Annotated in this window: 49 protein-coding genes, 1 other RNA gene, 1 pseudogene and 1 riboswitch (2 of these 52 only partly in view); of the genes and pseudogenes, 31 read left to right on the forward strand and 20 right to left on the reverse strand. The window is 67.1% G+C overall.

Translation table 11 applies throughout. From position 1 onward, the window contains the following. Positions 1-389, forward strand: partial view of a 5-methyltetrahydropteroyltriglutamate--homocysteine S-methyltransferase gene (gene metE / locus WT26_RS08390; protein WP_069272591.1) — the final stretch only. It extends 1915 nt beyond the left edge of the window; only the last 389 of its 2304 coding nucleotides appear in the window; its start codon lies off the left edge, out of view; it ends in the stop codon at positions 387-389. Between the two features lie 105 nt (positions 390-494). On the opposite strand, the gene pepN is transcribed toward metE, so the two are convergent. Continuing rightward, the gene (gene pepN / locus WT26_RS08395; RefSeq protein ID WP_069272592.1) at positions 495-3188 is read right to left on the reverse strand and encodes an aminopeptidase N; all 2694 of its coding nucleotides are present in this window, start codon (positions 3186-3188) and stop codon (positions 495-497) included. Positions 3189-3374: 186 nt separating this feature from the next. Here pepN and WT26_RS08400 point away from each other — a divergent pair, with 186 nt between their 5' ends. After that, complete coding sequence (locus tag WT26_RS08400; RefSeq protein WP_069272593.1) at positions 3375-4070, forward strand: DUF4136 domain-containing protein; 696 nt, start codon at positions 3375-3377, stop codon at positions 4068-4070. A 49-nt stretch (positions 4071-4119) separates the two neighbouring features. Here WT26_RS08400 and WT26_RS08405 read toward each other — a convergent pair whose 3' ends face one another. From WT26_RS08405 to WT26_RS08435, 7 genes are all read right to left on the reverse strand, one after another. Next, positions 4120-4692, reverse strand: a complete 573-nt coding sequence (locus WT26_RS08405; protein ID WP_069272594.1) for a TMEM165/GDT1 family protein — start codon at positions 4690-4692, stop codon at positions 4120-4122. Positions 4693-4770: 78 nt separating this feature from the next. Continuing rightward, positions 4771-4908, reverse strand: a riboswitch (yybP-ykoY riboswitch). A 72-nt stretch (positions 4909-4980) separates the two neighbouring features. Then, positions 4981-6294 (reverse strand): guanine deaminase, encoded by a 1314-nt coding sequence (gene guaD / locus WT26_RS08410; RefSeq protein ID WP_069272595.1) that lies wholly within the window; start codon positions 6292-6294, stop codon positions 4981-4983. Positions 6295-6450: 156 nt separating this feature from the next. Continuing rightward, on the reverse strand, positions 6451-7476 hold the full coding sequence (locus WT26_RS37215) for an adenosine deaminase (RefSeq protein WP_059529596.1): 1026 nt from the start codon (positions 7474-7476) through the stop codon (positions 6451-6453). An 18-nt stretch (positions 7477-7494) separates the two neighbouring features. Continuing rightward, a complete protein-coding gene (gene xdhC, locus WT26_RS37220; RefSeq protein ID WP_069272596.1) occupies positions 7495-8499 on the reverse strand; it encodes a xanthine dehydrogenase accessory protein XdhC in 1005 nt (334 codons plus the stop codon). A 570-nt stretch (positions 8500-9069) separates the two neighbouring features. Further along, on the reverse strand, positions 9070-9582 hold the full coding sequence (locus WT26_RS08425) for a disulfide bond formation protein B (protein WP_069272597.1): 513 nt from the start codon (positions 9580-9582) through the stop codon (positions 9070-9072). 138 nt (positions 9583-9720) lie between these two features. Beyond that, a complete protein-coding gene (locus WT26_RS08430) occupies positions 9721-11097 on the reverse strand; it encodes an amidase (RefSeq protein WP_059529609.1) in 1377 nt (458 codons plus the stop codon). Positions 11098-11103: 6 nt separating this feature from the next. Continuing rightward, positions 11104-11787, reverse strand: coding sequence for a GntR family transcriptional regulator (locus WT26_RS08435; RefSeq protein WP_069273714.1), 684 nt, complete (start codon positions 11785-11787; stop codon positions 11104-11106). Between the two features lie 251 nt (positions 11788-12038). Here WT26_RS08435 and WT26_RS08440 point away from each other — a divergent pair, with 251 nt between their 5' ends. Continuing rightward, positions 12039-13238, forward strand: a complete 1200-nt coding sequence (locus WT26_RS08440; RefSeq protein WP_069272598.1) for a gamma-glutamyl-gamma-aminobutyrate hydrolase family protein — start codon at positions 12039-12041, stop codon at positions 13236-13238. 107 nt (positions 13239-13345) lie between these two features. Further along, complete coding sequence (locus WT26_RS08445) at positions 13346-14026, forward strand: DUF2968 domain-containing protein (RefSeq protein WP_069272599.1); 681 nt, start codon at positions 13346-13348, stop codon at positions 14024-14026. Positions 14027-14140: 114 nt separating this feature from the next. Here the strand turns inward: WT26_RS08445 and WT26_RS08450 are convergent, their stop codons facing one another. Beyond that, on the reverse strand, positions 14141-15031 hold the full coding sequence (locus tag WT26_RS08450) for a hypothetical protein (protein WP_069269991.1): 891 nt from the start codon (positions 15029-15031) through the stop codon (positions 14141-14143). A gap of 217 nt (positions 15032-15248) precedes the next feature. Here WT26_RS08450 and WT26_RS35475 point away from each other — a divergent pair. Continuing rightward, positions 15249-15515 (forward strand): annotated as a pseudogene (locus tag WT26_RS35475) (MFS transporter); the annotation flags it as partial. Between the two features lie 9 nt (positions 15516-15524). On the opposite strand, the gene WT26_RS08455 reads toward WT26_RS35475, so the two are convergent. Further along, entirely contained in the window at positions 15525-17363 is a 1839-nt protein-coding gene (locus tag WT26_RS08455; protein ID WP_069272600.1) for a tetratricopeptide repeat protein, read from the reverse strand. Between the two features lie 128 nt (positions 17364-17491). Here WT26_RS08455 and WT26_RS08460 point away from each other — a divergent pair, with 128 nt between their 5' ends. Next, positions 17492-19141 (forward strand): FAD-dependent monooxygenase, encoded by a 1650-nt coding sequence (locus tag WT26_RS08460; RefSeq protein WP_069272601.1) that lies wholly within the window; start codon positions 17492-17494, stop codon positions 19139-19141. A 25-nt stretch (positions 19142-19166) separates the two neighbouring features. On the opposite strand, the gene WT26_RS08465 is transcribed toward WT26_RS08460, so the two are convergent. From WT26_RS08465 to WT26_RS08480, 4 genes are read right to left on the reverse strand one after another with little or no spacing between them, the layout of a single operon-like run. After that, on the reverse strand, positions 19167-19418 hold the full coding sequence (locus WT26_RS08465; RefSeq protein ID WP_069272602.1) for a formate dehydrogenase subunit delta: 252 nt from the start codon (positions 19416-19418) through the stop codon (positions 19167-19169). Positions 19419-19425: 7 nt separating this feature from the next. After that, positions 19426-22377, reverse strand: a complete 2952-nt coding sequence (fdhF, locus tag WT26_RS08470) for a formate dehydrogenase subunit alpha (RefSeq protein ID WP_069272603.1) — start codon at positions 22375-22377, stop codon at positions 19426-19428. A 17-nt stretch (positions 22378-22394) separates the two neighbouring features. After that, positions 22395-23972 (reverse strand): formate dehydrogenase beta subunit, encoded by a 1578-nt coding sequence (locus WT26_RS08475; RefSeq protein WP_069272604.1) that lies wholly within the window; start codon positions 23970-23972, stop codon positions 22395-22397. Continuing rightward, positions 23969-24469: an NAD(P)H-dependent oxidoreductase subunit E gene (locus WT26_RS08480; RefSeq protein WP_069272605.1), complete on the reverse strand. Its 501-nt coding sequence runs from the start codon at positions 24467-24469 to the stop codon at positions 23969-23971. The genes WT26_RS08475 and WT26_RS08480 overlap by 4 nt, the downstream gene beginning before the upstream one ends. Positions 24470-24600: 131 nt before the next feature. On the opposite strand from WT26_RS08480, the gene WT26_RS08485 reads away from it, so the two are divergent. The 3 genes from WT26_RS08485 (at position 24601) to WT26_RS08495 (ending at position 26734) form a co-directional block, all read left to right on the forward strand. After that, positions 24601-25680, forward strand: a complete 1080-nt coding sequence (locus WT26_RS08485) for a substrate-binding domain-containing protein (RefSeq protein ID WP_069272606.1) — start codon at positions 24601-24603, stop codon at positions 25678-25680. Positions 25681-25808: 128 nt separating this feature from the next. Then, entirely contained in the window at positions 25809-26078 is a 270-nt protein-coding gene (locus tag WT26_RS08490; protein WP_069272607.1) for a hypothetical protein, read from the forward strand. A 302-nt stretch (positions 26079-26380) separates the two neighbouring features. Then, complete coding sequence (locus WT26_RS08495) at positions 26381-26734, forward strand: DUF4148 domain-containing protein (protein WP_069272608.1); 354 nt, start codon at positions 26381-26383, stop codon at positions 26732-26734. 298 nt (positions 26735-27032) lie between these two features. On the opposite strand, the gene ssrA is transcribed toward WT26_RS08495, so the two are convergent. The 4 genes from ssrA to ompA all read right to left on the reverse strand — a co-directional run bounded on the left by ssrA (position 27033) and on the right by ompA (position 29673). Next, positions 27033-27402: a transfer-messenger RNA gene (gene ssrA / locus WT26_RS08500) on the reverse strand. Positions 27403-27419: 17 nt separating this feature from the next. Beyond that, the gene (locus WT26_RS08505; protein ID WP_069272609.1) at positions 27420-28136 is read right to left on the reverse strand and encodes an HAD family hydrolase; all 717 of its coding nucleotides are present in this window, start codon (positions 28134-28136) and stop codon (positions 27420-27422) included. Between the two features lie 16 nt (positions 28137-28152). Next, a complete protein-coding gene (gene ubiG, locus WT26_RS08510; RefSeq protein WP_069272610.1) occupies positions 28153-28851 on the reverse strand; it encodes a bifunctional 2-polyprenyl-6-hydroxyphenol methylase/3-demethylubiquinol 3-O-methyltransferase UbiG in 699 nt (232 codons plus the stop codon). 153 nt (positions 28852-29004) lie between these two features. Beyond that, a complete protein-coding gene (gene ompA, locus WT26_RS08515) occupies positions 29005-29673 on the reverse strand; it encodes an outer membrane protein OmpA (protein WP_021157465.1) in 669 nt (222 codons plus the stop codon). A 534-nt stretch (positions 29674-30207) separates the two neighbouring features. Here ompA and gyrA point away from each other — a divergent pair. The 15 genes from gyrA to cysM all read left to right on the forward strand — a co-directional run bounded on the left by gyrA (position 30208) and on the right by cysM (position 47076). Then, entirely contained in the window at positions 30208-32811 is a 2604-nt protein-coding gene (gyrA, locus tag WT26_RS08520) for a DNA gyrase subunit A (protein WP_059529648.1), read from the forward strand. 83 nt (positions 32812-32894) lie between these two features. Further along, positions 32895-33494, forward strand: a complete 600-nt coding sequence (locus tag WT26_RS08525) for a DUF2059 domain-containing protein (RefSeq protein WP_021157463.1) — start codon at positions 32895-32897, stop codon at positions 33492-33494. A 154-nt stretch (positions 33495-33648) separates the two neighbouring features. Continuing rightward, positions 33649-34731: a 3-phosphoserine/phosphohydroxythreonine transaminase gene (gene serC, locus WT26_RS08530; RefSeq protein WP_027788065.1), complete on the forward strand. Its 1083-nt coding sequence runs from the start codon at positions 33649-33651 to the stop codon at positions 34729-34731. A gap of 33 nt (positions 34732-34764) precedes the next feature. After that, positions 34765-35847 carry a prephenate dehydratase gene (gene pheA, locus WT26_RS08535; RefSeq protein ID WP_069272611.1) on the forward strand — a complete coding sequence of 361 codons (1083 nt, stop codon included), beginning with the start codon at positions 34765-34767 and terminating at the stop codon, positions 35845-35847. Between the two features lie 180 nt (positions 35848-36027). Next, positions 36028-36954, forward strand: coding sequence for a prephenate dehydrogenase (locus tag WT26_RS08540; protein WP_059529651.1), 927 nt, complete (start codon positions 36028-36030; stop codon positions 36952-36954). Positions 36955-36967: 13 nt separating this feature from the next. Continuing rightward, the gene (gene aroA / locus WT26_RS08545) at positions 36968-38272 is read left to right on the forward strand and encodes a 3-phosphoshikimate 1-carboxyvinyltransferase (protein WP_069272612.1); all 1305 of its coding nucleotides are present in this window, start codon (positions 36968-36970) and stop codon (positions 38270-38272) included. Positions 38273-38285: 13 nt separating this feature from the next. Then, a complete protein-coding gene (gene cmk, locus WT26_RS08550; protein ID WP_048249628.1) occupies positions 38286-38972 on the forward strand; it encodes a (d)CMP kinase in 687 nt (228 codons plus the stop codon). A 142-nt stretch (positions 38973-39114) separates the two neighbouring features. Beyond that, on the forward strand, positions 39115-40827 hold the full coding sequence (gene rpsA, locus WT26_RS08555) for a 30S ribosomal protein S1 (RefSeq protein WP_027788061.1): 1713 nt from the start codon (positions 39115-39117) through the stop codon (positions 40825-40827). Between the two features lie 22 nt (positions 40828-40849). Next, the gene (locus WT26_RS08560) at positions 40850-41173 is read left to right on the forward strand and encodes an integration host factor subunit beta (RefSeq protein ID WP_006486894.1); all 324 of its coding nucleotides are present in this window, start codon (positions 40850-40852) and stop codon (positions 41171-41173) included. Between the two features lie 219 nt (positions 41174-41392). Further along, the gene (locus WT26_RS08565) at positions 41393-41686 is read left to right on the forward strand and encodes a lipopolysaccharide assembly protein LapA domain-containing protein (protein WP_021157458.1); all 294 of its coding nucleotides are present in this window, start codon (positions 41393-41395) and stop codon (positions 41684-41686) included. Between the two features lie 57 nt (positions 41687-41743). Further along, complete coding sequence (gene lapB, locus WT26_RS08570; RefSeq protein WP_069272613.1) at positions 41744-42916, forward strand: lipopolysaccharide assembly protein LapB; 1173 nt, start codon at positions 41744-41746, stop codon at positions 42914-42916. Between the two features lie 90 nt (positions 42917-43006). Next, positions 43007-44395: a UDP-glucose dehydrogenase family protein gene (locus tag WT26_RS08575; protein ID WP_069272614.1), complete on the forward strand. Its 1389-nt coding sequence runs from the start codon at positions 43007-43009 to the stop codon at positions 44393-44395. A 136-nt stretch (positions 44396-44531) separates the two neighbouring features. After that, a complete protein-coding gene (gene rfaD / locus WT26_RS08580) occupies positions 44532-45524 on the forward strand; it encodes an ADP-glyceromanno-heptose 6-epimerase (protein ID WP_059529665.1) in 993 nt (330 codons plus the stop codon). Positions 45525-45597: 73 nt separating this feature from the next. Then, on the forward strand, positions 45598-45951 hold the full coding sequence (locus tag WT26_RS08585) for a ComEA family DNA-binding protein (protein ID WP_069272615.1): 354 nt from the start codon (positions 45598-45600) through the stop codon (positions 45949-45951). Between the two features lie 222 nt (positions 45952-46173). Continuing rightward, positions 46174-47076: a cysteine synthase CysM gene (cysM, locus tag WT26_RS08590; RefSeq protein ID WP_059529669.1), complete on the forward strand. Its 903-nt coding sequence runs from the start codon at positions 46174-46176 to the stop codon at positions 47074-47076. A gap of 67 nt (positions 47077-47143) precedes the next feature. On the opposite strand, the gene mltB is transcribed toward cysM, so the two are convergent. Next, a complete protein-coding gene (mltB, locus tag WT26_RS08595) occupies positions 47144-48367 on the reverse strand; it encodes a lytic murein transglycosylase B (RefSeq protein ID WP_069272616.1) in 1224 nt (407 codons plus the stop codon). Positions 48368-48536: 169 nt separating this feature from the next. On the opposite strand from mltB, the gene WT26_RS08600 reads away from it, so the two are divergent. After that, a complete protein-coding gene (locus WT26_RS08600) occupies positions 48537-49460 on the forward strand; it encodes a histone deacetylase family protein (RefSeq protein WP_011351344.1) in 924 nt (307 codons plus the stop codon). A 30-nt stretch (positions 49461-49490) separates the two neighbouring features. Here WT26_RS08600 and WT26_RS08605 read toward each other — a convergent pair whose 3' ends face one another. Then, complete coding sequence (locus WT26_RS08605; RefSeq protein ID WP_059667404.1) at positions 49491-50411, reverse strand: alpha/beta hydrolase; 921 nt, start codon at positions 50409-50411, stop codon at positions 49491-49493. Between the two features lie 216 nt (positions 50412-50627). Between WT26_RS08605 and WT26_RS08610 the strand changes: the two genes are divergently transcribed. The 6 genes from WT26_RS08610 to WT26_RS08635 all read left to right on the forward strand — a co-directional run. Then, complete coding sequence (locus WT26_RS08610; protein WP_059529676.1) at positions 50628-51662, forward strand: methionine ABC transporter ATP-binding protein; 1035 nt, start codon at positions 50628-50630, stop codon at positions 51660-51662. After that, positions 51652-52305, forward strand: coding sequence for a methionine ABC transporter permease (locus WT26_RS08615; protein WP_059529774.1), 654 nt, complete (start codon positions 51652-51654; stop codon positions 52303-52305). The genes WT26_RS08610 and WT26_RS08615 overlap by 11 nt, the downstream gene beginning before the upstream one ends. A gap of 31 nt (positions 52306-52336) precedes the next feature. Continuing rightward, positions 52337-53131: a MetQ/NlpA family ABC transporter substrate-binding protein gene (locus tag WT26_RS08620; protein WP_069273715.1), complete on the forward strand. Its 795-nt coding sequence runs from the start codon at positions 52337-52339 to the stop codon at positions 53129-53131. Between the two features lie 228 nt (positions 53132-53359). Further along, positions 53360-54109, forward strand: a complete 750-nt coding sequence (locus WT26_RS08625) for an electron transfer flavoprotein subunit beta/FixA family protein (RefSeq protein ID WP_021157446.1) — start codon at positions 53360-53362, stop codon at positions 54107-54109. Positions 54110-54124: 15 nt separating this feature from the next. After that, on the forward strand, positions 54125-55060 hold the full coding sequence (locus tag WT26_RS08630) for an electron transfer flavoprotein subunit alpha/FixB family protein (RefSeq protein WP_059666582.1): 936 nt from the start codon (positions 54125-54127) through the stop codon (positions 55058-55060). A gap of 95 nt (positions 55061-55155) precedes the next feature. Further along, positions 55156-56675: the 5' portion of an acyl-CoA dehydrogenase gene (locus WT26_RS08635; protein ID WP_069272617.1), read on the forward strand. 271 nt of this gene lie beyond the right edge of the window; 1520 of the gene's 1791 nt are visible here — the first part of the coding sequence; it begins with the start codon at positions 55156-55158; its stop codon lies beyond the right edge, outside the window.

The following is a 56675-nucleotide window of genomic DNA, read 5'->3' on the forward strand; positions in this document are numbered from 1 at the left end:
ACACGCAGATCCATACGCACATGTGCTATTCGGAGTTCAACGACATCATCGCGTCGATCGCCGCGCTCGACGCCGACGTGATCACGATCGAGACGTCGCGCTCGGACATGGAGCTGCTCGACGATTTCGAATCGTTCGCGTATCCGAACGAGATCGGGCCGGGCGTGTACGACATCCATTCGCCGCGCGTGCCCGGCCGCGACGAGATGGTCGCGCTGATCGAGCGCGCGCTGTCGCGGATTCCGGCGGAGCGTCTGTGGGTGAATCCGGACTGCGGGCTGAAGACGCGCGACTGGCGCGAAGTCGACGCGGCGCTGACCGCGATGGTCGAGGCCGCGCGGATCGCGCGTTCACGGGTGGAGGCGCAGGCGCCGGCCGTGCCGGCCTGAATCGGACCCGAACCCGGCCCGTCCGGCCGGGGGACGCAAAAAAGCCGGCGCCGCATCGAGCGGCGCCGGCTTTGTCACGTTGTGCCGGCGCGGAAACGGGTCGCGTCAGGCGAGCGCCTTCTCGACGATCTCGCGCACGTCGCGCGATTTCGCGCCCGCGGCGACCTGCTCGAGCGCTTCGCGCATCCGGTCGCGCAATGCGGGCGTGAAGCGGCGCCACAGTTCGAGCGAGCGGGCGAGGCGCGCCGCGACCTGCGGGTTGATCGCGTCGAGCGCGAGCACCTGTTCGGCCCAGAATGCATAACCCGAGCCATCCGCCGCGTGGAATTGCGCGGGGTTGGCCGCGCAGAAGCTGAAGATCAGCGAACGGGCCCGATTCGGATTCTTCAGGTTGAACGCAGGGTGCGCGAGCAGCTTGCGAACCTTCGCGAGCGTCGGCTGCGCGGGCGTCCCGCGTTGCGCGGCCTGCATCGCGAACCATTTGTCGATCACGAGCGCTTCCTTCTCGAAGCGGCGGTAGAAATCGTCGAGCGCGTGCTCGGCCGGTTCGTTCGCGCCGGCGGCCGCGGCGGACAGCAGCGCGCCGAGTGCGGCCGCGCGATCGGTCATGTTGTTCGCCGCGTCGTATTGCGCGGTCGCGAGGCGCACGGCATCGGCCGGATCCTCGAGCTCGGCGAGATACGCGAGCGCGAGGTTCTTCAGCGCACGGCGGCCGGAAGCGTCGGGCGTCGGTTCGTAGGCGCCGGGCGTCTGGTGCTGCTCGTACGCGGCGAGCCAGTCTGCGCGCAGTGCGGTGGCGAGCTGGCGGCGCACGAACTGGCGCGCGCGATGCACGGCGGCCGGATCGGCTTCCGCCATCTGGTCGGCGAGGTAGGTTTCCGACGGCAGCGTCAGCGCGAGCTCGCGGAACGCCGGCGACAGCGTCGCGTCGGTCAGCACGCGGCGGAATGCAGCGACGAAATTCTCGCCGAGCGTGAGCGGCTCGTTCGCGGCGGCACGCGCGGCGAGCGTCAGCAGCGCGCGTGTCGCGAGGCGCTGGCCGGCTTCCCAGCGGTTGAACGGATCGCTGTCGTGCGCGAGCAGGAACGCGAGGTCGTCGTCGCTGTAGTCGTACTCGACGATCACCGGCGACGAGAAGTTGCGCAGCAGCGACGGCAGCGGTTGTTCCGGCACGTCGACGAACGTGAAGGTCTGTTCGGTATCGGTGAAGTCGAGCACGCGCGTCGTGCCCGCCGCGGCGGCTTCGCCGTCGAGGCGCAGCGGCAGGTCGCGGCCGTCGCGGCCGATCAGGCCGATCGCGAACGGGATCAGCAGCGGCCCTTGCTGCGTTTCGCGCGCGGCCGGCGATGCGTCGCCGTAGCCCTGCGCGAGCGTGACGGTATAACGACGCGCGGCGGCGTCGTACGCGGTGCGCACGGACACGCGCGGCGTGCCGGCCTGGCTGTACCAGCGCTCGAACTGCGCGAGGTCGCGCCCGTTCGCGTCGGCCATCGCGTGGCGGAAGTCGTCGCAGGTCACGGCGTGCCCGTCGTGGCGCTTGAAATACAGGTCCATCCCCTTGCGGAAGCCGTCGCGGCCGAACAGCGTCTGGTACATCCGCACGACTTCCGAGCCTTTCTCGTAGACGGTCATCGTGTAGAAGTTGTTGATCTCGACGTAGCTCTCCGGGCGCACCGGGTGCGCCATCGGGCCCGCATCCTCGGCGAACTGCAGCTGGCGCAGCACCCGCACGTCCTCGATGCGCTTGACCGCGCGGGCCGCCGAATCGATCGCGTCGCCCGCGGCCATGTCGGCCGAGAATTCCTGGTCGCGGAACACCGTCAGCCCTTCCTTCAGGCTCAGCTGGAACCAGTCGCGGCAGGTCACGCGGTTGCCGGTCCAGTTGTGAAAGTACTCGTGGCCGACCACCGATTCGATGTTCGCGAAATCGGTGTCGGTCGCGGTCTCGGGGTTCGCCAGCACGTACTTCGTGTTGAAGATGTTGAGCCCCTTGTTCTCCATCGCGCCCATGTTGAAGTCGCCGACCGCGACGATCATGAAGCGGTCGAGATCGAGCTCGAGGCCGAAGCGCTTCTCGTCCCAGCGGATCGAATGGATCAGCGAATCCATCGCGTGACGCGTCTTGTCGAGGTCGGCCGGTTCGACCCACACCTGCAGCAGCTTTTCCTTGCCCGAGCCGGTCGTGATCTTTTCCTCGATCGCGACGAGCTTGCCCGCGACGAGCGCGAACAGGTAGCTCGGCTTGCGGAACGGGTCTTCCCACTTCGCGAAGTGGCGGCCGTCGGGCAGGCCGCCGCAATCGACGAGGTTGCCGTTCGACAGCAGCACCGGGTAGGCGGCCTTGTCGGCGCGCAGCGTCACCGTGTACGACGCCATGACGTCCGGGCGATCGAGGAAGTAGGTGATGCGGCGAAAGCCTTCGGCTTCGCACTGCGTGAAGAAGTTGCCGCTCGAGACATAGAGACCCGACAGCGTCGTATTCTGGTCGGGCGCGCATGCGCTTTCGAGCGTCAGCTCGAATGCGTCGGGGACGTTCTCGACGGTCAGCCCGTGCTCGTGCGCGCGCACGGCGCCGTGCGGCGCGCCATCGACCCATGCGCCGACGAATTCGAGCGCTTCGCCCATCAGTTCCAGGTGCGGCGCGGGCGCGGCGTCCGGATTGCGGCGCACGCGCATCGTATTCCTGACGATCGTGCGGGCCGGCGCGAGATCGAACTCGAGCGCGACGGTATCGATGAGGAAGGCCGGCGGCGTATAGTCGGCGCGGCGGATCACGGTGGAGGAAGCGTTGTCGGACATGGTCGTCGAGATCGGTGGAGTGGGGGACGGGCCCGCGGCACGGGCCGGGCGAACCGGGCCATTGTACAAAGGCTTGCGGCTGCGTGCCGGGCGAACTTTTTACCGGTTCCGGGAGTCCGCGTATTATCGGCATCCCGACCGTTTCGCGCGACGCGACGGGCGGGTGACGGATTGACGAGGACGATCATGAGACGCGAACGGATTTTTCGCGGTGCGGGCTGGGCGGCGGTGCTGTGCGTGGCGCTGCTGACGGGCTGCACCAGCTACGTGACGACCCAGGTCACGGCCTTCTCCGACTGGAGCGGCAGCGACGCGACACGCACCTATGCGTTCACCCGCACCGATGCGCAGAAGAACAGCATCGAGCAGTCGACCTACGAGCCGATCGTCGCGAACGAACTGTCCACGTATGCGTTCCGGCAGGTGCCGCAGGCGAGCGCCCGCTACCTGGTCGGGCTGACCTACGGCGTCGGCAGCGACCTGGTGGCGGTGCCGACGCCGGTCTATTACGACCCCTGGTTTCCGGGGCCGTACTGGCGGCGCGGCCCGTGGGGCCCGTGGGGGCCCTGGGGGCCGATGCCGGCCGGTTATGTCGCGCAGACGTACCAGGTGTTCGACTACACGCTCGGCATCCGCATCACCGAGCGCGCGACGGGCAAGGAGGTCTACAACGTGTCCGCGCGCACGACCGGCGACAATGGCACGCTGCTGTACGCGATGCCGTTCCTCGCACGCAGCGCGCTCGCCGATTTCCCGCTGTCGAACGGCGCGGTCCGCTCGGTCCGGCTGCCGGTCGACAAGCGAGGCGGCCCGGCGGCACCGGCCGCCAACGAGCGCGCGGTGCCGGCTGCGCCCGCGTCAGGCGCGGCGGCGGTCAAGTAGCAGGCGATGGCGGCGCCGCGGCCGCCGGCCGGCCGCCGCGCCGCGCGGGTCATGCCCCGACACCGAACAGCGCCAGCGCGCCGAGCACGACGAACAGCACGGCGGCGATCCCGTGCACGAGCCTGGTCGGCAGACGGTGCGCGAAGCGGTCGCCGAGCAGGATCGCGGGCACGTTCGCGAGCATCATCCCGAACGTCGTGCCGGCCACGACACCGATGTAGTCCTGGAAGCGCGCGGCCAGCGCAACGGTCGCGATCTGCGTCTTGTCGCCCATTTCGGCGAGGAAGAACGCGACGAGGGTCGCACCGAACACGCCGAGCCGCGAACGGTTGGCATTGGCCTCGTCGGCGTCGAGCTTGTCCGGCACGAGGATCCACAACCCCATCGCGATGAACGAGAACGCGAGTGCCCAGCGCATGATCGACGGCGTGACGAGCGCACCGAGCCATTCGCCGAGCGCGCCGGCGAAACCGTGGTTCACGAGCGTCGCGACGAGCACGCCGAGAATGATCGGCACCGGCTTGCGATAGCGCGCGGCCAGGACGAGGGAAAGCAATTGGGTCTTGTCGCCGATTTCAGCGAGGGCGACGGCGCCGGTGGAGATCAGGAAGGCTTGGGACACGTATGGGGTTCCGCGGGCCGGTGTTGTGCGTGCGAGCGACGATCCACGGCGCGCCGGGCCCTGATGCGGCGCACTGTGAACCATCGGTCTCGCCAGGCCAAGGTGGCTGCGCCCGCCATGGCCGCAAGGCCAAGTCTGTTGACGGACGCCTCCGTCACGATGCGCGCCGGAGGCGCGGGACATCGAGCGGAGCGGCTACTCCCCAATGAGCGGCGAATTCTAGCACGGTGCGCGCCGCGCGCAAAAGCGGTTCGGACACCGCATCGCGCGGCGCGCGCCGGCGTTCGGTCAGGCGGCGCGGCGCGCGGTGCCGCGCTCGTGCACGCAGCGGCCGGCCGCATAGGTGCGGTACACCGCGCGGTCGTCGCCGAGCAGCGCGAACGCGAACAGCAGCTCCTCGAGCGAATCCGCGCGCTTCGTGCGGCGCGCGAGCAGCGGCGTGGCCTGCGGATCGAGCACGACGAAGTCGGCCTCGGTGCGCGGCGCGAGCGTGCCGACCGTGTCGGCGAGGTCGAGCGCCTGCGCGGCGCCGGCCGTCGCGAGCCAGAACATTCGCGTCGCGGTCAGGTGGTGGCCCGACAGCCGCGCGACCTTGTGCGCTTCGTTCATCGTCTGCAGCATCGAGAACGACGTGCCGCCGCCGACGTCGGTCGCGAGCGTGACGGGTACGTCGTGTTCGCCGGCCTTGTCGAAATCGAACAGCCCGCTGCCGAGGAAGAAGTTCGACGTCGGGCAGTGCGCGACGACGGTGCGCGTCTCGGCCATCCGGCGGCGGTCCTCGTCGTCGAGGTGGATGCAGTGGCCGTATACCGCGCGCGGGCGCAGCAGCCCGTAGCGGTCGTAGATGTCGAGATAGCTGCGATGGCCGGGGAACAGCTCGGCCACCCATTTCACCTCGTCGACGTTTTCCGCGACGTGGCTCTGCACGAACACGTCCGGATGGCGGCGCGCGAGTTCGCCGCACGCCTCGAGCTGGGCCTCGGTCGACGTCGGTGCGAAACGCGGCGTGAGCGCGTACATCTGGCGGCCCTTGCCGTGCCAGCGGCCGATCAGCTCGGTGCTGTCGTCATAGCCGGATTGCGCGGTATCGCGCAGGAATTCGGGGCAGTTACGGTCCATCAGCACCTTGCCCGCGATCATCCGCAGGTCGCGGGCGTCGCTCGCCGCGAACAGCGCATCGGCCGACTGCTTGTGCACGGTGCAGTAGACGAGCGCGCTCGTCGTGCCGCAGGCGAGCAGTTCGTCGACGAAGAAGTCGGCCACCTCGCGCGCATGCTCGGGGTCGCCGAACTGGCGCTCGGTCGGGAACGTGTACTTGTCCAGCCACGGCAGCAGGCCCGGCGCCGGCGACGCGATCATGTCCGTCTGCGGATAGTGGATGTGCGTGTCGATGAAGCCGGGCACGATCAGCTTGTCGCGCAGGTCATGGACGATCGCGTCGCGCGCGAGCGTCGCGGCGAGCTGCGCGTACGGGCCGGCCGCGACGACTTTGCCGTCGTCGACGATCAGGAGGCCGTCGGTCTCGTAGTTCGCGGCCTGGCTCGATTGCGCCGGGTCGCCGTTGAAAGTCAGCAGCTGGGAACGGAAAGCGGTTTGCGTCATGACGAATGGTCCTGCGTGGAAAAAACGATCAGCGTGGTGCGAGCGGCGGCGCGGGGTGGGTTGCGACGGCCCGCGCCGCCTCGGATATCAATCGGAAAAGCGTTCCTCACGGTCGGTCGCCGTGACCGCGGCAGTCCGCATTCGTCGGTCGCCTCGTCAGGCGGCCTGCCAGTACGCGTCGAGGCGCGCGTACAGTGCGTCGCGCTGCGCCGGTTCGATGAACGACGCCTCGAAGCCGTTGCGGATCACCGCATGGACTTCGGCGTCCGTGAGTTGCAGCCCTTCGGTCGTCGCGAAGTAGTTCTCATTGACGTAGCCGCCGAAATAGGCCGGATCGTCGGAGTTGATCGTCACCGCGACACCGCGATCGAGCAGCGCCTTCAGCGTGTGCTTCGCCATGTCGTCGAACACGCACAGCTTCAGGTTCGACAGCGGGCAGACGGTCAGCGCGGTGCGCGATTTGGCGAGGCGTTCGACGAGCGCCGCGTCTTCGATGCTGCGCACGCCGTGGTCGATCCGGTCGACCTTCAGCACGTCGAGCGCTTCGTAGATGTACGCGGGCGGGCCTTCCTCGCCGGCATGCGCGACGAGCTTCAGCCCGAGCGCGCGCGCCTTGTCGAACACGCGCGCGAACTTCGTCGGCGGATGGCCGAGTTCGGACGAGTCGAGGCCCACGCCGATCAGGCGATGGCGATAGCGCTCGAACAGCGGCAGCGCGGATTCGAACGTCGCGAGCGCGTCCTCTTCGGACAGGTGGCGCAGGAAGCACAGAATCAGCCTGCTCGACAGCCCGCGCTGCTCGTAATCGGCGAGCGCGCGCTCGATGCCCGCGACGACCGTCTCGATCGGGACGCCGCGCTCGGTGTGCGTCTGCGGATCGAAGAACAGTTCGGTGTGGACGACGTTGTCGGCGAGCGCGCGTTCGCAGTACGCGGCCGTCATGTCGTAGAAATCCTGTTCGGTCAGCAGCACGCTCGCGCCTGCGTAATAGATGTCGAGGAACGACTGCAGGTCGGTGAACGCGTACGCGGCGCGCAGCGCGTCGATCGAGTCGTACGCGAGCTTCACGCCGTTGCGCTGCGCGAGCGCGAAGATCAGCTCGGGCTCGAGCGAGCCTTCGATGTGGATATGCAGCTCCGCTTTCGGCGCGCGGGCAATCTTGTCCTTGAATGTCGGGGTCATGGCGTCGTTCTTGGTCGGTCAGTAGGGGGTGGAAGCCAGTGCAGCCGCGTTCGCCTCGACGGCTTGCAGCAATTGCGCAGCCACCGAGATCGCGATCACTTCGGGTGCCTTGTCGACGATGCCTTCGACACCGATCGGGCAGCGCATCCGCGCGACCTGGGCCGGGTCGATGCCGATCGCCGCGAGGCGATGATCGAACTGCACGCGTTTGGCGTGCGAGCCGGTCATCCCGAAGTATGCATAGTCGCCGCGCCGCAGGATGCGCTCGGCCAGCACGAAATCGAATGCGTGGTCGTGCGTCATCACGACGAAGTAGGACTGCGGCGGCGCCGTGTCGACGGCGTCGGCCGGCGCAGCGGCCGCCTCGATCGCGAGGTTGCCGATGCCGGCGAGCGCGTCGGCAGGCGGGAACACCGCATCGGGCCCGTCGATCCAGCGCACGCGGCACGGCAGCGTCGCCAGTACCTTCACGAGCGCGGTGCCGATGTGCCCGGCGCCGAACAGCACGACGGGGAACGCATACGGCGCGATCGTTTCGGTCATCAGCGACACGCCGCCGGTTTCCCACAGCAGGCAGTCGGCACGCGCGGCTTCCGATTCGGGCTCGCTCAACAGCGGCGCGCCCGGCGAGGGGCCGAATGATACGCTACGCACGGTCGCGGCGCCGGCCGCGACACGCTTCGCGAGCGACATGATCCAGCCGAGATCGCCGACGTCGAGCCGCTCGAACGCGAGTACGACGGCGCCGCCGCAGCACTGGCCGAGGCTCGGGCCGAGCGCGAGCCGCTCGAGCCGGCGCGCGTGCGGCACGTGCGCGCCGTCCTTCAGCAGATGCCGCGCGATCTCGATCGCCTTCCACTCCAGATGACCGCCGCCGATCGTATGGCGGGCCGTGTCGCGCGTGACGAGCATCTTGGTGCCGGCTTCGCGCGGCGCGGAGCCGTCGGTGTGCGCGACCGTCACGAGCACGGCCGCTTCGCCGTGCGCGAGCAGTTGCTGCAGATCGCCGAGCCAGGCTTCCATCAGCGCGCTCCCGGACGGTCGGCGCAGGATGCGCGGCGCGGGCGAGGTGCGCCGCCGAATGAGCCGCTGAATGAGCCGCCAAATGCGGCGCGGACGCCATGAGGGTGACGGATGCGGATGGTTTGCGTTGTCATGATGAATCCAGTCGACATTGCGGATCGGGCGCGCGTTACGCAGGGGTGGCGAGACCGCCTGGCCTCGCGCACGTAGATCGCCATCCAGCACGCACGATAGCACTGCAAAAAGGCCGGAAGATCGTCCGGCGTTGATGCGCGCTATCAGACGGCGATCATGTCGATCATAGGCCCGTCGCGGGACGATGCGGGTCCGGCGGCCCGCAGCCGGGCCGGGACGCAGGCGTGGCGGGGCTGGGCGGGGAGCGACGGTGAAGCGGGGCGGGAGGCGGTCTGCCCGGTAAGGCGCGCCGCAAAGGGGTAGGTGTTTACGCGGGGCCGGCGAGGTGCGGCCGGCCAAGCGCGGCCGGCGAGGTGCGGCCGGCCACGCGTGGCCAGTGAGATGCGGCCGGCAGTTGCGGCCGGCCGCGGCCGCGCGCGCGGAACCGGTCGCGGCTCAGCCCGCGAGCTTGCGACGATGGCGCCAGAGGCTCGCGACGACGGCAACCAGGATCGCGGCGAAGCCGATCAGCGCCCAGCCGGGCAGCAGGATGCCGAGGATCGGCGGGTAGACGGTCTCGCACAGCCCCGCGACCTTGAACATGCCGGGGAACCACTGCGCGGGCGGCAGGCTGTCGACGATCGGCTGCAGCGTGTCGAAGCCGCAGCTGAAGCCCGGATTCATCTGGATCGACAGATGCCGGGCGGCCGTGCCGACGCCGCCGGCGGCGGCGATCGCGATCAGCAGCTCGAGCACCCAGACGACGCGCCAGTTGCGGATCCCCGCGGCCAGGAACGCGAAGATCCCGATCGCACAGAAGAAGTAGCGCTGGATGATGCACAGCGGGCAGGGGTCTTCGTTCTTCACGTACTGCAGGTAGAGCGCACCGGCCAGCAGGGCGATGCACACCCAGCCGAGCAGCATCAGCAGGCGGCGTTCGCGGCGGATTGCGAGCGTGTAGTCGTTCATTCGGCGGGGTTCCTCGTGGGTCGGTCCGGAAAACAATCGCGCGATTTTAGCGCGAACGGTCTGGCACGAAACTGACAGCGCGCGTGCGGCAACCTGCCGCACCGCGCGTCCTGTCCGCCGGCGCTCGGCTGGCTGCGCTCAGCGGATCGTGTTGAGCACGGCCTCGACCGCCTGGCCGATCGCGAGCAGCGCGTCGTCGCGATGCGGTGCGGCCGCGAGCATCAGGCCGACCGGCGCCGCGTCGCGCGGATGGCAGGGCAGCGACAGCGCGCACGCATCGAGGAAGTTGAACGCGCTCGGGTTGCGCAGGATCAGCGCATTGGTGCGCGTGAACGCGGCGTCGTCCGTTTCGAGGTCGGCGATGCGCGGCGGCACGACCGGCACCGTCGGCGCGACGAGCGCATCGAAGCGCGACCAGACCGTGTGCGCGGCTTCGTCGAGCATCGCCGTGCGCGCGGCGAGCAGGTCGAGATAGTCGGCCGCGCTCGCGGGTTCGCCCTTCAGGATCCGCGTGAGCACGCGCGGATCGTACTGGTCGCGGTGCCGGGCGAGCAGCGGGCGATGCCATGCGTAGGCCTCGATCGGCGAGAAGCCGAAGCGGTTGACGTCCGGCAGCCGGTCGAGCGCCGGGAAGCGCACTTCCGTGACGATCGCGCCGGCGGCTTCGAGATGCTTGAGCGCGGCATCGAGCGCGGCCGCGACGTCGGCATCGACACCGTCCGTCACGTAGTTCGTCAGCACGCCGAGCCGCACGCCTTCGAGCGGCCGCGCGGCCGGCACGTGCGGTTCGAGGCCCGCGAGCATCCGGTCGACGAGCGCGCAGCACGCGACCGTCAGGCCGATCGGGCCGAACGAGTCGAGCGTCGTCGACAGCGGCACGCCGCCTTGCGTCGGGATCCGGCTCGCGGTCGGCTTGAAGCCGGTGAGCCCGCACAGCGCGGCCGGAATGCGGATCGAGCCTCCGGTATCGGTGCCGAGCGCGACGGCGGCCATCCCGTCGGCGACGGACGCGGCCGCGCCGGACGACGAGCCGCCGGAAATCCGTGCGTCGCCCGGCACGTCGCGGCGGTACGGCGAGCGCGGGTGGCCGAAGTGCGGATTCAGCCCGAGCCCCGAGAACGCGAACTCGCTCATGTTGGTGCGGCCCACCAGCACCGCGCCCGCCCGCTTGAGCCGCGCGACGGCGACCGCATCGGTGCGCGCGGCCGGCGCGCCGTCGAGCACGCGCGAACCCGCGCGCGTCACCTGGCCCGCGACGTCGAACAGGTCCTTGACCGACACGGGAATGCCCGCGAGCGGCGACAGCACGGTGCCCGCGGCGCGCAGCCGGTCGTGCGCGTCGGCGGCCGCACGCGCGTTGTCGGCATCGACTTCGGTGAAGACGACCGCACCCTGGCCCGACGGATCGGCGATCCGGTCGAGCGCGGTGTCGACGAGCGCGCGGCTCGTGGTCCGGCCGGCGGCGAGGTCGGCGGCGAGCTGGGCGAGCGGGGGGAAGGGCGTGAAAGTGGTCATGGCGGCTCAGGGGCGAAGATGTTGAAGAAGCGTGGAGCGGAACGAATCGATATGGCTTTCGACGGCCGCGCGCGCGCCCGCGGCGTCGCGTGCGGACAGCCGGTCGAACAGTTCGCGATGCTCGTGCTGGACGTCGGCGAGATGATGGGGTTCGGACAGTGTGACGAACCAGAAGCGCAGCGAGCGTTCGTGCAGCGCGCGCAGGATGTCGGCGAGAACCGCATTGCGCGCGGCCGCGGCGATCGCCTGGTGGAACGCGCGGTCGAGTTCCATCATGCCCTCGACGTCGTGCGTGTCGACGCATGCCAGTCCTTCGTCGAGCAGCGCGGCCAGGCGCGCGAGGTCGTCGGGCGTCGCATGGCGCGCGGCGAGTTCCGCGCAGTGCGCTTCGTTGATGCGCCGCACGTCGATCACCGCGACGATGTCGTCGAGCGACAGCGGCTGCACCATCAATCCCTTGCGCGGCATCACGGACAGCAGCCCTTCGAGCACGAGCCGATGCACGGCCTGGTGCACCGGCGTGCGGCCGATCCCGGTGCGGGCGACGAGGTCGGCTTCGTTGAGTGCGGCGCCGGGTTTCAGGCGCATCGTGATGATGTCGCGCTGGATCAGTGCATAAGCGCGGTCGGCGAGGCTGGCGGACGAGGCCGGGGGTCGGCGGGCGTGCGGGGCGTCGATCCGCGTGTTCATGCGGGCGGCGGCGCGGCGGCCGGGCGAGGCGAGGGCATGCGGATTGTTCCGGAGCGTGGGCAATGAGCCGATATTATTGTGATATATCACTGGTGTCCAGTGCGCCGGCGGGCGGCGATTTCCGCGCGGGAAGTGACCGGACCCCTGCAACATTGATGACAAGATGTTGTCGGCTCCCCGAGCGATCGTGCGCTGAAGCATAATGAATCCTCGTCTATCCATACGCGTGAGCGACGTACCAGACCATCGTCATGAGCGAAAACACGCCTTCCTTCGCCGGCTCGGCCGGCACGTCATCTCCTTCTTCCGATCCCACCCGTCCGAATCCGGTGAACGCAGCGGCCGGCACGGCCGCCCAGGCGTCCGCGGCACAAGGCGTCGTCGATGACGTCGCCGGGGCGGGCGCTTCGCCCGTCACCGGGGCGTCCGAGCCGGGTGCGCCGGGGGCCGCGGCCGGCGGCGCCGGCGCGACGGCGAACGAACGCAAACCGGGCGCGCCGCCGCCGGGATTCGGCGCGCAGCCCGACTTCGACACGCCGCGCCCGCCGCCGGCGAGCGCGCAGAATGCGCCGCCGGCCTACCTGAAGCAGAGCGACACGCCGTGGTCGGTGTTCGGCCGGATCGTGGCCGCGCGTGCGCGCCGGCTGTTCGACCGCGCCGGCCAGCGCATCACGCAGCGCACGCTGCGCATCGGCGTGTCGGCGCGGATCTTCCATCCGGAACCGGGTGCGAAGGGGCTGCGGGGCAAGACGCTGCAGTATCTCGAGGAATCGATCGCACACTGGGTGATGTCGCGCGACGTGCTCGTGTTCATGATTCCGACCGTCGGCCACCAGGGCATGATTCACCCGAGCAACATCCGCCTGCGCGACTACGCGAAGCATCTCGACGGGCTGCTGCTGCAGGGCGGCGCCGACGTGTCGCCGCAAACCTACGCCGCGTCCGACGCCCGCCCCGAATGGCCGGGCGATCGCGTGCGCGACATGTACGAACTCGAGCTGCTGCACGAGTTCGTCGAATCCGGCAAGCCCGTCCTCGGCGTGTGCCGCGGCTGCCAGCTGATCAACGTCGCGTTCGGCGGCTCGCTGTACCAGGACATCGCCACCGACGTGCCGACCGCGAATGCGCACGTGAGCGAGCATTACGACCAGCATCGTCACGCGATCCGCTTTCCCGATTCGTCGACGCTCGCGAGCATGTTCCCCGGGCGCAGCGAAGCGATCGTCAATTCGATTCACCATCAGGCGATCCGCGATCTCGGCCGCGATCTGAACATCGAGGCCGTGTCGGCGGGCGACGGGATCATCGAAGGCATTCGTCATCGGCGTTCGCCGTTCGTCGTCGGCGTGCAGTGGCATCCCGAGTTCCATCGCGCCGGCGGCTCGGAACTGCTCGACTGCACGCCGCTGCTCGATGCGTTCCTGCGCGCGGCGCGCGAAACCCGCCTGTAAGACCGTCGAGCGTTGCAACGACGCGCCGCATCCCGATAAATTCGAGATGCGGCGTCGGCGAATTGAACGATAATCGCGAGTTCCGATTCGTTCGCCGGAGTCCGACGTTGGTTTTCCGAAATTTTTCCCCTGCACGATGCGCGACGTGGATCGTTGCGCTGGCTGCCTGCGCGCACGCCGTTGCGGCGTGGTCCGCCGACGACACGGCGCCCGTCGCCGGCACCCGCCCGGCCGTGACGAGCCTGGGCGGCGAAGCCGCACCCGCGGCAGATGGGGCCGCGCAAGGCAACGTCGCCGAGCTGACGCAGATGCTGCACGATGGCCGGATCGTCGAAATGCGCACGACGTACAACGGCAGCTACGGTACGAGCCTGATGTTCGATCCGCGCGAGATGACGTACTACGTCGCGCTGTTCCAGGACAAGCACCTGTGGCGTGTGATCCGGTCGCAGGAGAAGAGCCGCGCGGAGATGGTGTACGCGAACTTCGTTCAGCAGACCGTACAGTTGTCGGACATCGAAATCCGCCGGACCGAACTGCAGGCGCAGAAAGCGTTTCTCGAGCGTGTGATCGCATTGTCGAACAGTCGCGCGCAGCAGTTGCAGGCCGACCTGAGCGTTGCGCGTAGCCAGCAGGCCGAAGTTGCGCAACGGCAGCGTTCGGCGCAGGAGCAGGCACAGGCGCTGCAGGTCGAGAAGCGGGCCGCGCAGATGCAGTTGCGTGATCTGCAGGAGCAGGTGCGGCAACTCGAGAAGCAGACCGAGACGGGGCTGCCGGTACACAAGTAACCGCGCGCCGGCCCGGCGAAGACGCGATCCTCGCCGGGCCTGACGACAAGGACTGTCTGAACGAATCAACCCGATCGGCTTGCGCGGATCGGGTTGTTTTTTGCGGCACGCCGGTCAGTGCATGAATGCGTCCGGCGTGTCGGTCAGGCGCCGATGTGACAGCCGCGACGTCCAGTCGCCGTCGGCCGCGGCCGTTTGCGGTGCCCGCACGGCGGCGGGCTGTTCGGTTCGCAGCGCCTTTTCCAGCGCGATCAGCGTTCGCGGGTTGTCGAGATCGTCGAGCGGCACTGACATGGACGCGCGCCGAAGCGCGGAGGCTGCCGCCGGCGGTGGTGCGGGCTGGACGCGTGCGGCGACCCGGTGGTGCGCGGCGGGCATCGCGGGCTGCGCGCGCGCCGTTGCCTGCCGTTCGCTCGCACGACGAGTCCGCGGGAGCGCGGCGGCGTGCGTCACGACCGGATGTTCGGCTTTGGCGGTCATCGGCGCGGCGTCGGCAGTGATCACTGGCCTGGCCGTTGCCGTTTCGGGCGCGGCGTGGACCGAAGGCTCGGTGGCAGGTACGCGGGCAGCGGCGAGCGCGGGCTCCGGCGGCTGGGCGATGCGGCTGATGGCGGTGACGCCCGTTTGCGTGTTTCCCCGGGCCCGCGCAGGATCGAAAGCCGGTTCGTGGGCAGCGATGAGCCAGCCGATGGTGCCGAGCGCGCCGAGGGTCCAGCAGGACGCGAGCACGGCGCGCCGCGCGGGTGCGGCAGCGTCCGGATGCGAGCGAGGGTGGACCACGACGGGTTCGCGCTTCGCATTGCTCGACGGCGTCCAGTGGCAGGCGCGATGCGGAGCATCGACGTCGATGCACGTGGTCTCGGTCCGAGCGGTGTACGCGCTACCCGATCGGGCGTCCGACGTGCCGCGAAACGTCCATTCGCGCCCGAGCGGGATGCCGTCGAGCGGACGGAATCGGGGAACGGCAAGGTCGCCTTCAACGGGAACGAATGGCGATGGATTCATGGCGGCGATACGCGGTGCGGCACGGGCGTGGAGCGGATGTGGCGCTGGCGTCGAAGTAAATCCGAAATTGTGATCGCTGGGGCGCCGGCAGTCGATCGGACTGATCCGAATTTGGAGGTCGATGTTCTGACAGCCCAGGGCAATCGCACGAAACGTGTAGCGCTCTTGCCGTCTATCACCACGACTTCATCACCCAGCGCCGGGCGGAGCCCTCGCAGTCTGGCTGCCGCTGTCGGACAGCATCGGCCGCCGCCCGGTACTGATCGCGGTCACGCTGCTCATGCTCGTGACCACCTATCCGGCCGTTCAGTGTCTGGTCGCGCAGCCGTCGTTCCTGCGACTGCTCGCGGTCGAGCTGCGGCTATCGTTCCTTTATGCATCAAGCAACGGCGCGATGCCGGCCGACGTGCGCACGGCCGGTTTCTCGCTGGCATACAGCCTGGCGACGACGATCGGCGGATTCACGCCCGCGATCTCGACACTGCCGATGGGCTCAGGCAGTGCGCAGCATGCCGGCGACTGCGGTCGCCACGTCGAGCCATTGCCCCGGCGCGGGCTGGCGGGCGAGCCTGGCCTGCGGGTACCACGGGCAGTCGTTGCCGGTGAACCAGCGCCAGTCGGGCGCGAACGGCAGCATGACCCACAGTGGCTTGCCGAGCGCGCCGGCGAGGTGCGCGACCGCCGTATCGATCGTGACGACGCCATCGAGCCGCCCGATCAGCGCGGCCGTCGCGGCGAAGTCGGTCAGCCGGTCGCCGAACGGGTGGACGCGCGGATGCGCGTCGACGCGCGCGCGGTCGTCTTCGTCGAGTGCGGGTTGCAGCACGATCCAGTCGATATCCGGCAGCGCGAGCAGCGGCGCGAGCGCGTCGAGCGGCATCGAGCGATTGTCCCGTGCGTGGCGCCGCCCGGACCAGACGATGCCGAACTTGCGTCGTTGCTGCCCGCCGAGCGAGCCGCGAAAGCGCCGGCCGGCGCCGTCGGGGGCGTCGAGGTAGCGCGTGCCGGACAGGATGTCCTCCGCCTGGAGCCCGAGCAGGAACGGCAAGCTCATCAGCGTGCAGGCGACGTCCGCGGCAGGCGGTTTCGCGGCGCCCTGTGCGACGAGGGTCACGCGCCAGCGCGCTGCCGTCGGCGCCAGCAGCGTAACGAGTTCCGGCTGGACTTCGAGCACGACGCGCGCGCAGCGCGCGCGGGCGAGCGGCACGAAGCGGACGAACTGCAGCGTATCGCCGAAGCCCTGTTCCGCGCGGATCAGCAGCGTGCGCGACGCGATCGGTTCGCCTTGCCAGCGCGGCAGCGTGCCGAGCGGCGTCGCGCCCGGCGTGTCGTGGCGCGCTTCATAGGCGGGCAGGCCGCGCGTGAAGTCGCCGAGCGTCAGCAGCGTGACCGCGCGGTGCAGCCGTGCCAGCGTGAGATCGGGGGCGACACGCAGCGCCTGGTCGAACGCGCGCAGCGCCATCTCGTGCGCACCGAGCGCGTGATGTGCGTTGCCGAGGTTCAGCCAGGCCAGGCTGAACGACGGATCGAGACCGACCGCACGCTCGTAGAAGGGCAGCGCGTCGCGGTGGCGTGCCTGTGCGCTCAGTGCGTTCGCGAGCCCGAACAGCGCGAGCGGAAACGGCGGATGCAGCTCGAGCGCGGCTTCGAACGCGGCGGCCGCCTCGGCATGCCGGCCGACCGCGTCGAGGGTGTTGCCGAGATTGAAATGCGCGGCGACGAAGCGCGGCTGCGCGGCGATAGCGGCCTGGAAGTGCGCGATCGCGTCGTCGGCGCGGCCCATCGCGTTCAGCGCCATCGCGAGGTTGTTGTGCGCGCCCGCATGCCCGGGCCGCAACTCGAGCGCGCGATGGAACGCGGCGAGCGCGTCGTCGTGGCGGCCGAGCGCGTTCAGCGCGTTGCCGAGATTGTTGTGGATCGATGCATCGTCGGGCGTGAGCCGCAGCGCGCGGCCGAATGCATCGATCGCATCGTCGTGGCGCTGCAGCGCCGCATACGCGTTGCCGAGGTTGTAGTGCGCGAGCGGAAATTCGGGCGCGAGCGTCAGCGCGTTGCGAAAGCGGTCGACCGCTTCGTCGAGCCGGCCGAGCGCCTTCAGCGCGTTGCCGAGATTGAGCTGCAGTGCGGCATCGTCCGGACGCAGCGCGACGGCGCGGCCGACGAGGTCGGCCGCCTCGGCGTGCTGGCCCTGCTGGTGCCGCAGCACGCCGAACAGATGCAGCGCGTCGGCGTTGGCGGGATTGGAGGCGAGCGCGTTGCGATAGCCGTGCTCGGCCTCGGCGAGGCGGCCCGCGCGGTGTGCGGCATACGCTCGGTCGAATGCGGTATCCATGACGCGAAAACTGGCGGGAAACGCGCATTGTCCCATACCCGGCCAGGGGCCCCGGTCGGCCGTCCGGCATATGGCCCCGTCACGTGGAGCGGCGTAGACTTGCAGGATCGCGTGTCATCGAGGTTCTCATGGCTGACACACTGCCCGATATCCGGCCCGTGCTGATCGTCGGTGCGGGGCCGACCGGACTTGCCGCGGCGATGAGCCTCGCGCGAGCCCGCGTGCCGGTGCGCGTGATCGACCAGGCGGCCGAGCCATCGCCGTGTTCGCGCGCGATCGGCATCCAGGCGCGCACGCTCGAACTGCTGGAGCAGCATCGCGCGGTCGAACCGTTTCTCGCGCTCGGCCATCGTGCGCATGCAGCCGCGCTCCATGCCGACGGCCGCGTGATCGCGCGGCTCGATTTCGATCCGCTGCACACGCGCTATCCGTACCTGCTGTTTCTCGACCAGACCGTCACCGAGCGCCTGCTCGCCGAGCACCTGGCCCGGCTCGGCGTGACGGTCGAGCGCGGCGCGACGCTGACCGCGTGCGATGCGGGCGGCGCGTCGCTCGACGTGTCGATCCGCGATGCGCGCGGCGCGCAGGAGCGGCTCGCGCCGTCGTACCTGATCGCCGCCGACGGCGCGCACAGCACGGTCAGGCATCTGCTCGGCCTGGGCTTCACCGGGCAGGCGTTCGAGCAGACGTTCCTGCTCGCCGATTTCGCGGCGATACCCGACTGGCCGGACGAAGAGATCCACCTGTTCACGACGCCCGAAGGCATGGCCGGCCTGTTTCCGATGGGCGGCGGCCGCTACCGGCTCGTGGCCGACCGGCCGCGGGAGAACGGCGCGCTGTCCGACGAGCGCGGGCCGTCGCTTGCACAATGCCAGGAGATCGTCCGTGCGCGCATGGGGACGCCGATCGTCCTGAGCGACCTGACGTGGTCGTCCTATTTTCACCTGCACAGCCGGATGGTCGACCGGCTGCGCCACGGCCGCGTGTTCTTCGCGGGCGACGCCGCGCACGTCCACAGCCCGGCCGGCGCGCAGGGCATGAACACCGGCATCCAGGAAGCGTTCAATCTTGGCTGGAAGCTCGCGCGCGTGCTCGGCGCGGGCACGCCCGAGCGGCTTCTCGACACGTATCACGTGGAACGTCATCCGATCGAGCGCGACGTGTTGCGGCAGACCGGTTTCGTCACGCAGGTCGTCGAAGCCGAGCGCGGCGCGATGAAGCTGCTGCGCGATCATGTCGTGCCGCTGCTGGCGTCGTTCGGGCCGATGCGCGACGCGGTGCGGCGTACGGTCAGCGAGCTCGGCGTGCAGTACCGGAAGAGCCCGCTTACGCTGGAGCGCGTGCTCGACGGCGGGCCGCGCGCAGGTGAGCGGGCGCCCGATGCGTACGTGCGCGTGCTCGACGGGCCGCTCGGTCAGGCGCCCGGCACGGCGCGGCTTTATGACCTGCACGATCCGGCGAGCTTCACGTTGCTGCTGCTGGAAGAGCCGCCCCAGGAGGGCGGGGCGGGCGCGCCGCCGCCCGCTGCCGAGGCCGCGCAAGCGCTTGCGCAGTCGCTCGAACGGATCATGCCGGACGCGGTGCGCGTCTGGCGCGTCACCGATGCCGAAGGCGACGGCGCGGCAGGGCTGGCCGACGCCTACGGCCGGTCTCGTCCGTCGTTCTACCTGGTGCGGCCCGACGGCTATATCGCAGCGCGCGGCCGGCTCGCGTCCGACACGAACGCGCTGCTGCGCCACTGCGAAAGCTGGTTCGCGGGCATGTCGCGGCCCGCGTAGCGGCGGCGATACGCCGGTCGGGCGTTCAGACGGGCGCGTCGGCAGGCGTCAGCGTGTCGCGATAGGCGGCGATCGCGTCGCGCACGATCGGCGCCGCGCGTTGCGCGGCCTCGCCTGTCGGATCGTCGAGCGCCGCGAGAAGCGCGCGGCGCATCCGCGGCTCCCAGAAGCGCCGGATATGGTCGGCGATGCCGGCCAGCGCTTCGTCGCGATCGGGCATCGATTCGAAGAATGCGCCGATCTGGTTGGCCATGTCGATCAGGTGTCCGTTGTCCATCGCTTCCTCACTTGCCCGTGGTCATGCCGGCGGGCGCGGCTGCACGGCGCTCGAGCAGGTCGAGCTGCTCCGCGTTGAAGCGCGCATACGCTTGCTGCCAGTCGGACGGCTGCGCGACGGGCAGCACCTGGACGGCCGTCACCTTGTACTCGGGGCAGTTCGTCGCCCAGTCCGAGCTGTCCGTCGTGATCACGTTCGCACCCGATTCGGGGAAGTGGAACGTCGTATAGACGACGCCCGGCTGCATGCGTTCGGTCACGAGCGCGCGCAGTACCGTCTGCCCCGCGCGCGACTCGATGCCGACCCAGTCGCCGCTGCGGATCCCGCGATCCTGCGCGTCGTGCGGATGGATCTCGAGGCGATCCTCCTCGTGCCAGCGGACGTTCTCGGTGCGGCGCGTCTGCGCGCCGACGTTGTATTGCGACAGGATGCGACCCGTCGTCAGGATCAGCGGATAACGCTGCGTGACCTTCTCCGGCGACGCGATGAACTGCGTGATCACGAACTTGCCCTTGCCGCGCACGAATGCGTCGACGTGCATCGTCGGCGTGCCTTCCGGTGCATGCTCGTTGCACGGCCACTGGATGCTGCCGAGCGCGTCGAGCTTCGCGTACGACACGCCCGAGAACGTCGGCGTGAGTCGCGCGATCTCGTCCATGATTTCCGACGGATGCGCATAGTCCATCTCGTAGCCGAGCGCGCGCGACAGCATCAGGGTGACTTCCCAGTCCGCGTAGCCCGCGAGCGGCGGCATCACCTTGCGCACGCGCGAGATGCGGCGTTCCGCGTTCGTGAACGTGCCGTCCTTCTCGAGGAACGACGAGCCGGGCAGCAGCACGTGCGCGTATTTCGCGGTCTCGTTCAGGAAGATGTCCTGCACGACGATGCATTCCATGGCCGACAGCGCGGCCGCGACGTGCTGCGTATTCGGGTCCGACTGGACGATGTCCTCGCCCTGGCAGTAGAGGCCCTTGAAGCTGCCGTCGAGCGCCGCGTCGAACATGTTCGGGATGCGCAGCCCCGGTTCGGGTTGCAGCGTGGCCGACCACGCCTGTTCGAACTGCGTGCGCACGATCGTGTCGCTGATGTGCCGGTAGCCGGGCAGCTCGTGCGGGAACGAGCCCATGTCGCACGAGCCCTGCACGTTGTTCTGGCCGCGCAGCGGATTGACGCCGACGCCTTCGCGGCCGACGTTGCCGGTCGCCATCGCGAGGTTCGCGATGCCCATCACCGTCGTCGAGCCCTGCGCGTGCTCGGTCACGCCCAGCCCGTAGTAGATCGCGGCATTGCCGCCCGTCGCATAGAGGCGCGCGGCTTCACGGACCCGTTCCGCCGGCACGCCCGTCACGTCGGCGGTCGCCTCGGGCGAGTTGTCGGCACGCGATACGAATTCGCGCCACTGCTCGAATGCGCGCGTCTCGCAGCGCTCCGCGATGAACGCATCGGCGACGAGCCCTTCGGTGACGATCACGTGCGCGAGCGCGTTGACGATCGCGACGTTGGTGCCGGGGCGCAGTTGCAGATGATGGGTGGCCTTCACGTGCGGGCCGTCGACGACGTCGATGCGGCGCGGGTCGATCACGATCAGCTTCGCCCCCTCGCGCACGCGCCGCTTCAGCCGCGAGCCGAACACCGGGTGACCGTCGGTCGGGTTCGCGCCCATCACGACGATCACGTCGGCCTGGCCGACCGACGCGAACGTCTGCGTGCCGGCCGATTCGCCGAGCGTCGTCTTGAGGCCGTAGCCCGTCGGCGAGTGGCACACGCGTGCGCAGGTGTCGACGTTGTTGTTGCCGAATGCGGCGCGCACCAGTTTCTGCACGAGGTAGGTTTCCTCGTTCGTGCAGCGCGACGACGTGATGCCGCCGATCGAGTCGCGGCCGTACTTCTGCTGCAGCTTGCGGAATTGCGTTGCTGCGTAGGTGAGCGCTTCGTCCCAGCTGACTTCGCGCCACGGGTCGGTGATCTTCTCGCGGATCATCGGTTTCGTGATGCGGTCCTTGTGCGTCGCGTAGCCCCACGCGAAGCGTCCCTTCACGCACGCATGGCCTTCGTTCGCGAGGCCGTTCTTGTGCGGCGTCATGCGCACGACCTGCGTGCCCTTCATTTCGGCCTTGAACGAGCACCCGACGCCGCAGTACGCGCAGGTCGTGACGACGGAGTGTTCCGCCTGCCCGAGCTGCACGACCGATTTTTCCTGCAGCGTGGCCGTCGGGCATGCGGCGACGCATGCGCCGCACGATACGCATTCCGACGCCATGAACGATTCGCTTTCGCCGGCGGCGACGCGCGATTCGAAGCCGCGCGCGGCGATCGTCAGCGCGAACGTGCCTTGCGTTTCCTCGCAGGCGCGCACGCAGCGGTTGCAGACGATGCACTTCGACGGGTCGTACGTGAAGTACGGATTCGACTCGTCCTTCGTGTCGCGCAAGTGATTCGCCCCGTCGAAACCGTAGCGCACTTCGCGCAGCCCGACGACGCCCGCCATGTCCTGCAACTCGCAGTCGCCGTTGGCGGGGCAAGTGAGGCAGTCGAGCGGATGGTCGGAGATGTACAGCTCCATCACGTTGCGGCGCAGCGACTGCAGCCGGTCCGACTGCGTGCGCACCTTCATGCCCGCTTCGGCAGGCGTCGTGCACGAGGCGGGATAACCGCGCCGGCCTTCGATCTCGACGAGGCACAGCCGGCACGAGCCGAACGGTTCGAGCGAATCGGACGCACAGAGCTTCGGGACGTTGACGCCGGCTTCGATCGCCGCGCGCATCACCGACGTGCCGGCCGGCACGGTGACCGGCTGGCCGTCGATTTCGAGCGTGACGTCGGTATCGGCATGCCGTTGCGGCGTGCCGTAGTCGGTGTCGTCGAACGGGTCGCGGGCACGCGCTTGCGCGGCGCTCTTGCACGCGCATTGGCCCGAGCCGCAGCCGCCTGGGCGGACGTTGTTCGTGTCGAGGGACATGCAGGGCTCCTTCTGGGTCAGGCCGCAGCCTTGACCGGACCCGACGCGGCATCCTTGCCGGCGGCGAGCCCGAAATCTTCGGGGAAATGGTCGAGCGCGGACAGCACCGGGTAGGGTGTCATGCCGCCCATTGCGCACAGCGAACCGGCCAGCATCGTGTCGCACAGGTCGCGCAGCAGCGTGACCTGCCGTTCCGACGTGTCGCCGTGGCGGATGCGCGCGATCGTCTCGACGCCACGCGTCGAACCGATCCGGCACGGCGTGCACTTGCCGCACGACTCGATCGCGCAGAACTTCATCGCGTATTCGGCCAGCTCGGCGAGGTTCGACGTATCGTCGTGAAGCACGATGCCGCCGTGCCCGACTACCGCGCCGATCGCCGTGTACGCTTCGTAGTCGAGCGGCACGTCCCACTGGTGGTCGGGCAGGTAGGTGCCGAGCGGGCCGCCGACCTGGGCGGCCCGTGCGGGCCGGCCGCTTGCCGTGCCGCCGCCAAAGTCGAACAGCAGCTCGCGCAGCGTGACGCCGAACGCGAGTTCGACGAGGCCGCCGTGGCGGATGTTGCCCGCGAGCTGGAACGGCAACGTACCGCGTGAGCGGCCCATTCCGTAGTCGCGATAGAACGCGGCGCCGCGCGAGAAGATCACGGGCGCCGTCGCGAGCGTGATCACGTTGTTGATGACGGTCGGCTGGCCGTACAGGCCCGCGAGCGCGGGCAGCGGCGGTTTCGCCCGCACGACGCCGCGCTTGCCTTCGAGCGATTCGAGCAGCGCCGTTTCCTCGCCGCACACGTACGAGCCCGCGCCTTTCGCGACGTGCAGCTCGAACGCATGCGCGGAGCCGAGCACGTGCTCGCCGAGCCAGCCGGCTGCGCGTGCACGGACGATCGCGGCTTCGAGCGTGGCGATCGCATGCGGGTATTCGCTGCGCACGTAGATGTAGCCGACCGTCGCGCCTGTCGCGATGCCCGCGATGATCATCCCTTCGATCAGGCAGTACGGATCGCATTCCATGAGCAGGCGGTCGGAGAACGTGCCCGAATCGCCTTCGTCCGCGTTGCAGACGATGTACTTCTGCGCAGCGCGCGCGTTCCGTACGGTGCGCCACTTGATACCGGCCGGGAACGCCGCGCCGCCGCGGCCGCGCAGCCCCGATTCGATCAGTGTCTCGCACGCGGCGTCGCCGTCGAGCGCGAGCGCGTTCTTCAGGCCGGCGAGGCCTTCGTGTTGCAGGTAGTCGTCGATCGACAGCGGATCGGTCAGGCCGATGCGTGCGAAGGTGAGGCGTTGCTGGCGCGCGAGATAGGGCAATGCGTCGACGAGGCCGACACCGCTCGCATGCGTGCCGCCCTCGAGCCAGTTTGCGTCGAACAGCGCCGGCACGTCGGCGGCTGACAGGTTTGCATACCCGACGCGGCCGGCGGCCGTGCCGACCTCGACGAGCGGCTCGAGCCACAGCAGCCCGCGCGAACCGTTGCGGACCAGCTCGACGGCGACGCCGCGCCGTTGTGCTTCCGCCGTGATGGCGGCGGCGAGCGCGTCGGCGCCGAGTGCCAGTGCGGACGAATCGCGCGGAACGTAGATGCGGGTCGTCATGCGGCCTCCGGGGTGTGGGCGACCGCCTCGGCAAGCAGCGCGTCGAATTTCTCCGGCGTGACCTTGGCATGCAGCACGCCGTTGACCGTCAGCGACGGCGATTGCGCGCACAGTCCGAGGCAGTAGACCGACTCGAGCGCGACGTCACCGGGCGCATGCGCGTCCGCGACATCGCCGTGCGCCGCGTCGAACCGGCAACCCGTGCGGGCCTCCGCATGCGCGGCCAGCGCCTCGCAGCCCATGCTGCGGCACGCTTCGGCACGGCACATCCGGATCGTCACGCGGGCGGGCGGCGCGGTGCGAAAGTGGTGGTAGTAAGTCAGTACGCCGTGCACTTCCGCGCGCGACAGATTGAGCGCCCTGGCAAGCGGTGCGACGCAGCCCGGCGGCACGTAACCCGCGTCGTCCTGGATCGCGTGCAGGATCGCCACGAGCGACCGGCCGGCGCGGGCATGGCGCTCGACGAGCGCGTCGGGCGCTTGGGAATTCGGGGACATCGGTTGTGCTCCTCCAAAGTCTCATATGCGCCGGTGATTCATATATTGCGCATGCAGACTTCGTTCTGTTGGATTTGGTTCAACGATAAGCGGAACATTGAGTGGTCGCAATAGGAAGTCACGGTGCATAAATGATTCGAGTCGAATGCGACGCAAATCTGATCGTGCGCGACAGCGAGGGGCGCAAGGCGAGCCTGTCGGATGTCGCGCCGTTGCTGGAACTCGTGGCCGACACGGGCAGCATCGCGCAGGCCGCGCATGCGAAAGGGCTGTCCTACCGGCACGCGTGGGGCATGCTGCGCGCGCTGGAGGCGTGCATCGGCGGGGAACTGATCGAAACCGCGCGCGGCAAGGGCTCGACGCTGTCGGCACTCGGGCAGGCGGTCGTCGATGCGCAGCGCCTCGCGCGCAGCCGGCTCGACGGTAACCTGCGAACGCTGGCGGCCGAGGTGGCGAGCGACCTGAACCGGCGGCTCGTGCAGCGCGACGGCGCCGTGCGAATTCACGCGTCGCACGGCTACGCGGTCGCGACGCTCGTGTCCGCGCTCGTCGATGCGCAGGCGGCTGTCGACATCAAGTATCGCGAGAGCGTCGAGGCCGTGCAGGCGCTTGCCCGCGGCGAGTGCGACCTGGCGGGCTTCCATCTGCCGCGCGGAGCGTTCCGCGCGCAGTGCGCGCAGATCTACCGGCCGTGGCTCGACGATACGCGCCATGTGCTGATCCACCTGACACGGCGCCAGCAGGGGCTGTTCGTCCCGCGCGGCAACCCGAAACAGGTTCGCGGGCTCGCGGATCTCGCGCGCAATGACATCCGCTTCGTCAATCGCCAGCCGGGGTCGGGCACGCGCATGCTGCTGGATCTCGCGCTGCGCGCGATCGGCATCGACCCCGAGCGCATCGACGGCTACGCGTCGGCGGAGCTCACGCATTCGGCGATCGCAGCGTTCGTCGCGAGCGGGATGGCCGATCTCGGCTTCGGCGTCGAGCCTGCCGCCCATCATTTCGGGCTCGATTTCATTCCGGTCGTCGACGAAGACTATTACTTCGCATGCGAACGCGCTCGGCTCGACGCGCGGCCGCTTGCCGGCGTCCTGGCGCTGCTGCGCGACGCGCGCTTCGTCGAGCGCGTCGCACATCTCGACGGCTACGATCCGGCTGCGTGCGGAACGTTGACGAGCATCCCGACGGGGCTGGCCGGCACGGACGCGTAGATGGCGCGCAGCGACAACGCACGGTAACGGGGCCGCGCGAGAGCGGCTCTGCAGCGGCTGCGGATTTGCGCTACGCTTCCCGCTTGACCAACGTTCCAACAAGCACGCCGTTCAAGCGTCATCCCGCCATGAAATTTTCCGTTCCCCTCGCCGCGGCAGCGTTGACCGCGGGGCTGCTGATTGCTGTTTCGCCGTTTGCGCTCGCGCAGAATTCCCCCGGTGTGCCCGGCGGTATCCTGAGCGAACAGTTTCGTCTGAACGAGCATCCGCAGATGCCGTTCGCGGCGTCGACGCCGTCGCAGAAATACCAGAGCGGCAAGAAGTCGGCCTTGCGCCGCAAGGGCGACTTGGGCGATCCGAACGGCTGCAACCTGAAGTGTCCGATGGACGGCGAATGAAGCGACGATGAGGGCGTCCGGGCGTCGCCCGACGTGGTTTCGTTCCCGGGCGTACTGACACGTTTCATTCATTGCGAGCCCCGCGAAGCATCCTGCTTCGCGGGGCTCGCGCGTTTCCGCGGTACCGGCGGCAAACGGAGCCCGCGAGAATCTGACGCTTGCGTAGTGGTTAACCCGTATTCTGGAAGTCTGTCTTCCAGAAACCTGCCTTATTCTTAAGCATCCGCCTACATAAACTTCGGGTTGTCAGCGATGAACAAGGTGTTCACCGCGAACACAGACAAATCTGGAGGTAGGTCATCATGAAGTCGCTCGTTCAAGCTGTTGTCGTTGCCGCTGCTCTCGTCGCCCCGGTCGTGTCGTTTGCCCAGTCGGGTTCGACGATCACCCGCGCGCAGGTTCGCGCCGAACTGGTTCAGTTGCAGCAGGCAGGTTACAACTCCGCTCGCGGCGAAGACCCGCATTATCCGGAAGCAATCCAGGCCGCGACCGTGCGCGTCGCCGAGCAGCAGCGCAATGCCGTCGCGCAAGCGCAAGGCGCCGACGCCAGCGGTTACGGTGCACAGGCGCAGGGTGCGTCGGCATCGGGTTCGCGTGCAATGGGCGTGCGCCCGGCCACCGCTGAAGAAATGAAGTCGCTGTATCGCGGCAGCTAAGCCGCGCGTCACCCGGGACGGCGGGCGGAGCGCCAGGTGCGACACGATCAGTCGCGCGGCGCGCCGAACGGTCGGGCCAGGGTGGGCTGTCGCCGCGTGCGCCTGTGTGAGGCGCGCGCGGGGCGGCCCGATATCCGTCACCTCCTGCCGCCGGGTTTTCCGCGGCATTCCGCCCGGCCCATCGGGGCTGGGCGCTTTTTCCGAAGGAGGGTGGCACCGTGCGCCACGGATGCGTTGCACAGGCAACAAAAACCCCGCAGGACGGTCGTCGTGCGGGGTTCGTTGCATCGCGAGAATTTGGTGGAGGCGGCGGGAATCGAACCCGCGTCCAGAAGCGCTCCACGACTAGTTCTACATGTTTAGTTCAGTCTTTTGATTTAACCGCAGCGACGCGGACGAACACGCTGCGCTACGGCGATTCGCTAGGTTTTCGACCCTGGCGTCGCGACGCCGACAGGGCTTAACTGACGTAAATGACCTCTGGCGGTATTGCTACCGGTCTTGCGACACTAGCCCGTCAGTGAACTAGGCAGAGGACGGCGGCCCTTAGGCTGCCAGTGCGAACGTATCGTCGTTTGCAGTTACGATTTTCCCATTGATTAACGAGGTGACGGGTCCTCGACATGCCCTAGCCGCTTCACAACCCCTGTCGAAACCAGGTCGCCCCCGCGGATAAGATCGATCATTATAGCCCAACATCGCGCAGCAGTTCGCGCAGTTGCTGCGTCGTGCCGACGAGATGCTGCGCTTGCCAGTCGGCCGGTGCGACGCCGTCGCCGCAGTAGCCGTACGCGGCCGCGATCGTCGCCATGCCGGCGGCGTTGCCGGCCTGAATGTCGCGCAGGTCGTCGCCGACGTAGACGATGCGTGCGGGCGCGAGTGTCAACTGGTCGGCCGCATGCAGCAGCGGCGCCGGGTGCGGCTTCGGATGCGGCGTTGTGTCGCCCCCGACGACGCACGCCGCGCGCGGGCCGAGGCCGAGCAGGCCGACGAGCGGTTCGGTCAGGCGCATCGCCTTGTTCGTGACGATCCCCCAGCGCACGCCGCGCGCATCGAGTTCGTCGAGCACGTCGCCGATGCCGGGGAACAGCGTCGTATGCACGCACAGATCCGTCGCGTAGTTGGCCAGGAACTCGTCGCGCATCGCTTCGTATCCGGGCGTGTGCGGATCGATGCCGAACGCGCCGCCGAGCAGTCCCCGCGCGCCGGCCGAGGCCAGCGGCCGCAGCACGTCGAGCGGCGTTTCGGGCAGGTCGCGCACGCGTTGCATCTTGTTGACGGCCGCCGCGAGATCGGGGGCCGTGTCGGCGAGCGTGCCGTCCAGGTCGAACAGCACCGCGTCGAAGCGCTGCAGGCCCGGTTCGTCAGGCTCGGCCCGCGTGGGCGAGAGGGAAGTCGTCATACCGGTCGAATCATTGTCACGCGCCGCGGCGGCACGCGACGAGATAGTTGATGTCGGTGTCGTTCGACAGCGCGAATCGCTTGCCGATCGGGTGATACGTGATGCCCTTGATCTCCACGATATGCAGATCCGTCGCACGCACGAAGCCGGCCAGTTCCGACGGGCGGATGAAGCGCGCGTAGTCGTGCGTGCCCTTCGGCAGCATTTGCGCGATGTATTCCGCGCCGATCACGGCGAACAGGTAGGCCTTCAGGTTGCGGTTCAGCGTCGAGAAGAACACCCAGCCACCCGGCTTCACGAGCGTCGCGCACGCGGCGACGACATCGCCGGGAGACGGCACGTGTTCGAGCATCTCCATGCATGTGACGACATCGTAGGTGCCGGGCTCGCGTTCCGCGATCGCTTCCGCGGCGATGGCTTCGTAGTCGACCGAGATGCCGCTTTCGAGGCTGTGCAGGTCGGCGACGCCGAGCGCTTCGGTCGACAGGTCGATACCTTTCACCTGTGCGCCGAGTCCGGCCATCGATTCGGACAGGATGCCGCCGCCGCAGCCGACGTCGAGTGCACGCTTGCCGGCGAGGTGCGCATGCGCATCGATCCAGCCGAGGCGGACCGGGTTCAGGTCGTGCAGCGGCTTGAATTCGGCGTTCGGATCCCACCACCGATGGGCGAGGTCGCTGAATTTCTGGAGTTCGTGCGGATCGGCGTTGGTCATGTCGGCAAACGGGCTACGAGAGGAGGGCGACGCATCGCTGCATCAAGCCCCGAGTATATAAGCGGGCGGACGGCGAGGCCAGCGAGCGCCCCGGCAGGCGTCAAAGAAAAAGCCCCGCCGGGGCGGGGCTTTGAAGCAGTCGAAAACCGCGGCTTAGTTTGCCGGAACGGTCGTCTTCTGGACTTCTTGCGTACCAACCACTTCGACTTCCACGCGGCGATCCGGTGCGAGGCAGGCGATGAGTTGCTTGCGGTTCTTCTGGTTGCAGCCCGTCGTGACCGGGTTGCGCTTGCCCTTGCCTTCCGTGTAGATCTTGTTGGCCGGCACACCCTTGCTGACCAGGTACGACTTCACGGCTTGCGCACGGCGCAGCGACAGACGGTCGTTGTACTTGTCCGAACCGATGCGGTCCGTGTAGCCCGTTGCGACGACCACTTCCGTGTTCATGCCTTCGATCTTCGAAGCCAGTTCGTCCAGCTTTTGCTTGCCCAGCGGCTTGAGCGTTGCCTTGTCGAAGTCGAACAGTGCGTCAGCTTGATACGTGATCTTCTGGCTCGAGATAGCCGGAGCGACCGGAGCGACCGGCGGCTGCGGTGCCTGGGCGACCAGTGCGCCATCGCACTTCGCGTTGGCGGTGGCCGGCGTCCAGAACGCATCGCGCCAGCAGAGCTCGTTCGTGCCGTTCATCCACACCCATTCGCCCGTGCCGTTCACCCAGTTGTCATTGACGGCTTGACGCGACGCCGGCACCGACTGTGCCGAAGCGGATGCAGCCATAACTGCGGTAGCTGCAATGAACGCGAGCTTTGAAAGTTTATTCATATTTCTCCTCTCGAAATTGAGATTACCGCAGGTTTACTGCGAGCCTGTTGACGGTGACAAGTCATACATTGCTCGAAGTATAACATTGGTGCGGCACAAAAAACGCGGCACCGCTCTGTGTAGACTTCGAGCAGCGTCTAACTTTCAGTGCGTTGGCATTTTGCCATATCGTTCCCTTCCTACGAAAAAAAATCCTCCCCACCCTAAGATCGCTTCAACTTTGTGGTGCATGCGCAACACCGGCCTGCCGTAACTTTTAGAGATTGTCAAGTGTGCGGGTGCGAATTTGCGCGCGGGTGCGGGAATGTCTGCGTGTGCATGTGAATGTCTGCGTGTACATGTGAAATGGCCGGGCGGGGTGCTTTCGGGGCGCGAACAGGCATGCGGGCGGCCGCGGCGGCTTTCGCCATTCTTATATAGAGGGGGCGGCGAATTGGCGGCTGATGGGCGCATGTTAGAATCTCGCGTTGCGTTGCGCATGCAGCGCCCACGCGAAAGGCGTTCGCCGTCTTCGCTCCGAAACGATACGGATACATGGATCAATTCGCCAAAGAGACCCTGCCCACCTCCCTAGAGGAGGAAATGCGCCGTTCGTATCTCGATTACGCGATGAGCGTGATCGTCGGACGTGCCCTCCCGGATGTCCGCGATGGCCTGAAGCCCGTGCACCGGCGCGTGTTGTTCGCGATGCACGAACTGAACAACGACTGGAACCGCGCGTACAAGAAGTCGGCGCGTATCGTCGGTGACGTGATCGGTAAGTACCATCCTCACGGCGACACCGCGGTCTACGACACGATCGTGCGGATGGCGCAGGATTTCTCGCTGCGCTACATGCTGATCGACGGGCAGGGCAACTTCGGCTCGATCGACGGCGACAATGCCGCGGCGATGCGTTACACCGAAATTCGCATGGCGAAGATCGGTCACGAGCTGCTCGCCGACATCGACAAGGAAACGGTCGATTTCGAGCCGAACTACGACGGCAACGAAATGCAGCCGTCGGTCCTGCCGTCGCGCATCCCGAACCTGCTGATCAACGGCTCGTCGGGCATCGCGGTCGGCATGGCGACCAACATCCCGCCGCACAACCTGAACGAAGTCGTCGACGCGTGCCAGCACCTGCTGGGTAACCCGGAAGCGACGATCGACGAGCTGATCGAGATCATCCCGGCCCCGGATTTCCCGACGGCCGGCATCATCTACGGCGTCGCCGGCGTGCGCGACGGCTACCGCACCGGGCGCGGTCGCGTCGTGATGCGCGCGGCCACGCACTTCGAGGAGATCGACCGCGGCCAGCGGATGGCGATCATCGTCGACGAGCTGCCGTACCAGGTGAACAAGCGCTCGCTGCTCGAGCGGATCGCCGAGCTCGTCAACGAGAAGAAGCTCGAAGGCATCTCCGACATCCGCGACGAGTCCGACAAGAGCGGCATGCGCGTCGTGATCGAGCTCAAGCGCGGCGAAGTGCCGGAAGTGGTGCTGAACAACCTGTACAAGGCGACGCAGCTCCAGGATACGTTCGGCATGAACATGGTCGCGCTGGTCGACGGCCAGCCGAAGCTGCTGAACCTGAAGGAAATCCTGCAGTGCTTCCTGTCGCATCGACGCGAAGTGCTGACGCGCCGCACGATCTACGAACTGCGCAAGGCCCGCGAACGCGGCCATGTGCTCGAAGGTCTCGCGGTCGCGCTCGCCAACATCGACGAGTTCATCGCGATCATCAAGGCCGCGCCGACGCCGCCGATCGCGAAAGCGGAGTTGATGGCGAAGCCGTGGGATTCGTCGCTCGTGCGCGAGATGCTGACGCGCGCCGAGAGCGAGAACGCGGCGGCCGGCGGCCGCTCCGCGTACCGCCCGGAAGGTCTGAACCCGGCGTTCGGCATGCAGGGCGACGGGTTGTACCGCCTGTCCGACACGCAGGCCCAGGAAATCCTGCAGATGCGTCTGCAGCGCCTGACCGGCCTCGAGCAGGACAAGATCATCGGCGAGTACCGCGAAGTGATGGCGCAGATCGCCGACCTGCTGGACATCCTCGCACGCCCCGAGCGGATCACGACGATGATCGGCGAGGAGCTGACCTCGGTGAAGGCCGAATTCGGCGACGCGCGCCGCTCGAAGATCGAGCTGAACGCGACCGAGCTGAACACCGAGGATCTGATCACGCCGCAGGACATGGTCGTCACGATGTCGCACGCGGGCTACGTGAAGTCGCAGCCGCTGTCCGAGTACCGCGCGCAGAAGCGCGGCGGTCGCGGCAAGCAGGCGACGCAGATGAAGGAAGACGACTGGATCGAGACGCTGTTCATCGCGAACACGCACGATTACATCCTGTGCTTCTCGAACCGCGGCCGCGTGTACTGGGTCAAGGTCTATGAAGTGCCGCAGGGTTCGCGCAACTCGCGCGGCCGCCCGATCGTCAACATGTTCCCGCTGCAGGAAGGCGAGAAGATCAACGTCGTGCTGCCGGTCAAGGAATTCTCGGCCGACAAGTTCATCTTCATGGCGACGTCGCTCGGCACCGTGAAGAAGACGCCGCTCGAGGCATTCAGCCGTCCGATGAAGAAGGGCATCATCGCGGTCGGCCTCGACGAGGGCGACTACCTGATCGGCGCGTCGATCACCGACGGTGCGCACGACGTGATGCTGTTCTCCGATTCCGGCAAGGCCGTGCGCTTCGACGAGAACGACGTGCGTCCGATGGGGCGCGAGGCGCGCGGCGTGCGCGGCATGCAGCTCGAGGACGGGCAGCAGGTCATCGCGATGCTGGTCGCCGGCAGCGAGGAGCAGACGGTGCTTACCGCGACCGAGAACGGCTACGGCAAGCGCACGCCGATCACCGAGTACACGCGTCACGGCCGCGGCACGAAGGGTATGATCGCGATCCAGACGTCGGAGCGTAACGGCAAGGTCGTGGCTGCAACGCTCGTCGACGCCGAAGATCAGATCATGCTGATCACGACGGCCGGCGTGTTGATTCGCACCCGTGTCTCGGAGATTCGCGAGATGGGGCGTGCCACGCAAGGTGTTACACTCATCAGTCTCGATGAGGGTACCAAGCTCTCCGGCCTGCAGCAGATCGCGGAGGCCGAGGAGGGCGATGGCGAGGCCGACGAGGCGTCGGACGGCGAAGCCTGAAGAACGGATGAGACTCTGGCCGCCGCGGGCGTGAAGCGCCGCGGCCGGCGAGCAACCATTCATATTTCCAAAAGGGAGTGATGATGCAAAAGCAATTCAAGCAACTGGTCCTGCTGGCTGCACTGGTGCCGACGTTCGCGATGGCGCAAGCGCTGTCGAATTCCGCACCGGCGCCTGCCGCGGCAGCTGCGCCGATCGACGCCGACAAGAAGGCTGCGATCAAGGATCTGCTCGACGCGATCGACGCGCCGAAGCTCGTGTCGGCAATCGGCAACAGCGCCGAAATGCAGGCCAAGCAACTCGTGCCGGCAATCCTGTCGGACGCGCTGTCGGAAAACAAGACGCTGAACGACAAGCAGAAGCAGGCTGCCGTTCCGACGCTGCAGAAGAACGCGGTGCCGAAGCTGGTCGACGGCGCAGGCAAGGTGTTCGGTACGCAACAGTTCCAGAACGACGCGATGTCGGCTCAGTACGACGCGTACGCGAAGTACTACAGCACGTCGGAGATCAAGGATCTGACGACGTTCTACAAGAGCCCGACGGGCCGCAAGTTCATCCAGGTTCAGGATCAGGTCGGTCGCGACGTGGTCAACGGCCTGATGCAGAAGTACATGCCGCAAGCGATCCAGGCAACGCGTACGCAGGCTGACAAGGAAGTCGCAGCAGTCAAGCCGGGCAAGTAAGCCGTTCGGGCACGCCACCGGCCGTTCGGCCGGGTTTGGCGGGAGCCTGACGACAGTGCGATAATGGCCGTTTGCGCGCGAGCGCAAGCGGCCATTTCTTTTCTGGCGCGTTCTGCCGGCGGCGAGCCGGTCGCGTCCCTCCGAGGTTTTCACGATGCGCGTCTTTAATTTCTCCGCCGGCCCCGCGGCGATGCCCGAGGAAGTGCTGCGGCAAGCCGCCGACGAAATGCTCGACTGGCATGGCAGCGGCATGAGCGTGATGGAGATGAGCCATCGCGGCAAGGAGTTCATGTCGATCCACGAGGCCGCGCTGACCGACCTGCGCGACCTGCTCGGCGTGCCGGCGAGCCACCGGATCCTGTTCCTGCAGGGCGGCGGGATCGCCGAAAACGCGATCGTGCCGATGAACCTGCTCGGCTCGCGCAAGACGGCCGACTTCGTCGTGACGGGCTCGTGGTCGCAGAAGTCGTTCAGCGAAGCGAAGAAATACGGCACGCCGCATCTCGCCGCAACCGGCAAGACGGAAAACGGCTTCACGCGTGCGCCCGCGCGCGCCGAATGGCAACTGTCGGACGATCCGGCCTACGTGCATCTGTGCACCAACGAAACGATCGACGGCGTCGAGACGTTCGAGATTCCCGATCTCGGCGACGTGCCGCTGGTCGCGGATGTCTCGTCGCACATCCTGTCGCGTCCGATGGACGTCGCGAAGTACGGTGTGCTGTTCGGCGGCGCGCAGAAGAACATCGGGATGGCCGGTGTGACGCTCGTGATCGTGCGCGAGGACCTGCTCGACCGCTCGCTGTCGATCTGCCCGTCCGCGTTCGAATGGAAGACCATCGCCGCGAACAACTCGCTGTACAACACGCCGCCCACCTACGCGATCTACATCGCGGGTCTGGTATTCCAGTGGCTGAAGCGGCAGGGCGGCCTCGAAGCGATCGAGGCGCGCAATATCGAAAAGGCGAAGCTGCTCTACGACACGATCGACGCGAGCAGTTTCTATCTGAACAAGGTCGAGCCGGCAGCACGTTCGCGGATGAACGTGCCGTTTTTCCTGGCCGACGAAACGCGCAATGAAGACTTCCTTGCCGGCGCAAAGGCGCGCGGGCTGCTGCAGCTGAAGGGCCACAAGTCCGTCGGCGGCATGCGGGCGTCGATCTACAACGCGGTGCCGCTCGAGGGCGTGAAAGCGCTCGTCGAGTACATGAAGGACTTCGAGCAGCGCGGCGCCTGACGGCGGCGCTGTTCAAACAGCACGGCAAAACGCATGGACGACGAACTGAATTCCCGCCTGAAACCGCTGCGCGATCGCATCGACGCGATCGATGCGCAGCTGATCGCGCTCCTGAACCAGCGCGCCGCGGTGGCGCTGGAGGTGGGCGAGGTCAAGAAGCATTTCAACGCGCCGGTGTTCCGCCCGGAGCGCGAGCTGCAGGTGATCGCGCGGCTGCAGGACATGAGCGCGGGGCCGCTCGCGAGTGAGCACATCAGCGCCATCTGGCGCGAGATCATGGCCGCGAGCCGCGCGCTCGAGCAGACGATCCACGTCGCGTTCCTCGGGCCGGTCGGCACGTACAGCGAACAGGCGATGCTCGAGTATTTCGGCCAGTCGATCGAAGGGCTGCCGTGCCCGTCGATCGACGAGGTATTCCGCTCGGTCGAGGCCGGGGCTGTCGCGTACGGCATCGCGCCGGTCGAGAATTCGACCGAAGGCGCCGTGTCGCGCACGCTCGACCTGCTGCTGCAGACGCAACTGCTGATCAGCGGTGAGCTCGCGCTGCCGATCCATCACAACCTGCTGACGCAGGGCGGCACGCTCGACGGCGTGAAGCGTGTCTGCGCGCATGCGCAGGCGCTTGCGCAATGCCAGCAGTGGCTCGCGGCGAATGCGCCGCAGCTCGAGCGGCAGGCCGTGGCGAGCAACGCGGAGGCCGCGCGTCTCGCGGCGGCCGATCCGACCGTCGCGGCGATCGCGGGCGACCGTGCGGCCGCACACTACGGATTGCAGATCGCGTTCTCGCTGATCCAGGACGATCCGCACAACCGCACGCGCTTCGTCATCGTCGGCAAGCAGCCGGCCGGGCAAAGCGGTTACGACCAGACGTCGCTGATCGTGTCGGTGAAGAACGAGCCGGGTGCCGTGTTCAAGCTGCTCGAGCCGCTCGCGCGGCACGGCGTGTCGATGACGCGCTTCGAGTCGCGCCCGGCGCGCGTCGGCACGTGGGAGTACTACTTCTACATCGATATCGAAGGGCACCGGGACGATGCGGCGGTGGCCGCCGCGCTCGCGGAACTCGGCCAGAAGGCTGCGTTCCTGAAGATACTCGGTTCGTATCCGCGCGCGCGCTGACGCGGCGCGCGTCGCGGTGGTGCCGGCGCGCATCGCGCCGGAGTGGGCAGGGCAGGCCGGTCGGCGCTGCCGAAGGCGGGGCGGACGACGTTCGGCGCATGGCGCCGGCCGCCGGTCCGCCCGGAATCTGGACTCTCGCGTAGCGCGGCATCGGCCGCCACGCGCAACTTGGCTCTTGTCGTGTCAGGCTTTGCATTCAACAAACTGGTCATTTTCGGCGTCGGCCTGATCGGCGGATCGCTGGCCCGCGCGCTGCGCGAACGCGCGCCGGGCGGTGCGGGCGAGGTCGTCGGCGTGGGCCGTTCGCGTGCGTCGGTCGAGCGCGCGCTCGCGCTCGGCGTGATCGATCGCGCGGCGGCACTCGACGATGACGTGCAATTGCGCGACGCGCTGGCCGGCGCCGATCTCGTGCTGCTGGCGGCTCCCGTTGCGCAGACGGGCCCGTTGCTCACGCGCATCGCGCCGTGGCTCGAAGAAGCGACGATCGTCACCGACGCCGGCAGTACGAAGTCCGATGTCGTCGCGGCCGCGCGCGACGCGCTCGGCGCACGCATCGCGCAGTTCGTGCCGGGGCATCCGATTGCCGGTCGCGAGTCGAGCGGCGTCGAGGCCGCGTTGCCGGATCTGTACGTCGGTCGCAACGTGGTGCTGTGCCCGCTGCCGGAGAACGCGCCCGAATCCGTCGCGCGGATCGACGCGATGTGGCGCGCGACCGGCGCCGACGTGCGCACGATGAGCACGGCGCAGCACGATCGCGTGTTTGCGTCGATCAGCCATTTGCCGCACGTGCTGTCGTTCGCGCTCGTCGAGCAGATCCTCGGCGAGGCCGACGCGGAACTCAAGTTCTCGTACGCGGCGGGCGGTTTCCGCGATTTCACGCGCATCGCGGCGTCGAGCCCGGAGATGTGGCGCGACGTGTGCGTCGCGAATCGCGCGGCGCTGCTCGACGAGCTCGACGGCTATACACGCGTGCTCACGCGACTGCGCGCGGCGATCGACGCCGGCGACGGCGCGGCGCTCGAAGCCGTGTTCACGCGTTCGCGCGCCGCGCGCAAGGCATGGCAGGAGCGCGGCGGCGCGCCCGCTGCCGAACCGGTCAAGAAATAACAGGACGATTCCCATGGACTATCTCGATCTCGGCCCGTACTCCAGCGCATCGGGCACCGTGCGCCTGCCCGGCTCGAAGAGCATTTCGAACCGCGTGCTGCTGCTCGCGGCGCTGGCCGAAGGCGAAACGACGATCACCAACCTGCTCGATTCCGACGACACGCGCGTGATGCTCGACGCACTCGGCAAGCTCGGCGTGAAGCTCGCGCGCGACGGCGATACCTGTGTCGTCACGGGCACGCGCGGCGCATTCACCGCGAAGACGGCCGACCTGTTCCTCGGCAACGCGGGCACGGCCGTGCGGCCGCTGACCGCCGCGCTCGCGGTGAACGGCGGCGACTATCGCGTGCACGGCGTGCCGCGCATGCACGAGCGGCCGATCGGCGATCTCGTCGACGGCCTGCGCCAGATCGGCGCGCAGATCGACTACGAGCTGAACGAAGGCTACCCGCCGCTGCGGATCAAGCCCGCGACGATCTCGGTCGATGCGCCGATCCGCGTGCGCGGCGACGTGTCGAGCCAGTTCCTCACGGCGCTCCTGATGACGCTGCCGCTCGTGAAGGCGAAGGACGGCCAGTCCGTCGTCGAGATCGACGGCGAGCTGATCTCGAAGCCGTACATCGACATCACGATCCGGCTGATGGAGCGCTTCGGCGTGACCGTCGAGCGCGACGGCTGGCAGCGCTTCGTCGTGCCGGCCGGGGTTCGCTACCAATCGCCGGGGCGGATCATGGTCGAGGGCGATGCGTCGTCGGCCTCGTACTTCCTTGCGGCCGGCGCGCTCGGCGGCGGGCCGCTGCGTGTCGAGGGCGTGGGGCGCGCGAGCATCCAGGGCGACGTCGGTTTCGCGAACGCGCTGATGCAGATGGGCGCGAACGTGACGATGGGCGACGACTGGATCGACGTGCGCGGCATCGGCCACGACCATGGCAAGCTCGAGCCGATCGACATGGATTTCAACCTGATCCCCGATGCGGCGATGACGATCGCGGTCGCGGCGCTGTTCGCGAACGGCACGAGCACGCTGCGCAACATCGCGAGCTGGCGCGTGAAGGAAACCGACCGTATCGCCGCGATGGCGACCGAGCTGCGCAAGGTCGGCGCGATCGTCGAGGAGGGCCCTGACTATCTCGTCGTCACGCCGCCGGAAAAGCTCACGCCGAACGCGGCGATCGACACGTACGACGATCACCGGATGGCGATGTGCTTCTCGCTCGTCAGCCTGGGCGGCGTGCCCGTGCGGATCAACGATCCGAAGTGCGTCGGCAAGACGTTCCCCGACTATTTCGACCGCTTCGCCGCGCTCGCCAAAGCCTGACCCGACTGTTCCGATGAAATCGACCCGACCCTTTCACCCGACTCCCGTCATCACGATCGACGGCCCGACTGCTTCCGGCAAGGGCACCGTCGCCGCGCTCGTCGCCGCGCATCTGGGCTTTCACCTGCTCGACAGCGGCGCGCTGTACCGCCTCGCCGCGCTCGCGAGCGTGCGCTACGGCATCGCGGCAGAGGACATCGACGCGCTGGTGAAGCTGATCGACGATCTCCACATCACGTTCCGGGAGGGCTGCGCGCAGCTCGACGGCGTCGATGTGTCGAACGACATCCGTGCCGAAGCGGTCGGCAACCGCGCATCGGCGATTGCCGTGCATGGGCCGGTGCGCACCGCGCTCGTCGCGCGTCAGCGCGCGTTCCGCAAGACGCCGGGCCTCGTTGCGGACGGGCGCGACATGGGCACCGTGATCTTCCCGGACGCCGTGTTGAAGGTGTTCCTGACGGCCAGCGCCGAGGCGCGCGCGACCAGACGGCATAAGCAATTGATGCAAAAAGGTTTTTCTGCTAATATAGATGACTTGCTCCGGGATCTTCGTGAACGTGACGCGCGCGACAGCAATCGCGCGGCCGCGCCGCTGAAGCCTGCGGCAGATGCCAGGCTGCTCGATACGTCGGCGCTTTCGGTCGATGAAGCGGTCGACCAGGTGCTGCAGTGGTACCGGGCGCTCGGCCAGCCCGCCTGAGAAGGCGGGCAGCAGTAGGTGTTCCGCGTCGCAAGCGCGGAGCGTGTTTCGAACCCTTAACCCCGTGTGGTCATCGATCTGGCCCTTTCAGCCTGCCATTCCGGCCGGCGTGGCACAGCGATCCATGCACAATCAGATTTTTATGTCCGACCTGCAAACCTCCACCCCGAATACTGAATCTTTCGCGGCTCTGTTCGAAGAGTCGCTGACCCGCCAAGACATGCGCGCCGGCGAAGTGATTTCCGCCGAAGTCGTGCGCGTCGACCACAACTTCGTGGTCGTCAATGCAGGCCTGAAGTCCGAGGCTTACATTCCGATCGAGGAATTCCTGAACGATCAGGGCGAGGTTGAGGTGCAGTCGGGCGATTTCGTGTCCGTCGCGATCGACGCACTCGAAAACGGCTACGGCGACACGATCCTGTCGCGCGACAAGGCGAAGCGCCTTGCATCGTGGCTGTCGCTGGAAAAGGCGCTCGACAACAACGAACTCGTCACCGGCACGATCACCGGCAAGGTGAAGGGCGGCATGACCGTGATGGTCAACGGCATCCGCGCGTTCCTGCCGGGTTCGCTGGTCGACACGCGTCCGGTCAAGGACACGACCCCGTACGAAGGCAAGACGCTCGAGTTCCGCGTGATCAAGCTCGATCGCAAGCGTAACAACGTCGTGCTGTCGCGTCGTGCAGTGATCGAAGCAACGCAAGGCGAAGAGCGCGCGAAGCTGCTCGAGACGCTGAAGGAAGGCGCGATCGTCAACGGCGTGGTCAAGAACATCACCGACTACGGCGCGTTCGTCGACCTCGGCGGCATCGACGGCCTGCTGCACATCACCGACATCGCATGGCGTCGTGTGCGTCACCCGAGCGAAGTCCTGTCGGTTGGCCAGGAAGTCACCGCGAAGATCCTCAAGTTCGACCAAGAGAAGAACCGCGTCTCGCTGGGCATCAAGCAACTGGGCGACGATCCGTGGGAAGGCATCTCGCGCCGTTACCCGTCGGGCACGCGCCTGTTCGGCAAGGTCACGAACATCACCGACTACGGCGCATTCGTCGAAGTGGAATCGGGCATCGAAGGCCTCGTCCACGTGTCGGAAATGGACTGGACCAACAAGAACGTTGCGCCGTCGAAGGTTGTCCAGCTGGGCGACGAAGTCGAAGTCATGGTCCTCGAGATCGACGAAGACCGTCGTCGTATCAGCCTCGGCATGAAGCAGTGCAAGCCGAATCCGTGGGATGACTTCAGCCGCAACTTCAAGAAGGGCGACAAGATCACGGGCGCAATCAAGTCGATCACCGACTTCGGCGTGTTCATCGGTCTGCCGGGCGGCATCGACGGCCTGGTCCACCTGTCGGACCTGTCGTGGAGCGAAGCCGGCGAAGAAGCCGTTCGCAAGTACAAGAAGGGCGACGAAGTCGAAGCCATCGTGCTCGGTATCGACGTCGAGAAGGAGCGTATTTCGCTCGGCATCAAGCAGCTCGAAGGCGACCCGTTCAGCAACTACGTTGCAATGAACGACAAGGGCTCGATCGTCGACGGCGTCGTGAAGACGGTCGATGCGAAGGGTGCGGTCGTCACGCTGACGGGCGACATCGAAGGCTACCTGCGCGCGTCGGAAATCTCGCAGGATCGCGTCGAAGACGCTCGCAACGTGCTGAAGGAAGGCGACAAGGTCAACGCGATGGTGATCAACATCGATCGCAAGTCGCGCGGCATCAACCTGTCGATCAAGGCGAAGGATTCGGCTGAACAACAGGAAGCGATCCGCGGCCTGCAGTCGGACACCAGCGCTGCTGCGACCGGTACGACCAACCTCGGCGCGCTGCTGAAGGCGAAGCTCGACGGCCAGAACCAGTAAGCCTCACGAGGTCTGCTGAAGTATGACCAAATCCGAGTTGGTCGCGCAGCTGGCATCGCGATTTCCGCAACTTGTCCTCAAGGATGCGGATTTCGCGGTGAAAACGATGCTCGATGCGATGTCTGACGCCCTGGCGAAAGGGCATCGTATCGAAATTCGGGGTTTCGGCAGCTTTGGCCTCAACCGTCGCCCGGCGCGCGTCGGACGCAACCCGAAGTCAGGGGAGAAAGTGCAGGTGCCCGAGAAATTCGTGCCGCACTTCAAGCCTGGCAAGGAATTGCGGGAACGCGTCGACGGCCGCGCCGGTGAGCCGCTGAAGGCTGACGATCCGGATGACGAGCGTTGAGCGTCACCCGGATTGCCCGGAACCCATCCGGCGAAGGCTGAAAAGAAAAGCGCCCCTTGCGGGCGCTTTTTTTATTTTTGCGGCACGTGTCCGATGCGCGCGGGCGCGTGCATGCAACGGATGCGCTGACGCAGAAACGCTTCCTTTACAATACGGGTCGATTCGGTGCGGCGAAGGGGAGTCGCGCGCCGCGGCAAACCTCAACAAAGAGAGGGCTTCATGAAGTTTATCGTCTGGCTGATCCGGGTATTGGTGTTCGTACTGCTGCTGGTGCTTGCGCTGGCCAATACGCAAACCGCGACGCTGAATTTCGTGGCCGGCTATTCATGGCAGGCGCCGCTGATCCTGATCGGCCTCGCGTTCTTTGCCGTGGGGCTGCTGGCTGGCTTGCTGTCCGCGTTGCCTTCGATCTTCCGCCTGCGTCTCGAGAACGGGCGCCTGAAGCGCGACCTGCGCGCGGCGCGCGAAACGCCGGCCGTCATCGACCAGCCGCCGATGCCGCCCGTCATTTAACGACCTTTCAAGCCGCGCGAAGGCTGCGCGGTTTTCGTCTCTGCTTCGATATTTCGCATGGATCTGGATTTTTGGTGGTTGCTCGCGATTCCGGTCGCGTTCGCGCTCGGTTGGGCGGCGTCACGCTATGACCTGAAGAATCTCCTGTCGGAGAGTGCCAACCTGCCGCGCTCGTATTTCCGCGGCCTGAATTTTCTGTTGAACGAACAACCCGACAAGGCGATCGACGCGTTCATCGAGGTCGCCAAGCTGGATCCCGAGACGGTCGAGCTGCACTTCGCACTCGGCAACCTGTTTCGCCGCCGCGGCGAAACCGACCGCGCGATCCGCGTGCACCAGAACCTGCTGAGCCGCACGGACCTGCCGGTCAACGAGCGCGACCACGCGCTGTACGAGCTGGGCCAGGATTTCCTGAAGGCCGGCCTGCTCGATCGCGCGGAAGAAACCTTCCACATGCTGGTCGACGGCGACCGTGCACTCGGCGCGCAGCGGGCGCTGCTGACGATCTACGAGATCGAGAAGGACTGGAACAAGTCGATCGATACGGCGAAGCGCATCGAGTCGATGGGCGCGGGTTCTCTCGGCACCGAGATCGCGCAGTTTCACTGCGAACTTGCTCAGGACGCGCTGCAGCGCAAGAACGCGGCAGCGGCCGCCGAACAGTTGCGCCTCGCGTTGACCGTGAACCCGCAGAACGTTCGCGCGACGATCCTCTCCGGCGACGCCGCGGCGGCCGAGGGCAACCATGCGGCCGCGATCGAGCACTGGAAGCGCGTCGAAGCGCAGAATCCGGCGTATCTGCCGCTCGTCGCCGACAAGCTGATGAAGGCGTACGTCGCGCTCGGCAAGAACGCCGAAGGCGCCGAGCTGCTGATGGGCTATGTCGACCGCTATCCGTCGAACGACCTGCTCGACATCGCATACCAGCACATCGCGGGCTTGCGCGGCCAGGACGCGGCGCACACGCTCGCGCGCACGCAGATGGAGAAGGCGCCGAACCTGTCGGGAATGCTGCACCTGCTCGATGCGCAGATCGCGGCGGCCGATGAACCGCGCCGTAAGGAACTTGAAATGATGCGTGCGCTGATCAAGCAGCGCACCAAGAATTTGCCACGGTATACGTGCCAGAATTGCGGTTTCCGGGCACGCAATTTCTACTGGCAGTGTCCGGGCTGCAGCGGCTGGGAAACCTATGCGCCGCGCCGCGTCGATCCTGCGATGCCGGGCTGATCCCGGCACGCGGGGCCAACGCGCTGCGGTTGCCGCCGGGTTCGTCCCGGCGGCCAAGTTAGTCAATTACCGGGAAGTACCGGAACATCTATGAAAATCACCATCATCGGCACCGGCTATGTCGGTCTTGTCACGGGCGCCTGCCTGGCGGAGATCGGCCACGACGTCTTCTGCCTCGACGTCGACCCGCGCAAGATCGACATCCTGAACAACGGCGGGATGCCGATTCACGAACCTGGGCTGCTGGACATCATCGCGCGCAACCGCGCAGCGGGGCGCCTGCGCTTCTCGACCGACATCGAGGCAAGCGTCGCGCACGGCGAGATCCAGTTCATCGCCGTCGGCACGCCGCCCGACGAGGACGGCTCGGCCGACCTGCAGTACGTGCTCGAAGCCGCGCGCAACATCGGCCGCCACATGACGGGCTTCAAGGTGATCGTCGACAAGTCGACGGTGCCGGTCGGTACCGCACAGCGCGTGCGCGGCGTGGTCGACGAAGCGCTTGCCGCTCGTGGGCTGGCGGGCAGCGTCGCGCATCGCTTCTCGGTCGTGTCGAACCCGGAATTCCTGAAGGAAGGCGCCGCGGTCGAGGACTTCATGCGTCCGGACCGGATCATCATCGGCGTCGACGACGACGAGACGGGAACGATCGCGCGCGAGAAGATGAAGAAGCTTTACGCGCCATTCAACCGCAACCATGAGCGCACGATCTACATGGACGTGCGGTCGGCGGAATTCGCGAAATACGCGGCGAACGCGATGCTTGCAACGCGTATCTCGTTCATGAACGAGATGTCGAATCTCGCCGACAAGGTCGGCGCCGACATCGAGGCCGTGCGCCGCGGGATCGGCTCCGATCCGCGCATCGGCTATCACTTCCTGTACGCCGGCGTCGGCTACGGCGGCTCGTGCTTCCCCAAGGACGTCCAGGCGCTGATTCGCACGGCCGGCGAGAACGGCCAGCCGTTGCGCATCCTGGAAGCCGTCGAGGCGGCCAACCATGCGCAGAAGGACGTGCTGATCGGCAAGATCGAGCAGCGCTTCGGTGCCGACCTGACCGGCCGCGAGTTCGCGGTCTGGGGCCTGGCGTTCAAGCCGAACACCGATGATATGCGCGAGGCGCCGAGCCGCCGCCTGATCGCCGCGCTGCTCGAGCGCGGCGCGACCGTGCGTGCGTACGATCCGGTCGCGGTCGACGAGGCACGGCGCGTGTTTGCGCTGGATCTCGGCGCGGGTTCCGACGCGCTGTCGCGCCTGCACTTCGTCGATACGCAGGACATCGCCGTGACGGGCGCGGACGCGCTCGTGATCGTGACCGAGTGGAAGGAGTTCCGGAGCCCCGATTTCACGCGCCTGAAGGCTGAGCTGAAGGCGCCGGTGATCTTCGACGGGCGCAACCTGTACGAGCCGGACGCGATGGCCGAACTGGGCATCGACTACTACGCGATCGGACGTCCCCATGTCGACCCCCAGGCTTGATCGCACGATAGAAGCCGAGCAAAGCGTGCCGGGCGTTGCCGCGGCCAACTGTGGCGAGTTGTTCCATTGAGCGCATGCGCGCGGTGCGGTGGACGCGCTGTGCGCTGTTTCGTTTCTCTTTTTAGGCAGAGCAATCATGACCCTCATCGTCACCGGCGCAGCCGGTTTTATCGGCGCGAACATCGTCAAGGCGCTCAACGAGCGTGGCGAGACGCGCATCATCGCGGTCGACAACCTGACGCGCGCGGACAAGTTCCGGAATCTCGTCGATTGCGAGATCGACGACTATCTGGACAAGACGGAATTCGTCGAACGCTTCGCGCGCGGCGATTTCGGCAAGGTACGCGCGGTGTTCCACGAAGGCGCCTGCTCGGACACGATGGAAACCGACGGCCGCTACATGATGGACAACAACTTCCGCTACAGCCGCGCGGTGCTCGACACCTGCCTCGCACAGGGCACGCAGTTCCTGTATGCGTCGTCGGCGGCGATCTACGGCGGCTCGACGCGATTCGTCGAGGAGCGCGACGTCGAGGCGCCGCTGAATGTCTACGGCTATTCGAAGTTCCTGTTCGACCAGGTGATCCGTCGTGTGCTGCCGACCGCGAAGAGCCAGATCGCCGGCTTCCGCTATTTCAACGTGTACGGCCCGCGCGAGACGCACAAGGGGCGCATGGCGTCGGTCGCGTTCCACAACTTCAACCAGTTCCGCGCGGAAGGCAAGGTGAAGCTGTTCGGCGAGTACAACGGCTACGCACCGGGCGAGCAGACGCGTGACTTCGTGTCGGTCGAGGACGTGACGAAGGTGAACCTGTTCTTCTTCGATCATCCGGAGAAGTCGGGCATCTTCAACCTCGGGACCGGCCGCGCGCAGCCGTTCAACGATATCGCGACGACGGTCGTGAATACGTTGCGCGCGCTCGACAACCTGCCGCCGCTGACACTCGCGCAGCAGGTCGAGCAAGGGCTGATCGAATACGTGCCGTTCCCCGATGCGCTGCGCGGCAAGTACCAGTGCTTCACGCAGGCCGACCAGACGAAGCTGCGCGCGGCCGGTTACGACGCGCCGTTCCTGACCGTGCAGGAAGGTGTCGACCGCTACGTGCGTTGGCTATCCGGCCAGGTTTAAGCGGAAGCGTTGCATCGATAGACTGGGTCTCACGGTCGGCAGCCGCCGGCCGTATTCATCGGAGATCCAGCACATGATCAGGAAATGGTTGGCCGCAGCGGCAATGCTCGGCACGATCGCGTCGGCCTGGGCGGCCGTCGACGTCAACACCGCCAACGAGGATGCACTCGTCGGCATCAAGGGCATCGGCCCGGCGCGGGCCAAGGCGATTCTCGACGAACGGGGCGCACGCGGTCCGTTCAAGAACGCCGACGACCTCGCGGCGCGCGTGAAAGGCATGGGCGGCCATACGGTCGAGCGGCTTCAGCAGGAAGGCCTGACGATCGGTGCGGCCGGCGCAGGCGCCGCACCTGCGGCCGCCAAGCCAGCGGCCGCGCCGGCGACGACGCCGGCCAAACCGGCCGCGGCGCGCACCGCCCAGAAATAGCGCACCCGGGGTCGGGTTCGCGAGCCCGGTGAAACGGTTCCTTCAGGCCGTCGTTGCGACGGCTTCCCGCGGCATGCCGCGGGTTTTTTGCGTGGACGTCCCGCCTGCGCGCTCATGTCGGTCCGGCGCCGGTATCCATCGCTGCAATGGGGCTAGGCGGCGCGCACTTCTGCGCTGGTTTACAATCGATCGATTGATCGGCCTCGTACTCACGGTATATCCATGGCTTACAAAACTATCGAAGACACGATCGGCAATACGCCGCTCGTCCAACTGGTCCGCTTGCCGGACGACGAGATTCGCGCGCGCAACAACGTGGTGCTCGCGAAGCTCGAAGGCAACAATCCGGCCGGTTCCGTGAAGGATCGTCCGGCGCTGTCGATGATCAGCAAGGCCGAGGCGCGCGGGCGCATCAAGCCGGGCGACACGCTGATCGAGGCGACGAGCGGCAACACCGGTATCGCACTCGCGATGGCAGCGGCGATCCGCGGCTACAAGATGGTGCTGATCATGCCGGAGGACCTGTCGGTCGAGCGCCGCCAGAGCATGGCCGCCTACGGTGCCGAAATCATCCTGACGCCGGTGAAGGGCGGAATGGAACTGGCACGTGACCTCGCGGACGAGATGCAGCGCGAAGGCAAGGGCGTGATCCTCGACCAGTTCGCGAACCCCGACAATCCGGTCGCGCACTACGAAGCGACGGGCCCGGAAATCTGGCGCGATACCGAAGGGCGCGTCACGCACTTCGTGTCGGCCATGGGCACGACGGGCACGATCATGGGCACGTCGCGCTATCTGAAGGAGCAGAATCCGGCGATCGAGATCGTCGGTGCGCAGCCGGAAGACGGTTCGCGCATTCCGGGCATCCGCAAGTGGCCGGAAGCCTATATGCCGACGATCTTCGATCGCAGGCGTGTCGACCGCGTCGAGAACGTGAGCCAGGCTGCGTCGGAAACGATGGCGCGCCGGCTCGCGGCCGTCGAAGGCATCTTCGCGGGCATTTCGTCGGGCGGCGCATGCGAAGTCGCGATGCGCATCGCGCGTCAGGTCGAGAATGCGACGATCGTGTTCATCGTCTGCGATCGCGGCGACCGCTACCTGTCCACGGGCGTATTTCCCGCGTAAGCGAGACCAGACGCATCAAACGAAGAAGCCCCGCGATCGCGGGGCTTCTTGCTGATGGCCGGAGCGCTTACTGCGCGGCCTGTGGCGGGTTCGCGGCGGCGGGCCTGAGCGCGCCGCTCGCTTCCATCTGTGCCTTTACGGCCTCGCCGAGCTGGTACACGGTGAGTGCGTAGAAGAAGCTGCGGTTGTAGCGCGTCAGCACGTAGAAATTCTTGAGCCCGAGCATGTATTCGGTCGCACGACCCGGCGACGGCAGGTCGACCACGGTCACGGGCGTGTCCGCCTCGGCAGCGATATCGATCGCCGGCTCGTTCAGCGTCATGCCCGCGCGCAGCAGTTGCGACAGTGCCCAGTGCGGTTCCGGCTGGCCGTCGGCGGCGGCCTGTGCGATCCCCAGGCTGCCCGTGTCGGGCGTGATCTGCCAGACCACCGGGCGGTCGGTTTCCCAGCCGTGCTGCTTCAGGTAGTTCGCGACGCTGCCGATCGCATCGACCGGACTGCTGCGCAGGTCGACATGGCCCGTGCCGTCGAAGTCGACCGCATATTCGCGGATGCTGCTCGGCAGGAACTGCGGGATCCCGATCGCGCCCGTATACGAACCGAGCACGGTGGTCGGGTCGAGCTGGTTGTCGCGGGTCCAGACCAGGAAATCCTCGAGGTTCTTGCGGAACGTCGCCTGGCGGCTGTCGCGATTCGGCGTGTCCGGATAGTCGAACGTGAGCGTCGTCAGCGCGTCGAGCACGCGGAAATTGCCCATGTAGCGGCCGTAGATCGTCTCGACGCCGATGATGCCGACGATCACCTCGGGCGGCACGCCGAACTGCTCGGATGCACGCTGCAGCGTTGCCTGGTTCGCCTTCCAGAATTTCACGCCCGCGTTGATGCGGATCGGCTCGATGAAGCGCGAGCGATAGACGCGCCAGTTCTTGACCGTCGGCGACGGGGCCGGCTTCACGAGCTTGACCGCCGTCGCCGAATAGCTGATGCGCGAGAACAGCGCATGCAGGCTGGCCGGATTGAAGCCGTCGCGGCTCGCGATCTCGTCGATGAACGCGTCGACCTTCGCGTTGTTCGCGTAACGCTGCGGAACGATTTCCTCTTCGAAGGTCTGGCCTGGCGGCGTCGGCTGTTGCGGCTGGGCCTGTGCGACGCGCGTGCCGGCGGACGCCGCCGGCTGCGTCTGCGCACCGGCCGGCGCAGCGGACAGCGCGGCGGCGAGGGCGATGGCAACGAGTGGGAGGCGAACGCGGTACGGCGCGGAGAAGGGTGCGGCAGGCTTCTTGTAATTCATGACGAACCGGGGCGGACAAGGCAGTGAGTTCGGCGCAGTATACCCGACGGATCCGGCGCGCCGGGGCGTGGCAGGCCACCGTTGTGGTAAGTTAGCGGCGAATTCGCGGCAGACGATGGACATCATTGATGGAGACCTGTGGCGCAGCGTGCGCCGCGGATGACAGCTTATGGCAACCGCTTTCTATACGCACCCCGACTGCATGCTGCACGAGATGGGGGAGTGGCATCCGGAATGCCCGGCCCGCCTGTCGGCGATCCAGGATCAACTGATCGCGAGCCGCATCGACGACCTGATCGTGCACGAAACCGCGCCGTTCGCGAGCGAGGTGGCGCTGGGCCGGGTGCATACGCAGGCGCACATCGACTACATCCGGAGCATGACGCCGGTCGACGGCTACGTCGAGATCGATCCCGATACGCTGATGAACCGCGATACGTGGCGCGCGGCACTGCGTGCGGCCGGCGCCGCGATCGCGGCGACCGACGCGGTGATCGAAGGCCGCTATGCGAATGCGTTCTGCGGCGTGCGTCCGCCCGGCCACCATGCGGAGCCTGCGCGCGCGATGGGTTTCTGCTTCTTCAACAACGTCGCGATCGCCGCGCGACATGCGCTCGACGTACACGGTCTGGAGCGTGTCGCGATCATCGATTTCGACGTGCATCACGGCAACGGCACCGAGGCGGCGTTCGCGAACGACGAGCGGGTGCTGATGTGCAGCTTCTTCCAGCATCCGCTGTACCCGTTCTCGGGCGTCGATCACCAGGCGCCGAACATGGTCAACCTGCCGATGCCCGCGCGCAGCAACGGGATGGCGATCCGCGAAGCCGTCGACATGTTCTGGCTGCCGCGCCTCGATGCATTCAAGCCGCAGATGCTGTTCGTGTCCGCGGGTTTCGATGCGCATCGCGAGGACGACATCGGCAACCTCGGCCTCGTCGAAGCCGACTTCGAATGGTTGACCGCGCAGATCGTCGACGTGGCGCGCCGGCATGCGCAGGGGCGCATCGTGAGCTGCCTCGAAGGCGGCTACAACCTGTCCGCGCTCGGGCGCAGCGTCGTCGCGCACCTGCGCGTACTGGCCGGCATCTGACGATCGCGTGACCGGCCGGGCCGGGCGCGCTCAGCGCGCCGGCACGCGCGCGTGAATCCACGCGATCAGCGCGTCGATCACGCGATCGCGTTCGAGATCGTTCATCGTTTCGTGAAAGCCGCCCTCGTACAGCGTCAGCGTGCGATCGGGCGAGCCGACGCGCGCACCGAACGCACGGCTGCCGTCGGGTTCGGTCAGCTTGTCCTCGGTGCCGTGATAGACGAGCACCGGCACGCGCAGCCCGCCGCGACCGCTTTCGATGCGTGCCATCGCGTCGAGAATCTCCGCGCCGGTGCGCGCGGGCACCGCACCGTGATGGACGAGCGGATCGGCGCGATTGGCTGCGACGATGGCCGGATCGCGCGACAGCAGCGCGGCATCGATCCTGATTGCGGGGAAGGTCGGCCATATGCGGCTGATGACGCGGCTCACGGCGAGCATCCAGCGCGGCACGTCGCGTCCCGGCGCGAGCGCCGGGCTCGACAGCACGAGGCCCGTCAGCGCGTGGCCGCGTGCCGGCGCGCGTTCGATCGCGTACAGCGCCGCGATCGCCCCGCCCATGCTGTGCCCCATCAGGAACAGCGGCGAATTGCCGCGTGCGGCTTCGGCGACCAGCGCATCCGCATCGTTCAGGTAGCCGTCGAAGCGCTCGACCCAGGCGCGCTTGCCGGGTGACTGGCCGTGCCCGCGGAGGTCGATCGCGCGCACCTCGATGCCGGCCGCATTCAGCCGGCCGGCCAGCGCGGCATAGCGACCCGCGTGTTCGGCAAGGCCATGTACGAGCGCGATCGTCGCGCGCGGCGGCTCGGTGCCGTCGCCAGCAGGCCAGCGGTACGACGCCAGTTCGAGCCCGTCCGCGGTACGCAGGCGGCCCATCGTCGGCGCGGGGGAGGACGAAGGCGCCGGTCCGGCGGAGGCAGGTGCGGCGGCCGGCGTGGTGGTGGCGGTCATCTGGCGTGTCCCCTGTCGGTTGGTCGGTGTTCCGGATCATAGTCGCGGCACCGTCGTGGCGCGCCAGCGGCATCCCTCTAATTTCGTGCGGTTATGAAAAGATCGAAATCGATTATTAAGGGGAATGAGGGGTTTGCGGTAAAATCGACGGTTATTCCAGATGCATCGGCGGCCGACTGGCGGGCCAACTCGCCAGCCGGCCGCCGTTTTGTTTACATGATCGAATTACGCAATCTTTCGCAGCGATTTCCCGGGCCGGGCGGCTGGGTCGAGGCGCTGCGCAACATCAACCTGACGATCCCGCAGGGCGAGGTGTTCGGCATCATCGGCCGAAGCGGCGCCGGCAAGAGCACGCTCGTGCGCACCATCAACCTGCTCACGCGGCCGACCGAAGGCAATGTCGTCGTCGGCGGGCGCGATCTCACGCTGCTGCCGGCAGGCGCGCTGCGCGAGGCGCGGCGCGAGATCGGCATGATCTTCCAGCACTTCAACCTGCTGTCGTCGCGCACGGTGTTCGACAACGTCGCGCTGCCGCTCGAACTGGCCGGCGCGAGCCGTGCCGACATCGAGGCCGCGGTGCTGCCGCTGCTCGACCTCGTCGGGCTGTCCGCGCAGAAGGATCGCTATCCGTCGCAGATCAGCGGCGGGCAGAAGCAGCGCGTCGGCATCGCACGCGCGCTCGCGAGCCAGCCGAAGGTGCTGCTGTCGGACGAAGCGACGTCCGCGCTCGACCCCGAGACCACGCGCTCGATCCTCGACCTGCTGAAGCGCATCAACCGCGAACTCGGCCTGACGATCGTGCTGATCACGCACCAGATGGAAGTGATCAAGCAGGTGTGCGATCGCGTCGCGGTGCTCGATGCGGGGCGCGTGGTCGAGGAAGGCCGCGTGATCGACGTGTTCCTGCAGCCGCATCACGAGGTGACGCGCGCGCTGATCGGCGACGTCATCGCGCAGGAGTTGCCGCCCGCGCTGAAGGCGCGCGTGGCCGAGCGGCTGAAGACCGGCAGCGGGCACCTGCTGCGGCTTGCGTTTACGGGCTCGGGTGTCGACCAGCCGATCCTGTCGGAAACGATCCGCCGGTACGAACTCGATTTCAACATCCTGCACGGCCAGATCGACGAGATCCAGGGGCAGGCATTCGGTTCGCTCGCGGTGCTCGCGGGCGGCGAGCCGGGCAAGGTCGGGCAGGCGCTCGCGTTCCTGCGCGAACAAGGTGTGGTGGTGGAGGAGCTTTCGTATGTTGAGTGAGATGTTCGATATGTTCGTGCAGTCGTTCTGGGAGACGCTGATCATGGTCGGCATCTCCGGGGCGGTCGGCGCGCTCGTCGGCCTGCCGCTCGGCGTGCTGCTCTACCTGACCGACCGTCAGGGTGTGCTGCAGAACCTCGCGGTGAATCGCGTGCTCGGCGGCATCGTGAACGCCGTCCGCTCGACGCCGTTCATCATCCTGCTGGTTGCGGTGATTCCGTTTACGCGGCTCATCACGGGTTCGTCGATCGGCACGGCCGCGGCGGTCGTGCCGCTGACGCTTGCGGCCGCGCCGTTCATCGCGCGTCTCGTCGAGACGGCGTTGCGCGAAGTCGACCGCGGGCTGATCGAGGCCGCGCAATCGATGGGCGCGACCACGTCGCAGATCGTCTTCAAGGTGCTGTTGCCCGAATCGCTGCCGGGCGTCGTCGCGGGCCTGACGATCACGTTCGTGTCGCTGGTCGGCTATTCGGCGATGGCGGGTGCGATCGGCGGCGGCGGGCTCGGCGATCTCGGGATCCGCTACGGTTACCAGCGCTATCTGCCCGAAGTGATGTGGACGGTGGTCGCGATCCTGATCGTGTTCGTGCAGATCGTGCAGTCGTTCGGCGACTGGCTCGTCCGCCGGCTGAGCCACAAGTAAAGCGACATCCGACGTGTTTGGGGGAATGACGATGCAACGACGCTTCATGCTGAAATTCGTGGCGGCGCTCGGCGCGGCCGCACTGTTCGCGGGCGCGCACGCGCAGGCCGAAACCATCAAGGTAGGCGTGACGGGCGGGCCGCACGCGCAGATCATGGAGGCGGTGAAGAAGGTCGCGGCGAAGAGCGGCCTCGACATCCGCATCGTCGAATTCTCCGATTACGTGCAGCCGAATGCCGCGCTTGCGTCGGGCGACCTCGATGCGAACAGCTACCAGCACGACCCGTATCTGCAGGCGCAGGTGAAGGATCGCGGCTACAAGCTGATCAAGGTCGCGGATACCGTCACGTTCCCGATGGGCATCTATTCGAAGCGCGTGAAGTCGCTGACCGAACTGAAGCCGGGCGCGCGCATCGCGGTGCCGAACGATCCGACCAACGGCGGCCGCGCGTTGCTGTTGCTGCAGAGGCAGGGCCTGTTGAAGCTGCGTGCGGACGCGGGGCTGAAGGCGACGCCGCTCGATATCGTCGACAATCCGCGCAAGCTGAAGATCGTCGAACTCGATGCGGCACAGATTCCGCGCTCGCTCGGCGACGTCGACGCGGCCGCGATCAATACCAACTACGCGATGGAAGCGGGGTTGAAACCGAAACAGGACGCGATCGCGATCGAAGGGCCGAACGGCCCGTACGCGAACGTCCTGGCGATCCGCGAGGCGGACCGGAACAAGCCATGGGTGGCGAAACTGATCGCGGCCTATCATTCGGCCGATGTGAAGCAGTTCATCGAAGGCAAGTTCGGCGGAGCGGTCATTGCCGCCTGGTAACGGGCGAACAACGGGGCGCCCGGCGCGATTAGAGTCGATGATCGAAAACCCGGGCTTTGCGTCCGGGTTTTTTCTCTTTTAAAATAGAACGATCGTTCGCTATCATTGGCGCGTCGTCAAGAAGCGGTATCCTCGACAACCATGATGGTTGGGTCCGCTTGGCCGCGCAGTCATGAGGCCTCGCTATAGAATGGCCTCTGGTCGTATTCGTAACTTTGGAGCGTGTGCATGAAAATCCTGGTGCCAGTGAAAAGAGTGGTCGATTACAACGTGAAGGTCCGCGTGAAGTCGGACAACACGGGCGTCGACATCGCGAACGTGAAGATGTCGATGAACCCGTTCGACGAAATCGCCGTTGAAGAAGCCGTGCGCCTGAAGGAAGCCGGTGTCGCGACCGAAGTGATCGCGGTGTCGGTGGGCGTGACGCAAGCGCAGGAAACGCTGCGTACGGCGCTGGCGATCGGCGCGGATCGCGCGATCCTCGTCGAGTCGAACGACAGCGTCGAGCCGCTGGCCGTCGCGAAGATCCTGAAGGCGCTGGTCGACAAGGAACAGCCGCAACTGGTGATCCTCGGCAAGCAGGCGATCGACGACGATTCGAACCAGACGGGCCAGATGCTGGCCGCGCTGGCTGGTCTTCCGCAAGCGACGTTCGCGTCGAAGGTCACGATCGCGGACGGCAAGGCAACGGTCGCACGCGAAGTCGACGGCGGTGCGGAAACGCTGTCGCTGACGCTGCCGGCGGTCGTGACGACCGACCTGCGCCTGAACGAGCCGCGCTATGTGACGCTGCCGAACATCATGAAGGCGAAGAAGAAGCCGCTGGAAACGGTGAAGCCGGAAGACCTCGGCGTGGACGTCGCGCCGCGTCTGAAGACGCTGAAGGTGGCAGAGCCGCCGAAGCGCGCAGCCGGCGTGAAGGTGCCGGACGTGAAGACGCTGGTCGAGAAGCTGAAGACCGAAGCCAAGGTGCTGTAAAGGGAGCGGATAGAAATGACGATTCTGGTGATTGCAGAACACGACAACGCGTCGATCAAGGCCGCGACGCTGAACACGGTGGCGGCGGCGGCGAAGATCGGCGGCGACATTCACGTGCTGGTCGCGGGTCACAACGCGCAGGCCGCAGCCGATGCGGCCGCGAAGATCGCAGGCGTATCGAAGGTGTTGCTGGCCGACGCGCCGCAACTCGAAGCGGGCCTCGCGGAAAACGTCGAAGCGACCGCACTGAACATCGCGAAGGACTACTCGCACATCCTCGCGCCGGCGACTGCATACGGCAAGAACATCGCGCCGCGTATCGCCGCGAAGCTGGACGTCGCGCAGATCTCGGACATCACGGCGGTCGACTCGGCCGACACGTTCGAGCGCCCGATCTACGCGGGCAACGCGATCGCGACGGTGCAGTCGAGCGACCCGATCAAGGTCATCACGGTGCGCGCGACCGGTTTCGATCCGGTTGCAGCGGAAGGCGGCAGCGCGTCGGTCGAGAAGATCGAAGCGGCGGCGGATGCCGGCAAGTCGCAGTTCGTGAGCCGTGAAGTGACGAAGCTGGACCGTCCGGAGCTGACGTCGGCGAGCATCATCGTGTCGGGCGGCCGTGGTCTGGGCAGCGGCGAGAACTACACGAAGGTGCTGGAGCCGCTGGCCGACAAGCTGAGCGCCGCACTGGGCGCGTCGCGCGCGGCAGTCGACGCCGGCTATGTGCCGAACGACTACCAGGTCGGCCAGACCGGCAAGATCGTCGCGCCGCAGCTGTACATCGCGGTCGGCATCTCGGGTGCGATCCAGCATCTGGCCGGCATGAAGGATTCGAAGGTGATCGTCGCGATCAACAAGGATCCGGAAGCACCGATCTTCAGCGTGGCCGACTATGGCCTCGTCGGCGATCTGTTCGCGCTCGTGCCGGAGCTCGTCGCCGAGCTCGGCTGACGCAGTGTGACGCTCAGGCGGTAAGCACACGAAAAGAGGGGCGCGACGAGCGCCCCTTTTTTTCGCCATCGACAGAAGATAGAAGAGGGAGCACCATGAGCTATAACGCCCCCGTCAAGGACATGCTGTTCGTGCTGAAGGAACTCGCGGGCATCGACACCGTTGCGCAACTGCCGGGTTTCGAGGACGCCGGTTACGACACGGCGCAGGCCGTGCTCGACGAGTCCGCGAAATTCTGCGGCGAGGTGCTGGCGCCGCTGAACGTCGAAGGCGACCGCAATCCGAGCAGCTGGAAGGACGGTGTCGTGACCGCGACGCCGGGCTTCGGCGAAGCGTTCCGCCAGTTCGTCGAAGGCGGCTGGCAGGGGCTGCAGCACCCGTCCGAATACGACGGCCAGGGGCTGCCGAAGCTGATCGCGACGCCGTGCATCGAGATGCTGAACGCGTCGAACCTGTCGTTCGCGCTGTGTCCGCTGCTGACCGACGGCGCGATCGAGGCGCTGCTGACGGCCGGCACCGACGAGCAGAAGCAGCGCTACGTGCCGAAGCTGATCTCGGGCGAATGGACCGGCACGATGAACCTGACCGAGCCGCAGGCGGGCTCGGATCTCGCGCTGGTGCGTTCGCGCGCCGAGCCGCAGGGCGACGGCACGTACAAGGTGTTCGGCACGAAGATCTTCATCACGTGGGGCGAGCACGACATGGCGGACAACATCGTCCACCTGGTGCTGGCGCGCACGCCGAACGCGCCGGAAGGCGTGAAGGGCATTTCGCTGTTCATCGTGCCGAAGTTCCTGGTGAACGAGGACGGCTCTCTGGGCGAACGCAACGACGTGCACTGCGTGTCGATCGAGCACAAGCTCGGGATCAAGGCGAGCCCGACGGCGGTGCTGCAATATGGCGACCACGGCGGCGCGATCGGCTACCTGATCGGCGAGGAGAATCGCGGCCTCGAATACATGTTCATCATGATGAACGCGGCGCGCTTCGGCGTCGGGATGCAGGGGATCGGCGTGGCCGACCGCGCGTACCAGAAGGCTGCGGCATTCGCGAAGGAGCGCGTGCAGAGCCGCCCGGTGGACGGGTCGGCGAAGCAGTCGGTGACGATCATCCATCACCCGGACGTGCGCCGGATGCTCGGCACGATGCGCGCGCTGACCGAAGGCGCACGCTCGCTGGCCTACGTGGCAGCGGCGCACAGCGACATTGCCCACCGCCATTCGGACGAGGCGACGCGGGCGCGTCATCAGGCAATCTACGAGTATCTGGTGCCGGTCGTGAAGGGCTGGAGCACGGAGATGGTGAACGACGTGGCGAGCCTGGGCGTGCAGGTGCACGGCGGGATGGGCTTCATCGAGGAGACGGGCGCGGCGCAGTATTACCGCGATGCGCGGATCCTGGCGATCTACGAAGGCACGACGGCGATCCAGGCGAACGACCTGGTGGGCCGCAAGACGCTGCGCGACGGCGGTGCGGTGGCGAAGGCGCTGATCGCGGAGATCGGCGGGACGGTCGAGGCGCTGGGCAAGCTGGACGGTGCGGCGGCCGCATCGATGAAGGTGCAGCTGGAGAAGGGCGCGAAGGCGCTGTCGTCGGTGGTGGATTACGTGCTGGC

The organism is Burkholderia cepacia (genome assembly GCF_001718835.1).
Classification (GTDB): domain Bacteria; phylum Pseudomonadota; class Gammaproteobacteria; order Burkholderiales; family Burkholderiaceae; genus Burkholderia; species Burkholderia cepacia_F.

What these genes read in the sequence shown, in the direction of transcription:
- pepN (WP_069272592.1), bottom strand. Translation starts at nt 3,188, where the DNA reads ATGTCCGACAACGCTTCCTCCACCGTGATCCGCCGCGCCGACTATACG.
- WT26_RS08560 (WP_006486894.1), top strand. Translation starts at nt 40,850, where the DNA reads ATGACCAAATCCGAGTTGGTCGCGCAGCTGGCATCGCGATTTCCGCAA.
- WT26_RS08525 (WP_021157463.1), top strand. Translation starts at nt 32,895, where the DNA reads ATGCAAAAGCAATTCAAGCAACTGGTCCTGCTGGCTGCACTGGTGCCG.
- pheA (WP_069272611.1), top strand. Translation starts at nt 34,765, where the DNA reads ATGGACGACGAACTGAATTCCCGCCTGAAACCGCTGCGCGATCGCATC.
- WT26_RS08600 (WP_011351344.1), top strand. Translation starts at nt 48,537, where the DNA reads ATGGCAACCGCTTTCTATACGCACCCCGACTGCATGCTGCACGAGATG.
- WT26_RS08620 (WP_069273715.1), top strand. Translation starts at nt 52,337, where the DNA reads ATGCAACGACGCTTCATGCTGAAATTCGTGGCGGCGCTCGGCGCGGCC.
- WT26_RS08460 (WP_069272601.1), top strand. Translation starts at nt 17,492, where the DNA reads ATGGCTGACACACTGCCCGATATCCGGCCCGTGCTGATCGTCGGTGCG.
- ubiG (WP_069272610.1), bottom strand. Translation starts at nt 28,851, where the DNA reads ATGACCAACGCCGATCCGCACGAACTCCAGAAATTCAGCGACCTCGCC.
- WT26_RS08610 (WP_059529676.1), top strand. Translation starts at nt 50,628, where the DNA reads ATGATCGAATTACGCAATCTTTCGCAGCGATTTCCCGGGCCGGGCGGC.
- WT26_RS08480 (WP_069272605.1), bottom strand. Translation starts at nt 24,469, where the DNA reads ATGTCCCCGAATTCCCAAGCGCCCGACGCGCTCGTCGAGCGCCATGCC.
- mltB (WP_069272616.1), bottom strand. Translation starts at nt 48,367, where the DNA reads ATGAATTACAAGAAGCCTGCCGCACCCTTCTCCGCGCCGTACCGCGTT.
- xdhC (WP_069272596.1), bottom strand. Translation starts at nt 8,499, where the DNA reads ATGGAAGCCTGGCTCGGCGATCTGCAGCAACTGCTCGCGCACGGCGAA.
- WT26_RS08615 (WP_059529774.1), top strand. Translation starts at nt 51,652, where the DNA reads ATGTTGAGTGAGATGTTCGATATGTTCGTGCAGTCGTTCTGGGAGACG.
- WT26_RS08625 (WP_021157446.1), top strand. Translation starts at nt 53,360, where the DNA reads ATGAAAATCCTGGTGCCAGTGAAAAGAGTGGTCGATTACAACGTGAAG.
- cmk (WP_048249628.1), top strand. Translation starts at nt 38,286, where the DNA reads ATGAAATCGACCCGACCCTTTCACCCGACTCCCGTCATCACGATCGAC.
- rpsA (WP_027788061.1), top strand. Translation starts at nt 39,115, where the DNA reads ATGTCCGACCTGCAAACCTCCACCCCGAATACTGAATCTTTCGCGGCT.
- WT26_RS08435 (WP_069273714.1), bottom strand. Translation starts at nt 11,787, where the DNA reads ATGAACACGCGGATCGACGCCCCGCACGCCCGCCGACCCCCGGCCTCG.
- WT26_RS08630 (WP_059666582.1), top strand. Translation starts at nt 54,125, where the DNA reads ATGACGATTCTGGTGATTGCAGAACACGACAACGCGTCGATCAAGGCC.
- WT26_RS08455 (WP_069272600.1), bottom strand. Translation starts at nt 17,363, where the DNA reads ATGGATACCGCATTCGACCGAGCGTATGCCGCACACCGCGCGGGCCGC.
- WT26_RS08505 (WP_069272609.1), bottom strand. Translation starts at nt 28,136, where the DNA reads ATGACGACTTCCCTCTCGCCCACGCGGGCCGAGCCTGACGAACCGGGC.
- WT26_RS08605 (WP_059667404.1), bottom strand. Translation starts at nt 50,411, where the DNA reads ATGACCGCCACCACCACGCCGGCCGCCGCACCTGCCTCCGCCGGACCG.
- WT26_RS37215 (WP_059529596.1), bottom strand. Translation starts at nt 7,476, where the DNA reads ATGACCCCGACATTCAAGGACAAGATTGCCCGCGCGCCGAAAGCGGAG.
- WT26_RS08575 (WP_069272614.1), top strand. Translation starts at nt 43,007, where the DNA reads ATGAAAATCACCATCATCGGCACCGGCTATGTCGGTCTTGTCACGGGC.
- WT26_RS08430 (WP_059529609.1), bottom strand. Translation starts at nt 11,097, where the DNA reads ATGACCACTTTCACGCCCTTCCCCCCGCTCGCCCAGCTCGCCGCCGAC.
- serC (WP_027788065.1), top strand. Translation starts at nt 33,649, where the DNA reads ATGCGCGTCTTTAATTTCTCCGCCGGCCCCGCGGCGATGCCCGAGGAA.
- WT26_RS08585 (WP_069272615.1), top strand. Translation starts at nt 45,598, where the DNA reads ATGATCAGGAAATGGTTGGCCGCAGCGGCAATGCTCGGCACGATCGCG.
- WT26_RS08485 (WP_069272606.1), top strand. Translation starts at nt 24,601, where the DNA reads ATGATTCGAGTCGAATGCGACGCAAATCTGATCGTGCGCGACAGCGAG.
- WT26_RS08465 (WP_069272602.1), bottom strand. Translation starts at nt 19,418, where the DNA reads ATGGACAACGGACACCTGATCGACATGGCCAACCAGATCGGCGCATTC.
- gyrA (WP_059529648.1), top strand. Translation starts at nt 30,208, where the DNA reads ATGGATCAATTCGCCAAAGAGACCCTGCCCACCTCCCTAGAGGAGGAA.
- lapB (WP_069272613.1), top strand. Translation starts at nt 41,744, where the DNA reads ATGGATCTGGATTTTTGGTGGTTGCTCGCGATTCCGGTCGCGTTCGCG.
- WT26_RS08495 (WP_069272608.1), top strand. Translation starts at nt 26,381, where the DNA reads ATGAAGTCGCTCGTTCAAGCTGTTGTCGTTGCCGCTGCTCTCGTCGCC.
- WT26_RS08490 (WP_069272607.1), top strand. Translation starts at nt 25,809, where the DNA reads ATGAAATTTTCCGTTCCCCTCGCCGCGGCAGCGTTGACCGCGGGGCTG.
- WT26_RS08425 (WP_069272597.1), bottom strand. Translation starts at nt 9,582, where the DNA reads ATGAACGACTACACGCTCGCAATCCGCCGCGAACGCCGCCTGCTGATG.
- WT26_RS08450 (WP_069269991.1), bottom strand. Translation starts at nt 15,031, where the DNA reads ATGAATCCATCGCCATTCGTTCCCGTTGAAGGCGACCTTGCCGTTCCC.
- ompA (WP_021157465.1), bottom strand. Translation starts at nt 29,673, where the DNA reads ATGAATAAACTTTCAAAGCTCGCGTTCATTGCAGCTACCGCAGTTATG.
- rfaD (WP_059529665.1), top strand. Translation starts at nt 44,532, where the DNA reads ATGACCCTCATCGTCACCGGCGCAGCCGGTTTTATCGGCGCGAACATC.
- guaD (WP_069272595.1), bottom strand. Translation starts at nt 6,294, where the DNA reads ATGACGCAAACCGCTTTCCGTTCCCAGCTGCTGACTTTCAACGGCGAC.
- WT26_RS08475 (WP_069272604.1), bottom strand. Translation starts at nt 23,972, where the DNA reads ATGACGACCCGCATCTACGTTCCGCGCGATTCGTCCGCACTGGCACTC.
- aroA (WP_069272612.1), top strand. Translation starts at nt 36,968, where the DNA reads ATGGACTATCTCGATCTCGGCCCGTACTCCAGCGCATCGGGCACCGTG.
- WT26_RS08400 (WP_069272593.1), top strand. Translation starts at nt 3,375, where the DNA reads ATGAGACGCGAACGGATTTTTCGCGGTGCGGGCTGGGCGGCGGTGCTG.
- fdhF (WP_069272603.1), bottom strand. Translation starts at nt 22,377, where the DNA reads ATGTCCCTCGACACGAACAACGTCCGCCCAGGCGGCTGCGGCTCGGGC.
- WT26_RS08440 (WP_069272598.1), top strand. Translation starts at nt 12,039, where the DNA reads ATGAGCGAAAACACGCCTTCCTTCGCCGGCTCGGCCGGCACGTCATCT.
- cysM (WP_059529669.1), top strand. Translation starts at nt 46,174, where the DNA reads ATGGCTTACAAAACTATCGAAGACACGATCGGCAATACGCCGCTCGTC.
- WT26_RS08565 (WP_021157458.1), top strand. Translation starts at nt 41,393, where the DNA reads ATGAAGTTTATCGTCTGGCTGATCCGGGTATTGGTGTTCGTACTGCTG.